Below are 55823 nucleotides of genomic sequence, written 5' to 3'. Positions count from 1 at the left end.
GGTGAAGTCCTGCAACTCATCTAGCAGCTTTTCCAAGTCAGTCGTTTTTAACTCGATTTTGCTCATCTGTTTCTGTATTTTGGTCATATCCGTCACACGACCGGAGCCGATATATGACGCATACCCTTTGATCGTGGTGAGAGGTGTGCGGAAGTCGTGGGCGATCGAAGCAATCATTTCGGCCTGTCTTTCTTCCGCTAAGCGAAGCTCATCAACCATATCCCCGAAATATCGAAAGAGTTGGCCAAACTCATCATGCGATCGATACGTAAATGTCACTAACCGTTTCCCTTCCTGGATTTCTTGGGTGACGCGCGATAATTCGTTCACGGGCCGTAGTATCCAGCGAACGAACAAAGCGAGTAGAACCAATCCCACCAGACTAATGCTTCCGTAAATAAACCAAAGCATCATGGAAACCCCTGTCGTAGCCATTATGTCGTAATCATCTGTGTAGAAATAAACAACGATCTCCCCTGTACGCGGTGGCTCCTGCTGAAAATGGTACTCAGCTACCACTTTGAGGTCATTTTGCTTGGCAGAATCGCCACGGTTTGATGAGGAGGGAGAAGGCATTTTCAAATTATAGGCGCGTGATGTTTTGCTGTAGATGGTGTTTCCATTGGCATCCTTCACGAGCATGCGGTACATCACGTCGTCTGGCAACTGCTTTTCAAGCTCCAATCGTTCGATTGGGTCCTTGAAATTACTGACGAGAAGCAATTGATTGAGCATGACCTTCTCTGCGGCTTCCTTCTCAGCCTGGTACTGATTATGCCGATCATTTTTGAGTTGAGCGACAATAATGTCTTGAAAAACGAATTTAAACAACAAGATGTTTAGTGTGATCAAGGAAATGAAGGAGAGAAAAATTTTATTACGTAAGCTCATTTAAAGCTTCTCCCCGATAAATACGTAGCCTGTCCCCCATTGTGTTTTAATGAACTGACGCTCTGTTTCCAGCTTTTCACGGAGGTTTTTGATATGGACGGTCACTGTATTGAGCGAGCCATAACCATATCCCCAGACGCGGTCGTAGATTTGCTCTCTTGTAAAGACGATGCCCGCATTTTCTGCGAGGAATGTGAGTAGTTGGAATTCTTTGGTAGAGAGCTCGATTTTTTGATTACATACATAAACGGAATACGTTTCTTTATGAATTTCTAGGTCCTTGAATTTCAAAACTGTAATCGGAGAAGAGGCTGTTTCCTTCTCAGGCTGCTCCTCAGTATGCTTGCGAATGCGCTCATAACGACGCAGGTGGGCACGAATGCGAGCGAGCAGTTCTTCTGTATCAAAAGGCTTCGTAATGTAATCGTCTGCGCCAATTTCAAAGCCGACTACCTTATCTACCGCTTTTCCTTTTGCACTGAGAAACAGTATAGGCAAATCCCATTCACGGCGAATTTGAGAACAGAGCTCGTAGCCACTCATGTTGGGCATCATAATATCCAAAAGGATCAGATTGGGTCGCTCTCCTTGGCTGAGTAGGGAGAGTGCATCTTCTCCACTCTCTGCGGAGGAAACGGTGAAGCCCTCGTTCTCCAAAATGTCTTCTAGCAGTTCAATAATCTCCAGATTGTCATCGACAATTAAAATGTGATCTTTCACCGGAACAACCCCCAGTTACTTCTATTAATAAGGAATACCATTCAAAGAATGGGTCTTGTCTATCATAACATGCTTTGACCTGATCAGGGGAAGAAACCCCGTAAGTTATTAAGTTGTTCTAATATATGAGGGTACCTCTTTAGACCAGGTACTAAATTCCGTCAGAAAAAGCCAGAGACGTAGTGTCCCTGGCTTTTATTATTTTGCCGAACGACTATTTTTGAGCTGGTTTTTCCGGCAACGATGCAGCTTGCACCGCTTTTTCCTTTTTCGGAGTTTCTGCTTTCGCTAGAACAGGAACGCTGAGACGCTTGGCGCCTACATAACGCTTGCTCCAGTAGTATGGATCGCTCAACTTGGTGTTGACGACTCCACGACCAGATTCCGAGTGCACGAATGTGCCGTCTCCAATGTAGATACCCACGTGAGAAATGCTGCGACCGTTCGTATTGAAGAATACGAGATCGCCTGGCTGCAAATCTTTTCTGGTTACCTCTGTACCTAATTCGTACTGGGAAGCAGAATTGTGAGGCAGGTCTACACCTAACGCATCAAATACGTAGCGCGTGAAACCGGAGCAGTCAAAGCCCTTTTTGGACGAGCCGGAAGATTTGTAAGGGGTACCGTACAAGTCGCTGACTACTTCATTGAGAGTATTCTCCTCAGCAGCCTGTGCAGCGCCTGCCCCCATAGCAAGCATTCCAGCCATAAATAAAGATAAAATCACCTTGCGCAAAAGAAACTGCTCCCTTCGTGAGCCTACGAGGTTAGCTGAAGGGTTCGGTCGAAAGGACGCCCTAGGCTGCTAGGAGTAGCAACCATTCACCCCAAAAACGTGGTTCCCCCGTTTCCGCCAAGCGGAATTCGGCTATTTTTCGATGTTTTTTTACACGCACTCTTACGAAGATTCTACGCCAGTCCTTCTTTTCCTTCTTTTTCATCTACTTGTTCACATATTCGTCACAAAAATACCGTCAAATGCTGTAACGTTTTCGTTCAACAGTGCAAGACGCCTTTCGACGCGCGCTTGTTCTGCCTTGCGGGACAGCTTGTCCGATTAGGGCAGGAAATTGTCTCCGTCCAAGGACGGAGGGAAAAACCAACCGCACGCCCGTTATGGGAAGCCTATACCGAGGGCTACAATAAGGGCATAACGTTCCACAAGCACCACATGCAAAACGAATGGAGGTAAGCGAGTAATGAGCGAACGGTCTGGCAAAGTTCTACTCGGGCTGGTTCTGCTGCTAGTCGGTGGGTTGGTTCTTCTAGATCTGGTGGGTATCGATATCGGAGACTTGCTCGGGTTCATCATTCCCGGTGTGATCATGATATACGGTGCCAAAAAGATTATGGGACAAACCGGTTCACGCTTTTGGGGAATCCTAGTCTTCCTATTCGGGTTCCTGATGTTGATTGGCAAGCTTGACCTACTATTTCACGCACTTCTGGCCATTGGGGTGATTTATCTGGGATATCGCTTACTGCGTCCCAGTCAAGAACCTAAACAAGCTCCACCTGCTTGGGAGCGTGAATGGGCCCAAAAAGTATTAAAGGAAGATACGCTGGACGCTTGGGAGAGAGATGTAAGAAGACGCCCACAATAACGCCTATGTCGCAAGAGTCTTTTGGATGAACAATATGATGTGATATGATGAGGAGGAAAAAATAATGAGTATCTTTAAACGTTTGCGTGACCTGACAGTAGCTTCGGTGAATGATGCATTGGATTCGATGGAAGATCCGGTAGTAATGCTGAATCAATATATGCGTGACATGGAAGTAGAAATCGGACAAGTTGAAGTAGCAGTTGCCCGTCAGGTTGCACTGGAAAAGAAATTCCGCCAGCAATTGGACGAAGCCAATGCTCTGATCGAAAAACGCGATCGTCAAGTCAAGCTCGCCTTGACTGAGGGAGAAGACGAGTTGGCTCGTCGAGCACTCGCTGACAAGAAGCAGTACGAAGGCCGTGCAGCGGAATATGAAGGTCTCTACCTGTCAGCATCCGAGGCAGCTACGCAAATGCGCGAGAAGCTGGCTGAGCTGAAGGAAGAGTTCTATAAAATGCGTGCGAAAAGGTTCACACTGATGGCACGTGCACAAGTAGCTCGTACACAAAAGCAAGTCAATCAAGCAGTTGTCGGTATCGGCAATCCGTCCGCAGGCCGTGGCTTCGCCCGCATGGAAGAAAAAGTCATGCGCATGGAAGCAGAAGCGCAAATGAGTGGACAATGGCGCCAAACAAACCGCGCTTGGGAGAACGCTTTGTCTGAACTGGAAAAGGATGATCTCGATGCAGAACTAGCCAGCATCAAAGCATCCATTAATGAAGTAAAAACACCGGTAGCCAAACCTGTACAATCCTAATTCGACAGGAACTGGGGGACTGGGTGTAGAATAGATTGTGTCAATTCGGCAGCCTGTGTACATCAGGCTGCTTTTCCCCTAGGAGGTACGATTCTTGCAGGACTTCTTGGTCTTTTTGCGGCGATTTATCGCTGAGCCTGGACGCGTTGGTAGTATAATCCCCAGCTCTCGTTTTTTATGTGAGCAAATGTTGAAAAGCGTCGATTGGGCTTCAACCGATGTGATCCTGGAGCTGGGACCTGGTACAGGGGCATTTACCCAAACGATCTATCAGCGCTTGCGTCCCGGCACACAGTACGTGCTTGTGGAACGAGATTCCCATTTTCGCTCTATGCTTCAATCACGTTTTCCCGATCTTCCTATCAGGGAGGAAGCGACTAAACTTAGGTCTTACTTGGAGGAGCAGAACCTTGCAGGTGCAGATGTCATTATCTCAGGTCTGCCATTCGCCAATTTTCCACAAGAGCAGAGGGCAGCAATTCTGGACGAAGTTCAATCTGTACTGAAGCCAGGGGGCCTATTCATTACATTCCAATATTCGCTACAACTCCAAGCTGAGTTGCAGGATCGTTTTCCCTGGGTCAAGATCGACTTTACCCTGTTGAACATTCCGCCTGCATTCATCTATACATGTCGTAATGGTCAAAGTGAAAACGATCAGCATGGGGCGTGAGAGAGGAGACTTTTGTGAAACTGTCCCGTTTGCACAAAATGTTGGCTGGTATCCTGATTATTTTTACGGGAATCGGCCTTTTATTAGACAGTTTGGGTATCATTTCGTTCGGTTTGTTTGATTTGTGGCCGATGGTGCTTATTTATTTCGGCCTTCGTTTGTGGGGGCAGAAAAATCGGATTGGCGGAGGGATTCTATTCTCCCTGGGGACCATTATCGCGATGGATATGTGGTTTGGTGTTGGGATCGATGATTTGTTCCAAATTGCAGTGCCAATCGTGTTTATTTATTTCGGATTTCAATTGATTCGGGGCAAGAACAGCAAAAGAGATCACCGTGTGAATCAACCTTTGGGCGATACGGGGACCCCATCTGCTGCGGAGACGATTATGACAAGTGATGCGAGTGTTCCGAGTGACATGAAGGTTTCAACAGAGGAACGCCCTTGGCTAGACGGCTGGAACAAATGGAAGCAAGTTGGTGGCAAAATTCCTCATCACGAAAGAATGTCTTCATCACCTGACGACACGTTGCCAAAAGATTCCCGCAGTTCTCTGATTGGAGATTATCACCTGACCTCGGGGCGTTTTGAACTGAATCACTTGCATGTCTGGCATGGAATCGGGGATGTTGTGATTGATCTTTCCCGTGCAGTGTTGATGCGAGATGAGGCGGTTCTTGTCGTAGAGGGTTGGGTAGGCGATGTGACGATTTATGTGCCTGTCGATCTTCCTGTATCGGTAACGGCAGGGTTGAGTATTGGTGACCTGGAGGTGCTAAGCCACCGTCAGGGAGGTATCAATCGCAGTGTTAAGATTCGTTCTGATCAGTATGATGAAGCATTGCAAAAAGTAAACTTGCATATCTCGCTGCTTGTCGGCGATATAAAAGTCAAGTACATCTAGGAGGTACTGGCGGATGCGTCGACAGCGATTGGCAAGTATTCAGTGGCAATACGTGCGCTATGGCATGTTACTGGCCGTCAGTGCAATTACTGCCGCGTTTATTTGTTTCTTTTGGCTATACTTTTTATGGAGAGATCACCCCGGGATTCATCGGTGGTACAACGAAATGATCAGCGACCGCAACTTCGTGTGGTGGCTTAAAGAATATATAGGCATCAATCTGCCTGCCGATCCAGAGGGCTTGATTCAGCTTGCTGCTTTTGTTGTCTCTTTGCCTGCAGGTGTTTTAGTGGCATTGATCATTTCCTATATCATCGGCAATTTGTTGAAAAAGAGACTCAGTGTACTGTGGGAAGCTGCCATGAAGCTTGGGCGCGGAATGCTGTCGTATCGTGTTCCCGAATTGGGCGTCGATGAAGTCGGCGAATTAGGATGGCAGATCAATCGCTTAGCTTCACAATGGGAAGAGCAAGTGGCATCTTTGCAGCGGCTGTCGAACCACAATGCGGCTCTCGCAGAACAATTGAAGCATGCAGCGGTAACAGAGGAGCGACAGAGATTGGCGAGAGAACTGCATGATGCAGTCAGCCAGCAGCTGTTCGCCATCGCCATGACGACTGCGGCGATGAAGCGGCTTGTAGAAAAAAATCCACAACGTGCAGCACAACAGATTGAATTGGTCGAAGAGATGGCAGCAGCTGCACAAGCGGAGATGAGGGCATTACTCTTGCATCTTCGCCCGGCTACGTTACAAAACAAGTCATTGAAGGAAGCCATTCTGGAACTTTTAGATGAGCTGACGCGTAAAAATACTATGCAGCTGACTTGGGAGATTGAAGACGTCGAAGGCTTGCCGAGTGGAATTGAGGATCATTTGTTCCGCATTTTGCAGGAGTCCTTATCCAATACATTACGGCATGCCAGAGCTACCCAGATTACAGTAAAGCTGTTTACGCTGCAAGAGCAGGTTCGCCTGCGAGTAACGGATGACGGTGTTGGTTTTGATCCGGATGGGGAGAAAATGACGTCCTACGGTTTGCGCAGCATGCAAGAGCGCGTTGCAGAGGTCGGAGGCTCCATGGAGATTTACTCGGCAATTGGGAAGGGGACGCAAATTGAGGTGCGTATTCCTCTAATGTCACAGACGGAACGGGAAGGGTGAAGGCTCGGTGATTCGGGTACTACTGGTAGATGATCACGAAATGGTTCGGATGGGTCTGGCTGCTTATTTGTCTACGGAGGACGATATTGAAGTCGTAGCAGAGGCAGGCAGTGGAGAAGAAGGGGTGCGGATGACGCAAGAGCTGCGCCCAGATGTCGTTCTGATGGATTTGGTCATGGAAGGCATCGGCGGTGTGGAAGCGACTCGGCGTATTCGTGAAAGCTGTCCATCCAGTAAGGTTATTGTCTTGACCAGCTTTATTGATGACGAAAAGGTATATCCGGTCATTGAAGCGGGGGCATTCAGCTACTTGCTGAAGACTTCGCGTGCAGCCGAGATTGCAAAGGCAATCCGCTCTGCTGCGGCGGGTGAGCCAGTTTTGGAATCGAGGGTAGCAGGAAAAATCATGGCCCGTTTCCGTCACGGTCAAGAGTCCCATCCCCATGAGCAACTGACGCCGCGCGAGTTGGAGGTTTTGAAGCTGATCGGTCAGGGCAAGTCCAACCAGGAGATTGCAGATGAGCTGATTATCGGGATCAAAACGGTCAAGACTCATGTGAGCAACATTCTTGCCAAGCTGAACGTGGAGGATCGCACGCAAGCGGCCATTTACGTGCATACGCATAACTTAGGCTAATCACATAGCATCATGTATAGGTAAACGCGCCAAAAAGCTCCTCGGGTAAACAGGGGCTCTTTCGCGCGTTTACTTTTTTAAACGGTTTTCTTGTACACAACCCGTGAGTTTTTTTCGCAGATGTGGTAAAGATAGTAAGTAACGAATGAGAGATAACGGAAAGGAGGGACGGGCTATGAGGCACAAACCTCAAACGCGCTCCAAGGTGCTTTCGGCTGACAATGGTGTGGATATCGTCGGCGATGTTCACGGCTGTTACGACGAATTTATAGAATTGCTCAAACGCTTGGGATATGAACAAACCCGAGACGGTACATATCGCCATCCCCACGGCCGAAAGCTCCTTTCCCTCGGTGATATCACGAGTCGTGGACCTTACTCAATCAAAATGCTGCAATTTTTTCACCATCATGTCACGGCAGGTCTGGCTGAGATGGTGGATAGTAACCATGGGTGGAAAGTAGCCCGCTGGTTGGATGGCAGACCAGTGACATTGGCACACGGAGATGAAAAGGTAGAAGAGGAGATTCGGCTGTATCAGCAAGAATACGGACCGAAGAAGGCCTCCTTGCTGCGAGAGCAGAGTCGCAGATTGCTATTTTCTTCTCCTTCGCACATGATCATCAAACAGAATGAAAAAACAGTAGCGGTCGCCGTTCATGCGGGGATTCGTGATGATTACATAGGAATGGATTCGCCTGCGGTCTACACGTTTTGCCGATATGGCGATGTGGCAGGGACGGGACCGGATGGGCGCCCGATCCGTAGAGAATGGGCAAAAGAACGAAAAGTGACTTCGCCCATAATCGTATGGGGACATGATCCGCATCCAGAACCAAAACGAAAAAATGGCACCATCAACATCGACCAAGGATGTGTGTTCGGCGGAATGCTAACCGCCTATCGCTACCCAGAGGACGAATTAGTGAGTGTGCCAGCAAGAAGAAACTATTCGGGCTTAACGGATACGCCGCTGACCCGTTTTAAGGCAGACGATTAAACGGAGACGTTATGTTACGTTTTGAGCTTTTCGAATAAACGCTTCAGGATGACAGCCTGTGCCCAGAGCGGCAGAGGTTGGTCAGGCTGCTGACGCCATTGTTCGTCGGTTAATAAGCCTTGATCATACAGCCAGTTGACGGCTTCCTGCTTCCAGTCAGGTCCATTCCCTCCTCCGTTTCCAGGAGAAGTGGTGGGAGCAAGGGTCGGTGCTGCAGTAGGTTTTGGAGTAGAAGTAGGAGTCGTAGGGGGCTGGTAGGGAAGTTTAGCGTACGTGCAAAATGCCCGGACTACCCCTTCCGCGAGATCTCGCCAATCCTGTTGTAGTTTATTTGCGTCCAAAGTATTGTCGGCAAAGCCATACTCGACGATTACCGTCTCCACGCTGCCCGTCTCCCGGTGCATGAAGTAGTAATCGAGCCGCGGATTATCTGGCAGTGTCCGCGTAAAAATGCGTCGATTCGGCATCCCTTCCGCTGCCAGGGCATCCTGGATCAATTGGGGAAAGGTTGGGGAGCCGTAAATGGAGTAAATGACCTCGGAGCCTCGGCCGCCACCTGAGTTAATGTGGTTCGCTATACAGTAGCGAGCACCGCTGTTTCGAACCAGAGCAGTCCGAGCCTGACTTGTCAGAGTCACATCGGTTGTCCGTGTGATAGCGACAGGAATATTTAGAGCCAAAAAGCGATTATATTGGTAGAGCGATATTTGCAAATTCATATCTTTCTCGGTAAATTGCGTGTTGTTTCCTCCACCTGGATCGCTGCCACCGTGTCCAGCGTCCAGAATCACAATTGGAGCCATAGTTGTTTCACCTCTTGCTATTAGAATATGCTTGAAACAAAGATTTTGTTGAGGGCAGTGTTCTCATTTTCCAAGTTTTCTAATCACAATTTACAGAAGATAGCCCAACTATGGTACAATAAAAGAGTTCATAATTACGTATAGAGGATGGTAATGTATTGATGGCTTGGTACAACTGGGTAATTCCAATTGTTACATTGTTAATCGGTCTCGCTGGTGGATTTTATGGAGGGACTTATTTCTTGAAAAAACAAATGTCCAACATGCAAATGGACGACAAGCAGCTTCAAGCCATGGCCCGTTCAATGGGGATGAATCTTAACCAAAAGCAGCTCAAACAGATGAGCCGTACGATGAAAAACATGAAAATGCCAAATAAATTCGGGAAGTAGCGTGAAAGGGAGTGTCGTTTGATGGGGGCGACCCGGCTGCGCTACACGATGATCGGTTTTATTGTCGGCGTGTTTATCGTGTATCTGAAAGACCTGCCGCTTGCCGAAGGAACTCGGTTTGCGGCCCCTTTTTACGGAGCGGGGATTGGGCTGCTCATTGACGGCATTATTTTACGTATGAAAAAAAGAAAGCAAGAGTAGGGGAAGAGCCTGGCGAATGATGCCAGGCTTTTTTCTGTTAGAAAGGGGCTTATTTTTTAAGAGACTCAGCAAAATATTGGACAATAAAATCACAGAACTTGCGTGCTGCCAGGGAGAGATATCTTTTTTCGTGCCGAATCATTTGAAAATGTCGCTGGCAGATCGGCTGTTCGATCGGAAGCATGACAAGGTGTGGGTCTTCCTCTCGACTGATACAGCCGTAGAGGGCGATGCCAAGACCTGCGCGGACCAGCTTTTGGATAGAGCCGGGATCATCTACCCGACAAGCGAATTTGGGGGTAATCCCTGCTTTTTGAAAGAACTGATCGTACAGCATTTGGATGGGAAAGTCCTCCCGGTAGCCGATAAAGGACTCTTCAGCCAGCTCGCTTAGTAGAATACTGGTTTTCTTGGCTAAGTGATGTGTGCGGGGGACAGCTACATGAATATCTTCTTTCAATACGGGCGTAGTCAAAATATCCGGCACCCTGATCGGCAAATGGGTGAAGCAAACATCCACTTCGCCTGACTCCAGGAGGGTTGCCATTTCTTCGATGCTGGCTTGCGTGATCTGGAAGTGTACATCAGGATGGAGGGCGAGAAACTTGCCCAACGGTTCTGATAACAGATCCAAGGTTGACGTTGCCAGATGAATACGACCATGCTCCATTCCAGCCAGATCCGATACGACTTTTTGACCTTCCTCCAACAGGTTCAGTGCTTTATCTACCCGCTCCAAATACGCCTTCCCAAATGTATTCAGCCGAATACGTCCTCGCTCGCGGTCAAATAACGGAACCCCGACATCCTCTTCCAACCGAGCAATGGTTTTGCTGAGAGCAGGCTGAGCAATCCGCAGCTCTTGGGCGGCTTTCGTCATATGCTGCCACTTGGCCACTGTTCGGAAATAGTGCAATTGCAACAATTCCATTCGATTCAACTCCATATACTCAGGTATATCAACTACATGTCAAAAGATATATTTTCGTTTATTTTAAAATCATTATAAACTACATCTAGCAAGGCCAACAATCACCTTCCCGGGAAGAAATCGGTGATAACGAGAGGTGTCTTTCCAATATGCAAACCGAACCACAACAACAATCCGCTGAAAAAGTTCTTCGCGTACTCGTGTTTACTCTCATGATTACGGTGATGAGTGCTACGATGTTCAATATCGTGTTACCGCAAATCAGGACAGAATTTCATTTATCTTTTAGCCAAGTAAGCTGGGTGACGTCTGCCTTTTTGTTAATCTATGCGGTTGGAACCGTGATGTACGGAAAGCTAGCTGATTCCTACAAGCTCAAACATTTGCTTACATTCGGACTGATTCTATTTGCCATCGGCTCCGTTATCGGATTTTTCGCCCATAATTATGGCATGGTGCTATTTGGGAGAATTGTGCAGGCAGCAGGAGCGGCAGTTGTTCCGGCGACATCTTCCATTATTCCGGTGCGTTATTTTCCCCCAGAGAGTAGGGGGCGGGCTCTAGGGATCTCAATGACCGGGATGGCAATCGGTAGCGCATTAGGTCCCGTTCTTTCCTCTTTGCTGGTCAGTCTGCTCGATTGGAGATGGTTGTTCTGCATGCCGTTGTTCACGCTTTTTGCCGTGCCTTTTTTCCGTAAGTATTTGGAGGAGGAGGAGCGGGAAGCTGTCAAAATGGACTGGATCGGTGGTGGGCTTCTCGCCATAACGATTGCGTTGCTTCTACTGGCTATTACGAATCAGAGCTTCTTGCTCGCACTGGGGTGCATCCTCTCATTCCTTCTGTTCTTGGTAAGAATTCGGACGACCGCAGAACCTTTTGTTCGCCCTGGCTTATTCCGGAGCAAACGCTATTCGCTCGGGCTGGTCATTGCCTTTTTGATGATAGGGAGTGGCTATTCGTTCGCTTTCCTTAGTCCACAGTTGTTGGCAAATGTGAATCATCTGGCACCGGGGCTCATTGGCTTTGTGATGGTCCCGGGAGCAATTGTGACCGCGTTCTTGGGGAAGAAGGCCGGGATTCTTGCAGATAAGAAAGGGAATTCGTATTTATTTTACACAGCGTCTGTGCTACTTTTGTGCAGCTTTGTCCTCTTCTCTTCCTTTGCGGGAGTATCTCCGTTCCTCATTGCCGTTTTTCTGATTTTTGGTAATGTCGGACTATCGTTTATGATGATTTCGATGTCAAACGCAATCTCGCAGTCGCTACCAAAGGAACAGATCGGCGTCGGTATGGGACTGCTGGCAATGCTGAACTTTATTGCAGGTGCACTTGCAGCTACCTTGTACGGCAAAACGATTGATGGAGGAGCTGCCGTGAGCTGGAATCTGTTCAATAGCTATTCCGGAGCGTCCGTTTATAGCAATATTTACTCCGCTTTAGTGCTCGTGGTACTAGGTCTCGCCTGCCTTTATTACAGACAGTTCGGACGCAGCTCAGTGAGAGGGTTCAATTAATTGGGTTATTAAAATTATTTTTATTGATAGCCTCCATTGACAATCAGATATAAACCGAATAAAATTTCAAACAATAATAACAATAACGCGAAGAACGGGAACAGTAAGTGGACTGATCTGTTTAGAGAGCTGCGGGATGGTGCAACGCAGTCAGAGAAGCCAGTGAAGCTCGCCCGGGAGCGGCAGGACTGAAACGAGATGTAGCGCTGCATCGAGCAGTAAGTTCTGACGGTTAACCCCCGTGATCGGGTAATGCTGATCGACTAGGATCAGCACATGAGGTGGACTTCTGGCGAGTAGCTGGGGTCAACGAGAGTGGTACCGCGATAGACAAGGTCTGTCGTCTCTTCGATAGAGACGGCAGGCCTTTTTGATTTTCACAACGACATAGAGCAAACGCGAAGAACGGGAGCTAGTAAAGCGAATTTCTTGTCCAGAGAGCTGCGGGTAGGTGCGACGCAGTCAGGAAATGCTCGAATCTCACCCGGGAGCGGCAAGGTTGAAAACTTACAGTAAACCTTGACGGATCGTCCCACGTCATCGGGACAGCGAGGTGGATTCTCTTTTGTAAAAAGAGAGGATCAACGAGAGTGGTACCGCGGCAGCCAAAAGCCTGTCGTCTCTTGTATATGGAGACGGCTGGCTTTTTTTATTACGGAAAAAACACCAAAAATTGAGGAGGCATTACCCATGACAAAACGAATCCATATTTTTGATACAACACTGCGTGACGGAGAGCAAGCGCCAGGAGCGTCTCTTTCGCCTGAGCAAAAAATCGTGATAGCGAAGCATTTGGCAGACCTCGGCGTGGATGTCATTGAACCGGGCTTCCCAATCTCCAGCCCTGGTGACTTCATGGCGGTGCAACGTATTTCACAAGAGGTGCACGGCGTGGAGATCTGTGGCTTTGCTCGTGCGGTGAAAGAGGACATTGATGCTGCCGTTCGGGCTACACAAGCGGCAGAGCGTCGCAGACTCCACATGTTCCTGTCATCCTCCAGCATTCATCTGGACTTCCAACTCCGCAAGTCGAGAGAGCAAGTGATTAAGATTGCCCGCGAAATGATTGCGTACGGCAAACAGTTTGTAGACCGGATCGAATTTTCTCCGATGGATGCAACTCGTACAGGCGATGAGTTTTTGTTTGAGATGATCGAAGCGGCAATTGAAGAAGGGGCAACCATTATTAACATCCCCGATACAGTAGGGTACGCACTTCCAGAAGAATACGGGGCCATGTTCACTCGTGTCATGAAAAACGTTCGTGGTAGCGACAAGGTAGAGTTCAGTGCACACTGCCACAATGACCTGGGACTCGCGGTTGCAAACAGTTTGGCTGCGATTCGTGCGGGGGTCACCCAAGTCGAGGTAACGGTCAATGGGGTCGGTGAGCGAGCAGGGAACTGCTCCTTGGAAGAGCTGGTGATGGCAATTGAGACGCGCAAAGAAGCATTGGATGCCGAGACTGGCATCAGACCGGAGCACATTTACACCACTTCACAAAAAGTGAGCCGTGCCATGAGCTTCCCGATTGCTTTCAACAAACCAATTGTGGGTCGCAATGCCTTTCAGCATGAAGCGGGAATTCATCAGGACGGTCTCTTAAAAGAGCGCAGCACCTACGAAATCATGGATCCGGAGAGCTTGGGTGTGCCTCGCAACATGATCATTCTCGGAAAGCACTCCGGCCGCCATGCGATCAAGCACCGCGTAAACGAATTCGGGATACAGCTGACCGATGAGCAGATGGAAACACTGTACGTCCAATTTAAAGAACTGGCTGACAAGCAAAAAGTTGTCCAGGATCATCAGCTGCTTGAGCTGGTAGGACATACCGTAAACGCGGTACTGGAGCCATTCACACTGGTCAATGCGCAAGTGCTCACCGGCACATCCGGAAGTCGTATGGCTTCCTGCACCATTACGAACAATGTGACAGGAGAAGAACAAGCATACTCTGGCACCGGAGAAGGACCTGTTGAGGCATTGGTGGCAGGCATCAAGCAGGCACTGCCGTTTGACGTGGAGTTTACGGACATGGAGCTGTATTCATTGTCGTCGGGAGAGCATGCGACTGGCGAAGCGATCGTGACGGTCAGCGCCAACGGAAGTCATTTTAAAGGAGTTGCCGAGCATCGAGATGTACTGATGGCAGTCGCGCAGGCGTTTATGGCGGCGAGCAATCAGGCGGTGCGTGATCATCAGGCCAAAGTTGTAACAGCTGGGGCTAACTAAGAGCCAAACATAAAAAGTCAGCCTGTAGATGGTTACAGGCTGACTCATCACGTGCTTATAGCTGTAGTGGGGAGAAGAATATTTCCAGTCTAGGCTCCAGGCTCCGTCCTGCTGGGGGTTAAGACTGCCCGCTCCGAAGTGATTAGCGGGGAAACGCAAAAGTGGTAGCCGCTACGTCGCGTGGGCACGTTGCGTTTCTGTTGCCCGCTAATCACTTCTCCGCTCGGTAGGACTTCACAAGTCGCTACGTCTGAAAATATTCTTCTCTGTCGAGACAGATGCGATTCTTCAATCTTTTATGGCTTTTAAAACCCGTTTAAGAACGAACAGCTCGTAGAGGAAACAGGAGAAATAAGCGAAGATCTTAGGGACGCCGACCGAGACGGAATGCAAAAAGCGAAACACGCTCTTAAGCGTCCACCTCTGAAAAACTTCCTGAATGGACTACTTTGGACGCGGTTTCGCTTTTTGCATGGAGTCGGGCAGTCAATCCCACAGCGGGTGGCCCTAGAAGCTGAGCGTTTTCTCCTGTTTCCTCCCCACCCCTACAGCAACTTACAAGAAGGTCTATTTAATCAAGCTGTAAAAATCAACTCATACACCATCTTCACGATCAAGGTAATAGATACGACCAAGAACAACGGACGGACATAACGTACTCCCGTTTTGATGGCCATTTTGGCACCAAGGTTAGCACCTAACAGCATCGCGATCCCCATGATGAGACCAGTCATGAAAACGACCTTGCCCTCCATTGTGAAGACAAACAGCGCAGAAATGTTACTGGCCAGATTCAAAATTCGGCCATTGCCGGCTGCAATCACAAAATCATAGCCAAACAAAAGCACCATCAGAAAAACAAAGAACGAACCGGTTCCGGGCCCGAAAAATCCATCGTAAAATCCGATTAAAAAGGTAAAAGGAATCCCGATGCCGAGCGTAAATTTGGTCAGCCCTTTGTAGTTGGAATCTTGACCAAAACGTTTGTTGAAAAGAGTGTAAACAAAAATGAGTGCCATCATGATAACGACAAGGATCTTCAAAAAGTCCTGGGGAACGAACAGAACTGTTTTCGCTCCGAAATAGGCGCCGATCAGGGAGACGGGAAATAAGATCAGCATGAGCTTCTTGTCAAATTTACCATTCTTGATAAAGGTGTAGGAGCTGGTGGCAGATGAAATTGTGCCAGCCAATTTGTTCGTGCCAAGAGCAAGGTACGGTGGCATTCCGAGACCGAGTAGGGCGGGGAGGGAGATGAGTCCGCCTCCACCAACAGTACTGTCGATGAATGCTGCAATGAATCCAAAGACAGCGAGAAGTACGATCGTTGATAAGTCCATTTCCACTAGATATCACCTGATTCTCTTCGTTTGTAATAATCCAAGTCTAGCACGCTCGGTTTTGTTTTCAAGATAGAAATCTTTGAAATAATAAATAGATTAATATACTTTGCATACCGATTTGTTGAAAAACTGTTTGGCTTACAGTATAATGAAGGCGTAAGCTTGACCTACATAATCTGAGGAGGAATGTTACAATGGCACATCAACTTCCTGCATTGCCTTATGCACACAACGCTTTGGAACCACATATCGACGCGCAAACCATGGAAATCCATCACGGACGCCACCATGCTACTTATGTTAACAACCTGAATGCAGCTCTGGAAGCACACGCTGACCTGCAAGGTAAAAGCATTGAAGAGCTGATCAGCAATCTGGATGCTCTGCCTGAGTCCATCCGCACTGCTGTTCGCAACAACGGTGGAGGCCATGCGAACCACACACTGTTCTGGGAAATCATGAGCCCGAATGGCGGCGGCGCACCAACTGGTGAACTGGCTGACGCAATCAACGCGGCTTTCGGAAGCCTTGACAACTTCAAAGCAGAATTCGCAAAAGCAGCTACTACTCGCTTCGGTTCCGGATGGGCTTGGCTGACTGCAGAAGGCGGAAAAGTAGCAATCAGCTCTACTCCTAACCAAGACAGCCCAATCATGGAAGGTAAAACACCTATCCTTGGTCTGGACGTTTGGGAGCATGCTTACTACCTGAACTACCAAAACAAACGCCCTGACTACATCGGTGCGTTCTGGAACGTTGTAAACTGGGATGAAGTTAGCAAGCGTTTCGCAGCAGCGAAGTAATTGTAACTTTACCTGTCAAAAGGCTTGTCGTTCTTTAAGAGCGGCAAGCCTTTTTTGTTTAGAGGAAAGAAACGGCATCGATTCCGGATACACTTGTAACCGTGAGGATTATGAGATATAATACTTACTAAAAGTAACTAAGTTTAAAAAGTATAGAGGAGAGTGTACGAAAATGATGCCGTCTTTTTTCATTGCACATGGTGCCCCGTTACTTGCCATAGAAAACAATGCCTATACAGAAGCACTGAACCAATTGCCTAGCCTGCTCCCGCGCAAGCCGCGTGCTATCGTCATATTTTCCGCTCACTGGGAAGCACATGATCAAATGGTAGGAACCATGGACACCTTCCCGACTATTCACGATTTTGGCGGTTTCCCGCAAGCATTATACGAAATCGAGTACCCGGCAAAAGGAGAGCGTGAAGTAGCGGATGAGACAACCCGACTTCTTCAGGAAGCTGGTATTCCTGTCGCTTTGAACACGACAAGAGGCTTGGATCATGGACACTGGGTTGTTTTGCGCCATATTTATCCGGATGCAGATATTCCCGTTGTTGCCTTATCGGTTAATCCGAATCTGACCGTGACAGAGCAATATCAGATCGGCAAGGCACTCAGTCCACTCCGCGAAAAAGACGTTCTGATCCTCGGCAGTGGCGGAACCGTCCATAATTTTTCCTATATGAACCTGAGAGAGTCCGATAGTGATACTTTTGAGTGGGCTGAGCAATTCGAAGACTGGCTGCAAACAACATTGAGTGACTGGAATGTCGAGGACCTCGCCAACTACCGCGAGCTTGCTCCACATGCCGAAAAAGCTGTTCCCGCATATGGAACTGAGCATTTTGTTCCGCTTGTGTACGTCATGGGAGCTGCCGACGATGAACGTACAGCGAAGCGCCTGCATATGAGCATCCGCTATGGAAGTCTCAGTCACACCCTTTGGCAGTTTGGTGATACGAAATAATGGCAGTGAACATGGAGGATGTTTATCGGGAGTATAAATCATTACTGTTTTCCCTTGCGTACCGGATGACTGGTTCGGTAACGGAAGCGGAGGACATTGTTCAGGATACTTTTCTTGCATTGGCAGGTACCGACATCCAAGACATTCACCATGTAAAAAGCTATCTGTGCAAAGCTGTGACCAATCGCTGTCTGGACTTATTAAAATCAGCCCGTTGGAAGCGAGAGCAGTATGTAGGGGAATGGTTGCCGGAGCCGATGCTGGACGCTTCAGAAACCAATGATCCCCTGCAAACTGTGATTGCCGAAGAAGCAGTCTCGTATGGCTTGCTTGTTCTCTTGGAGAATCTACCGTCGACGCTACGTGCCGTTTTTGTGCTCCGAACGGCACTCGACTACGAATACAGTGAAATTGCCGCGATGCTCGAAATGACCGAAGTAAATTGCCGTAAGAAGTTTAGCATTGCGAGAAAAAAGCTGTCTGAAGCAGGATACCAGGCGATCGTCCCTCAGCCGAATCGGACTTCGAGCTTGGTAGAACAGCTGATGCAGGCCATCTCCAAGTCAGATGCGAAGTCGTTGATCGGACTTTTGACAAAAGATGCTGTGTTTGTCAGCGATGGTGGCGGGAAAGTCCGTGCGGCTATTCATCCCATCTTCTCAGACGAGCGGATTACTGCCTTCTGGATGGGGGTATGGCCGAGGTGGGCTTCTCATGCTACCATGCAGATTCGCTCGATTAATGGCCAAGATGGAATCGCCGTCTACTCCGAAGGTCAGCTGAAAATGATCATCCAGATCAGGATGAATGAAGAAGAAGATCGCATTGCACGCTTGTACATGATGGTCAATCCAGATAAGCTTGCACATTTACAAAAAGAAAATGGATGATTCGTCACAAGAAGGACGCTTCACTCGTCTTTGAGGTTGAAAGTAAATTCGAGTGGAGAGGACAGATGAATGATGCAAGCTAGATTCAATCATCGTGCAGCAAATCCTGAGGCGTATCAAACCATGCTCAAGCTGGAAAGTTTCGTGAATGAGAGCGGCTTGGACAAAAAACTGATTGAGCTGATCAAAATTCGTGCTTCCCAAATCAACGGCTGCGCTTTTTGCATGGATATGCATACGCAAGATGCGCGCAAACTCGGTGAAACTGAGCAACGCATTTATTTACTCAGCCTATGGAGAGAATCCGCGGTTTACACAGAGGCAGAGCGGGCCGTTCTTGCTTTGACAGAAGCGGTCACTGTCATCACGGCTAACGGTGTTTCGGAAGAGCTCTACCAGCAGGTACGCGAGCATTTTGACGAGAACCAGTACGTTGCCCTGATTATGGCGATCAATACGATCAACAGCTGGAACCGAATCGCGATTTCGACAGGAATGAGTGCTCCGTATAATAAGTAAAGATCAGTCAAGCAAAAGACACGCCTCTTAGGAAAAGGAGCGTGTCTTTTTTCGTTGCTATACATCCATCTCGACTTTTCTGCCTGGATAGAACTGCTTCTCTTCGGAAAGTGGATTACCTTTGGCGGTCAGCACGGTAGGCGTAATCCGGAAGATGGCGGTTGTACTGCCCATCGAGGAACGATACTTGATGACATGCTGCAAAGGCAACGGTTCTGAATAGTAGCCGGGGACGTACTTGTCGATCATGGATTGCATCGCATCGCGCATCTCCTCAGGTTCAGAAACACGCTCAATGGTCCCGGCGATAAACACACTCATATAAGCCGTATCGATATGGGCAGGCACAGGTGAGGCGATTGTGCCGTACTCCTCGCAGACACTGAAGCATACACGGTTGTTGCCATTAATCATCTCGATTTTTCTGCCAGAATCCGCGCCGTGAAAATAAATACAGCCATTCCACCAAGCAAAATTTAAAGGAAGGATGTACGGCTCGATTTCATTGGACAAGCCGAGATGGCCGACTTTTGCCACTTGCAAGAACTGGTCAATTTGCTCCTGATCAGTAATGGTACGCTTGGAATAACGAATTGGTATCATGTCGAGTCCCCCAGTCTGTCGTTGTTATTTTGATCGTAATGGGTATTTGACTAGGAGAACAGGTGCAATTTTGGTAAAAATGAACGGGTCAGATGACAAAAAATAACCGCCCTCTACTGGCAGGGGGCGGTAGTCTCGTCGATTACGAGCGTTTGGAATCCAATTTTTTGGTGAGCTGTTCTTCTCCGTGGTGGATCCAGCCAACGAAGGAATCGCGGATGGTCAGATCAAAATCGAGGTAAACCACGGCGACGAACATGTAGTGACTTTTCCCTTGAAAACGGGAGCGGTAGCGCAGATCAATCCATTTGACCTCATAGCCAAAGGAGCGCTCCTTTGTTTCTACATGTACATGATGGGTAAAGGCGAGGAAGGACTGGACTTTGTAACTTTTCTTAGCTGCCGCAATCCGCTCATTTTCCGGTTTGATGGAGAAGGTGTCCAAGATGACGACATCCCCCGAAATGACTTCCCCTACATACCAATGCTGCTCTGTCTTGGCGACGAAGGTCCAATATGTCCAGGAAAGAGTAGGGATGATGGTGAAGGTACCAGCTTTGCCGATTCGCTGACGAACCAGCTCGGTCGTTCGTCTTTGCGCCTGACAACGCCAGTAGTAGTACCCGGCAATGATCACGTATATCCATAAAAAGACGTGTCCAGGATGCGCGCCTGCCGCCCATAGCATAAAGCCGACGAGATGAGCAGCGAAAATGAACGGATCGAAAATGAAAATGGCGTTGAGCGCCACCCATTTGTCGCGAAACGGGTACAGGCCCTTTGTGCCATAGGAATTGAACAAGTCAACGAATACGTGTAAACAGACGGCCAGGAATATCCAGCCGAGCAAATGCAGCCAATGGGGCTGTGGCATCATGGCCTGGATGAGAACGAAAATGGCACCAGTCCAGAGAAACAAAGCGGGAACCGAGTGAGAAACACCTCGGTGGTTGCGAATGTAGGCAGCGGTACCACGAAGACGGACTAAGCCATCCAAATCAGGTGCCTGCGAGCCAATGACCGTACCAATCATGACGGCCACTGCAAGTGACGGAGTAGAAGCTACGACAGGATCAAGATAGGCGAGCCCGGCCAATCCAAAGCCCATGGCAAAATGTGTGGCTGTATCCATGGAATCGTTGTCTTCCTCCCTTCCTTCCACTTTTATTGTTTATTATAGCGTTTGCCTAAGGTTAATTCCCGCCCGTTCTGAAAATATTTGTGTGCTTGTTCGCACGAGGTGGGAAGGGTATGATGAAAGCGTTGAATCGTTAAAGGAGGAACATGTCGCATGTTAACGGTTTTCATTGAATACAAGCTGGATACTGAAAAACGGAGTCACGCTCTGCGATTGCTCACCTCGATGGCTGAGCGAATGAAAGCGATGGGGGCACGTCAGTATCGCTCAATGGAGGGCTTGGATCAGCCCGGTCTTTTTGTCGAAACGTTTGAGGTCGAGACTGTTCACGTATACGAAGAAATCAAGGCAAACCGATTAGCAGATCAAGACTTTTGCGACTGTATTTCCGGCGGAGCTGCGAAACTGCATGTGTGGGCGTTTCGTCCCGCGGAACTGGGATGAAAAGGAGTAGAATAAACGCAAATGGCAAGAAAAAAAGAAAGCTTGAAATATACACTTCCTGAACAATTTCATGTGTTTGGCTTTGCCCAGGATTTGCTGGCCTGGTACGACTCACAAAAGCGGGATTTGCCTTGGCGGATCAATAAAGACCCGTATCGAATCTGGGTATCGGAGATCATGCTTCAGCAAACACGCGTAGAGACCGTTAAACCTTATTATGCGAATTTCATGGAGAAATTTCCGACGGTGAGTGATTTAGCGAAAGCGCCCGAGGATGATGTCTTAAAAGCGTGGGAAGGGCTCGGTTATTATTCCCGCGCGCGCAATCTTCAAGCCGCAGCCCGCGAGGTAACGGTTCGCTATGGAGGAGTTGTGCCGGATACACCAGAAGAGATCGCTACACTAAAAGGTGTTGGGCCCTATACAGCAGGTGCCATTCTTAGCATTGCCTATGAAAAGGCGGAGCCGGCTGTGGATGGAAATGTTATGCGTGTCTTTTCACGTCTGCTGTATTTAACGGACGACATCGCCAAGCCTGCCACGAGAATCAAAATCGAGCATCTCGTACGCCAGGTCATTCCAGCGGGGAGAGCTGGTGATTTTAATCAGGCTTTAATGGAGCTGGGAGCGATGGTTTGTGTACCACGCACTCCGCAATGCTTGACCTGTCCGGTGTTTGACTACTGTATGGCGCGGCAGGAGGGAATGGCAGAAGAGCTGCCGGTCAAAGGCAAGGCCAAACCTCCACGTCCTGTTGATCTGCAAGTAGGCATTATTATTCGCGACGGCAAAGTATTGATGAACAAGCGTCCCGATCAAGGGCTTCTCGCCGGCATGTGGGAATTCCCTACAGTTGAAACCGAACAGGAAAGTGATGCTGCCAAGCAGGAGGCACTTGCAGTTGGTTTGCGTGAACGATTCGGAATCGATGTAGAAGTCATGCAGCCGCTAGGTACGGTTCAGCACGTCTTCTCCCATTTGCAGTGGAACATGCAAGTATGGTCCTGTGACTGGATCGAAGGGGAAGAGCTCCCCGCTCAAGCAAGATACGCAGCTTGGGAGGAATTAGATGCTTACACCATTCCGATGGCGCATCAAAAAATTCGCGAGCTGTTGGGACAAAAATAACAAGTAGGCAAAGCTGTCGAGTATTTCTCGGCGGCTTTTATTTATTTCATCAGACCGATGTGACGCAAGCCGTGAGATATCCCGCCATCATCGACGTGGCGCGTTACATAATTGGCATGCGGCAACAAAGCTTCATGTGCATTGCCCATCGCGATTCCCATCCCAACATAAGAGAGCATTTCTTTGTCATTCAGACCGTCTCCAAAAGCAACTGCCTTGCTTGGCGCAAGCCCGATATGCGAGAGGAGCGCTTCAATACCAAGCGCTTTGGAACCGCCTTTCGCAAATACATCCATACAATACTCATGCCAGCGTATAAACGAGAGAGCGGGAATCTCTTCTCTGTATTGTTGTTCGTGTGCATCTGGCGTAAACAACAGCGCTTGATAAATATTTTCAGAATGGGCAAAGTCCGCATTGTGATCAGGGGAATCAAGCTTCAATTGCTGAAAGGTCCAATCCAAATAAGGATGCTGCTTATGGGTAGAAAAGCCCGCCGTACTGCCTTGAAACACGATGGGATGGTCGTGCTGGGTTGCGATCTGCTGCAACTGTTCGAGTATTTTGGTCGGGATGGGGCGATCATAAATGGTTTTTCCTTGATAGACGACATATGCGCCATTGCAACTGACATACGAGTCGATGCCGCACTGCTGGGCAAGCTCGTCAAAATAATAATGAGCTCTGCCTGTTGCTAAGACGACCTCGATCTTGTTTCTTTGCAGCTCTTGAATGGCTTCGAGTGTATCCGGTGGTATGATTTTCTCTTCATTGACGAGTGTTCCATCAATGTCTAAAAAGACGATTTGATACTCCATGATTTCACTCCCCACGCTTCTCTGTTTGAATCCATTATAAAGCTTCGAGAGAGGGAAAGAGCAGTGGAAAATAAAAAGATCATGCCCCCGCAGACATGATCTTTGTAAAAACGTTTCTTTTTATCGAATCAAAAACTCTGGAAATTGTGTCACGATCTGATGCTTTTGTTCTTCGATGCGTTTCAGCGCTTGCTGTTGCATGTATTTTGCTTCAATTTGCTTCGGTGTCAATTTCCGTTTCTCGATAATGATTGTGAAGAAAATCATTGGAATGTACATGAGTGTATCCCTCCCATCCCGTTAGTTTGGTGCAGTCAGCTACCATCTATCGCTTTGACTCCTGTAAACCTCATCATCTGACGCCGTTGTTTGTTTTTCATAACAAAATCCCTCCTGTAGTCAAGTAATCGTGTTTCGTCCATTAAATGCGGCTCACAAATTGTGCAGCTTCAAAAGCATGTTCTTCGGCGCGTTCTTCGAGATAGCGACAGCGAGCAGATTCTGCGAAAAGTGTCTCCGCTTGTTCCTTATTGCGTTCAATCTTGACTGTGAAAAGCAAAAAGTTCAGTACCATTACCAATCACCCCCTTTCAAGGTGGAAAATGTTAATTGATGAGAAAGAAAAAGACCACGGGCGAAAGCCTGCGGTCTTCTGGCATCAACAAACGGACATGCCGTTTTGAAGGGCATAGAAAGACCACAAGCAACAACGCCTGTGGTCGGTAATAGACGAAATGGAAATGTTGAATAGTACGAATACTACTGGAATTCGTCGACCCAGGAGGCGCTGCTATATTCAGTTGGAACAACCACAAGACGATCAATAAGAGCTAGATTTAGGTTCATTGCTATCATCATCATGGTGCTGCCTCCTTTCTTTCCGTAGTAGTAGTGTGTGGAACGTACTCTTAGAATATGGCATTTTTTTCTTGTTGTAAAGCGATTTTTTACCTATTTCTAGAAGAAAGTATATTCTGAATATAATAAAAAATAATAAATAATAAACGAATGTGCAGTTTAGTGGGCAAATGAAGGTTTACCATTAGGCATATAGCGGGTAACAATATAGGACAATCATGATACGCAGAAACGCAGAAAGGTGATGCTAGCGAATGAAAACACCCAGACTTACTGTAAAATCTAAGCTAATCGCTACATTTTCCACAATATTAGTGATCCCCATGCTTTTGCTGGGGTTGCTCTCTTATCAGAGTGCCAAGGCAGAGTTGTCAGATGAATTGCTTACGACTGCCTCTGAAAATGTTCGGTTGATAGATGAGCTTTTGAATCACACACTGCTGGAGCAATCAAGGAATGTGGAATGGATTGCTTCTGATATTGTACGCCATGACATCTTAGAAGAGACCAAAATGGAAACGAAAAAGCAATTGCAGCGTTTTCTCGCGATGAACCCAGAAGTGAGTGAAGCGTATATCGGGGATGAGAATGGTGGCATGTTGACTGCGACTGATTCCAAGCTTCCCGACGGATTCGACCCAAGAAAGAGGGATTGGTACATAGCCGCCATGAAGCAATCAGGAAAGAGCGTCATTGTGGACCCATACATTGATGCGATAACCGGAAAAGTCGTGTTGGGAGTGGCGATGTCCTTGCCAGATAAATCCGGAGTTCTGGGAATTGATATTCAACTGACAGCGCTGGACGCGACGGTCAAGCAAGCGAAAATCGGTACCCAAGGATATATGGCGATTTTGGATAAAAACCGAAAAATGCTGGTCAATCCAAATGGGGAGTCTGGCGTTGAGGTTGCAGAGTCTTGGACGGATACAGTATATGCAGAAGAGTCAGGTCGTTTACAATTTCAGCACGAAGGAAAGCCCGTCCAAGCCGTGTTTACTACGAATGAAAATACGGGTTGGAAGCTTATAGGCGTGATGTATGACAGTGAAGCAGCAGAAGCAGCAAATCCGATTTTTTACACCATGCTCGTGATTATAATAGCTGCGCTGGTGGTAGCTGGCGGAGTCATTTACTTGATTTTGCGCTCCTTAATCCGTCCTTTGCGCATGTTGACAGAAGCAGCGGAAAAAATGAGCCAAGGCGATGTGACACAGCAAGTAGATATACGAAGTGACGATGAGTTGGGTACGTTGGGCAAAGCCTTCAATCATATGGCGGAATCTCTTCGTTCCTTGCTCCATTCTGTGAATGATTCTGTTCAGCAGCTGGCTTCTTCGGCAGAGCAACTCGCTGCAAGTGCGGATCAGACAAGCAAAGCGACAGAACAGATCGCCGAGACCATGCAAGAAATGGCGGAGGGAACCGAGCAGCAAGTCTCCCATACGCAGGAGGGGAACGCAGCAGTCGAACAAATGTCGGCAAGAATCGGTCAGATCGTAGAGCATACACAAAATGTATTCACCGCAGCCCAGGAATCGTCGGACTTGGCAGTGACCGGAAACAAAGCCATTCAATCGGCAGTGCTGCAAATGAATGCATCCAGCGAGTCGATTCACGGTCTGGCAAAAGTCGTGGATAATCTGGGGACGCGTTCCCAAGAAATCGGAAATATCGTGGATGTGATCACCGCCATCGCAAATCAAACCAACCTGCTCGCACTAAATGCGGCAATTGAAGCGGCTCGAGCAGGGGAGTATGGACGAGGCTTTGCTGTGGTGGCTGATGAGGTACGCAAGCTGGCCGAGCAATCCGCAAGCTCGGCACAACAAATTAGTCAGCTGATCACCGCGATCCAAGCGGAGACAAACCATGCCGTGATTGTGATGGATCAGAGCAAGCGTGAAGTAACAGAGGGTATTGAAAAAGTGAACGAAGCCGGCCAGTCCTTCGAACAAATTCAATCAGCCGTCAATGAAGTGGCAGAGAAAATCGGTCAGGTATCGGAAGCGACGCGTGATTTCTCTACAAGGGCACAGCAAGTGGTTGAGATCATTGGTCATATTTCCGAAGTGACACTGCAAGCATCTGATGGAACACAAAGTGTATCCGCAGCTGCCCAGGAGCAGCTAGCCTCTATGGAAGAGATCGCTTCCTCAGCCGTTTCTCTCGAACACCTCGCGGAGGAATTGCAAAACCAGATCGGCAAATTCCGTATCTAAAAATAAGCCCGGCGCCGTGTTTACATACACGAGCAGCCGGGTTTTTTACTTAATCGTAAATAGGTGACGAGGAATGATCCCATCCCCCGCTATCTCCATTCACTGGCCCACGGGATTCAAGCTCATGGATGACTTTGACGTGAAGAGAGGCTCCTTCTGCACTGAGGTAAGCTGCTAATTGTGAAAAACTGTGATGGTAATAAAGTAGCTCATTCATTTCCCAATCAGTCAGTGGTACCATGGTTAATTCGGACAATTCCCGACCTATGTACACCCTGCCATTCCTCCTTATGTGGTAGTGGTTTGCCTGATACTGCGAGCTTAGTATGGCTATAGTCGAGAGGATCAAGTCATGCCGGGATTTTTTCCGCAGGTAGAAAAAGCGCAGGTGGAGTTGTATAATGAATAAGTGATTTTTACTTATTAGTACCTGCTATTAATAGTTGGTCAGGTTGGGAGGTAATCTTTTTTATGAATACAACGAAAAAAGTAGCACTGGTTACTGGCGGTACGCGAGGAATCGGAAAAGCGATTGCGCTTCAATTGGCGGAACAGGGCTATGACCTGGTGCTGAACTATTTGCGTAACCGCACTGCAGCAAGAGAAGCGGCAGCAGAGCTGGAAGCAAAGGGCGCTCGTGTCCATCTGATCAAAGCCAATGTAGGGGATGTAGCAAAAATCAAAGAGTTGTTCGCAGAAATTGACCAGGAATTCGGTCGCTTGGATGTATTTGTGAACAATGCGGCATCGGGTGTACTGCGTCCACTGATGGAGCTGGAAGAGAGCCATTGGGACTGGACCATGGAAATTAACAGCAAGGCGCTGTTGTTCTGTGCGCAAGAAGCGGCAAAACTAATGATCAAGGGCGGCAACGGCGGAAAAATCGTGAGCTTGTCCAGCCTTGGGTCCATTCGCGTTCTCGACAACTATACAGCGGTTGGCGTATCGAAGGCAGCTGTAGAAGCGATTACTCGTTATTTGGCAGTCGAGCTCGCACCGCATAATATTGTAGTAAACGCTGTTTCTGGCGGAGCGGTGGATACGGATGCACTCAAGCATTTCCCGAATCGTGAAGAATTGCTCGGCAGCTCAGCAGAGCGTACGCCAGCAGGACGCATTGTGGAGCCGGAAGATTTGGCTAATGCTGTGATATTCTTGCTCTCCGACAAAGCGTGGATGGTTCGTGGACAAACATTGATTGTAGACGGCGGTATTTCTCTTTTGACATAATTATTTATGGCAGATGGAGTATGGAGTTGGAGACTTTGTGGTGTTGCGACACAAGACAAAGTTGTCCATGTGTTGTACAATAGAGGAAGAAGGTTACGAAGGAGGCAACACATGCTGATTCGTCCGTTTCGACTCGGTGACTATTCGGCTATCACACGTATTTGGCAGGAGACGGGGTTGGACCAATCGGACAAAGAGTCATTGAACGATTTGGCCCAGCATTTGGCTTGGGACAGCGATCTGGTAATGGTTGCAGAAATTGAAGGCAGAGTTGTAGGGGTCGTGGTTGGCACGATCGACGGAGCACGTGCCTATTTCTACCGATTGGCTGTACTTCCAGAGATGCAAGGCTCAGGTATTGGCCGCGAACTCGTTGAAGCAATTGAAAAGCGTTTCAAGCAACGAGGTGTCAATAACGTCTTGATCATGGTCAATCAATCAAATCCGGAAGTCCTTCCGTTTTACCTTTCACTTGGCTATGAAGTACAAAAATATGTTACACTTTCCAAAAAGCTCTCTTCTTAAAGGAGGCTTGTCCCCATTCAAATAGAGAAGAGAAGAAAGGGGAGAGTCATGTCACCAACTCCGGGCTCCAATATCCGCATAGAAAGTTATAAACATGACCATTCGTTGCACCGCATATGGGACAAATCTACGTTGATTCATACCAGTGATGCGGTGGTGATTGGGGGAAATGATCGGGTCAAGGTGACAGAAGCAGACGGGCGGGAATGGCGTACGCGTGAACCTGCCATTTGTACATTTGGTAGAGGCCAGTGGTTCAATACCATTGCCATGATTCGTGATGACGGTATTTATTATTATTGCAACATTGGTTCGCCCTTCAGCATGAAGGGACAATTGCTAAGCTACATAGACTATGATCTCGACGTAAAAGTGTTTCCTGATATGACGTACTCGATTCTCGACGAAGAGGAGTTTCTTTTGCATAGCAAACAGATGAACTATCCTCCATTTGTTGTGGAAAGAGTGCAGACAGCATTGCGAGAGGTGCTGGATTGGGTAAGCGCACGACGTGGCCCTTTTCAAAACGGATTCGTCCAACGTTGGTACGAGCGTTATCTTTTAGTGCGAGATGATGAGGAATAATCCCTTTCCCGAATGACCGGGGGAGGGATTTCCTTGTTTGCAAAGGAGGTATGATGGTTGAGCATACGCCGCTATTTGGCTTATGTCCTGCCCTATTGGAAACAAATATTGGGCACTATATTCATTGGTATTATAAAGTTTGCGATCCCACTTGCTCTGCCGCTTCTGATCAAATACGTCATTGATGACCTGCTGCCAAGTCCGCTACCTCAAGAGGAAAAGCTGAAGCAGTTATTTTGGCTGATGCTCGGGGCTCTTTTGTTATTTACCGTCGTTCGCGCCCCTGTTGAGTACATCCGGCAATACTATGCACAGTGGGTATCCAGTCGTATCTTGTTTGACATCCGCAATCAATTGTTTTCTCATTTACAACGACTGTCGATGCGCTACTACAACAATACAAAAACGGGTGAGGTCATCTCTCGCGTCATTAACGACGTAGAATCAACCAAAAGCTTCGTAGAAACGGGATTGATGAATCTCTGGTTGGACCTGATTACGATCATCCTGACACTGGCGATTATGCTCTACATGGATGTGGAACTGACACTTGTGGCGATTGTCGTTTTCCCTTTGTACAGTATTTCAGTCAAATTTTTCTACAAGCGCTTGCGTCAATTAACCAAGGATCGTTCTGCGGCACTGGCGCGTTTGCAAGGATATTTGTACGAACGCGTCAATGGGATGGCGCTCATCCGCAGCTTTGCCTTGGAGAAGCAGGAAAGCAAGGAATTCGCAAAGGAAAACAATCAGTTTTTGGATAAGGCACTGGCGCAAACACGCTGGAATGCGCGAACTTTTGCTGTAATTAATACGGTGACGGATATCGCACCGCTCCTGGTCATTGCTTATGCTGGCTATCAAGTTATTGGCGGGAGCATGAGCGTAGGGACTTTGGTTGCGTTTTATGTTTATTTGGATCGCTTGTACACGCCGCTACGACGCTTGGTCAATTCCAGTACGGTGCTGACACAGGCAATTGCCTCGATGGACCGTATGTTCGAGTTTATCGATGAATCATACGATATCGTTGACAAGCCAAACGCAGGGGAGTTGCCTGTCGACCCTGCAACCAAACGCATTCGCGGCGAAATTCGCTTTGAGAACGTGTCCTTCCGCTATCGGGAGGAAGGCCCTCTTGTCTTGAACAACGTGAATTTGAGCATCTCTTCTGGTGAAACAGTTGCGATTGTCGGGATGTCAGGCGGCGGAAAATCTTCGTTGATTAGCTTGCTGCCGCGTTTTTGGGACGTGACAGAAGGGAAAATTACGATTGATGGCATCGATATCCGCGATGTGAAGCAGCAAAATTTGCGTCACCATATCGGGATGGTGCAGCAAGATAATATTTTGTTTAGTGAATCAGCAAAAGTGAATATTTTAATGGGCAATCCTGATGCAGATGACAGTGCTGTGCAAGAAGCTGCGAAGGCGGCAAATGCCCATGACTTTATTAGCGAATTACCGAATGGCTACCATACTGAGCTGGGAGAGCGCGGCGTAAAACTCTCTGGCGGGCAAAAGCAGCGAATCGCGATTGCACGTGTTTTCCTGCGTGACCCAGGTATTCTGATTCTGGATGAGGCGACGTCTGCACTCGACTTGGAATCAGAGCACACGATTCAGGAGTCTTTGTCCAGATTGGCAAAAGGAAGAACTACACTCATCGTGGCCCATCGACTTTCGACGATTACCCATGCGGACAAAATCATTGTCATGAAAGAGGGACAAATCGTTGAGGAAGGCACGCATGAGCAATTGCTGGAGAGAAAGGGCGTATACTATGGCCTGTGGAGTGTGCAAGATTTAGGAAGTACATCCGACCCGCAACTGGGATAAGCAGATGGGATTGGAGGAAATCCGATGGAGATATGGCGCCGTAATTTATATGTACTCTGCGGATCGTTGTTTTTCGTCATGGTGGCGATGAGCATGATCATGCCTTTTTTACCGCTTTTCATTCAGCAGGATTTCGGAATTGAAGACCCTCATCAAGTCACGGCTTGGGCGGGGATTATTTTTGGAGCTAACTTTTTGACGGCGGGCCTCGTCTCGCCTATTTGGGGCAATTTGGCCGATAAGCACGGGCGCAAGATCATGATTTTGCGCTCGGGATTTTTCATGTCCATTACGATGGCACTGACCGGTTTTGCGGGAAGTCTGTGGCAGCTTTTGGTCCTTCGTCTGCTCAATGGACTCGTAGGGGGAATCATCCCTGCAAGTACCGCACTAGTAGCATCCTCTGTACCAAAAGAACGAATTGGCTGGGCAACGGGGTTGCTTCAGTCTTTTATTACGGCCGGAACCATTATGGGACCGCTATTTGGCGGCGTTCTCGCGGAGAAGATCGGCTTTCGGATGATTTTTGTGATTACCGGTTGCGTATTATTACTGGCGACCTTGGTCATTACGTTTATGGTGAAAGAGAATTTTGTTCCACCTGAAAAAAAGGAACGGTCGAGTCTGCGGGAAGATTTTCAGATGATCTTTTCTTCCAAAGAACTCCCGGCGCTCTTTTTTGTAACCGTAATGATCCAGTTTGCGTTGTTTAGCATTATCCCTGTGTTGCCGATCTACATTTCGCAATTAGTTGGATCAGAAGGGGCAAAGGTAGCACTATGGGCCGGTATTGTCCAGGCATGCATGGGGGTAGCAAACGTCTTTGCCTCCCCACAGCTGGGTCGTTTAGGAGATCGGTTTGGTTCGCAAAAGGTGCTCTTGTTTTCGCTTTTGGCTGCCGCAATCATCTTCATTCCACAAGGTCTCGTACATACGGTATGGCAATTGGTCGCGCTCCGGTTTTTGTTAGGATTATCGTTGGGAGGATTGCTTCCATCCGTCAATGCTTTGCTGAGACGAGCAACACCTGTACATATGGTCAGTCGCGTTTACGGCTATAACAACAGCTTCGTCAGTATCGGCAGCATGCTTGGACCAATGATTGGTGGCTTTTTGGCAGGCTATGTGAGTATTAGCGGAGTCTTTTACATGACGAGTGCTTTCTTGTTTATTAACGCAGGCTGGGTGTACTACAGCTTTTTCCGAAACAAATCTGTACAGCATTCTGATTCTGGAATAGAATAAAAGGTAATTTTCGCGAAAAGAGGTGCACCTCCATTGTGATGGCGAGTCGGTGTGAATAACTTCATATTCCATCAGGACGTATAGGCTGGTCCTGAACCGACAGGAGGGTGTGTTTCATGTGGCATCGACGCTTTATTTGCCTCTGGGCGGGTCAGACATTGGCCAACCTTGGGGATGTATTTTATATTGTCGCATTTATTTCGATTATCTACGCTGCAACTGGCTCTGTCATGTACACGGCGTTTATACCGGTTGTCATCGTAGCTTCGCAGTCTGTGAGCAGCTTGTTGGCTCCGTTGGTGTTTCAGCGATTGTCGTTGACAGGAATGCTCGTGCTGTCGCAAGGCTTGAAGACGATACTTTTGGCTACAGCCTCATTAGCCGTCAGCAGCGGTTTAGGAGAGCAGGGAGAGAGGATCTGGCTATTGTTCGGACTGGGGTCAGCCATTGCCTTTATGGATGGCTGGGCAAACCCTGCGCGCAATGCCATGGTGCCGCAGTTGGTCGGACGAGAAGACCTCATGCGAGCGAATGGTTTGCTTGCCACCTCGGATCAAACCGTTCATTTTGCCGGTTGGGCCGCAGGGGGATTACTCGTTTCTTGGTTGGGAGCGGGTAATGTTTTGTGGGGAACGGTTGGTGCCTATGTTGTGGCAACGATCGCGATGACAGGCATTGCACCGGCAAGCGAAAAGCTGTGTGAAGATCAGGCAGCTAGGGAGACAACAAACTGGCTCACTGGATGGAAAACCATTCGCGATGTACCTGTACTGCGACTGCTGGTCGCGATGGATGTCGTGATCGGCTTGTCCGGGGGTGTGTGGATCGCTGCGATTATGCTGCCATTTGTCCTCAATGTACTTGGACAAGGAGAAGAATGGTGGGGCTACATCAATGCCGGTTACATGCTTGGAGCTATTGCAGGTGGGACGCTGCTATTGATGTATGCCGAGCGGATGCGTCGCCATTTATTTCGCTGGATCATTTGCGGTACGGTTGGCGTCGGATTCTTTACCTTTTGTTTTGGCAGCAGTACGAACGCGCTGGTAGCACTGTTGTTTTCCTTTGCGCTCGGCCCGTTTTTAGAGATGATGCATGTAAGCAAGCAGACACTTTTGCAGCAAGAGACGGAAGAATCAGCACTGCCCTATGTCATGTCAGCAAAGGGGACGATTGATTTACTCGTTTTTGGCGCTTCTGCCCTGGTGATGGGAGCTATCGCTGAATGGCAGGGAGTCCGGGCTGTTTATTATGTATCTGCTGGATTGTTACTCATCGCTTTCCTTTTTGCGTTGCGTTTGCAAAAAAAGCAGACCGAGCATTCCAGTGGGGTCTCCGTAAATTAAAACACGAACAGGCTGTCTTATCCGTAGACTTTTCTACTGGTGAGGCAGCCTTTTTTGATGATAGACAAACGAAGCTGGGCGATATGGACGGTTGACGTATTCTGTGACAGAACTGGATAAAATGATCCGACAGTCTGAAGCGTTGGTGAAGCATTTTAAGGTTTGAGTAAGCCTTGTTTTCTCACTACAATGGAGAGGAGCATAAAAAAGAAGCAAGGATGGGTGAGCACATGAACATTCTCGTATTGCATGGAAGCTCAAGAGAGGCAGGGAATACGGAGCAATTGACAAATCTAGCGTTGGAAGGCGCACCGCACACCAGTATCCGTCTGCGGGAGAAAAACATTCGCCCGATTCACGACCAAAGACATGACGAGGGAGGCTTCGAGGCAGTCGCGGATGATTACGATGAAGTGACGGAAGCGGTGCTCGCCCATGATTTTCTGATTTTCTCTACGCCGATCTATTGGTACGGTATGTCGGGGCACATGAAAAATTATGTAGATCGCTGGTCGCAGAGCTTGCGTGACAAGCGTTATTCCTTCAAAGAATCTCTCGGGCAAAAGCAGGCGTATGTCATTACGACTGGTGGAGACCAGCCCAGATTGAAGGGACTGCCATTGATTCAGCAGTTTCAGTATGTTTTTTCTTTTGTCGGAATGCCATTTGCGGGTTATATGATCGGAGAAGGCAACAAACCCGGTGATGTATTGTCAGATCAACGGGCAGTAGAGGAAGCAAAGATTTTTAATGCGTGGCTGAAGGCCAAACAATAGCGTATCGAACGACAAAAGACCGAGAGCAATTCCGGTCTTTTGTCTTGTTATCTATCACCGATTATGAGGTGAAGCTGTCTAGTTCGGTTATGGTACCGGAATGGAACAGACTTTTTCGAACACCCTGTGCATCGTAGGTATAATGGGTATAAACCAGCATTCTATTAAAATCAGCAACTTGGCTGACCGTGTAGACTTCTTCTAACCAATACATAAAATATACGCAAGGAGCTATCTCCACGTAGTTGAATGCATAGTAACCATTGAATCCTTTATGCGGTCCAGCAATCCCTTCATCATGCCGATGAGTAGCGTCAAAGAAATGAATGATAAATACATTGCCATCATCATAATCATAGCGAAAGGTCTTACCAGCGTATACAGGGAGTCGATGACTGTATTGTACATATTGAAAATTTGGATGACGCATATCATACTCCTCCTTTTGTATGCAATATATGTAAAACATAGGTGTATGCTCTGCGTGGAATGCAAAAAAACAGCGGCCAGACTAAGACGTTATTTTCAGGTCTTAGGTAGCCGCTGTTTCATTTATGTAGGGTCAGTCTAAACACGAAACCTATTTTTCACCGAGGTGACGCAGAATCGCCATCAAATCGAGCTCTCCCAGTCCTGATTCCAGTGCATGACGATAGGTGGCATTAACAGATTCCGCTAAAGGTGTAGAAACGCCTGCTTCATGCGCTAGTCGAAGGTCTTTGGCCATATGCTTCAGGGCAAAGGCAGCCGGATAGTCGTCAGAGAGGATCGAGGCTGCTTTTGCGCGGATTAAAGGGGTTCCCACGGCGCTCTCGGAAATGATGTCCAGCATCTGTTCTGTGCCAATGCCGAGAGAGCGAGCGAACAGCAATGTCTCAGAGACACCTTGTACCGTAATGCCAAGTAACAGATTGATCGCCAGCTTGGCAGATGTGCCAGCACCGTTTGGTCCTAGATAAAATGCTGCTTTGCCTAGCTTGTCCAGCATCGGCTTGGCTACGTCATAATCCGCTTGCTCGCCGCCTACCATGATGACGAGCTTCCCTTCTTTTGCAGGTCCTACACTGCCAGAGACAGGTGCATCGAGAAAGCGCAGCCCAGCCTGTTTGGCCTGCTCGGCAAGAAAACGGGAAGTATCCGGTGAAATGGTGCTCATGTCCACCGCCAGCTTTCCTTGCACGGGAAGACTCAAGAGACCATCTGAGCCCGTATAGATTGCTTTTACGGCATCATCGTCACTTACCATGGTAAACAGTACATCGCTTTGTGCTACCACCTCAGACAAAGTCGCAGTCTCTTTCGCACCCAATGCCACCAATGGTGCAGCTTTTCCTGGTGTACGATTCCAAACACGTACGTCATAGCCAGCAGCCAGCAGATTGCTAGCCATTGGAATGCCCATGTTTCCCAAACCAATCCAACCGATGATCATCGTCTTGTTCTCCTATCCGCGATTTATGCTTTTATTTGTTGTTGGACAAGTATCTTTAAAGCAGCGTGCTTGGATTCTGTCATGGCAAACAACTCGTCAAATCCAGAAGGAAGCGTCTTGTCAAGAACACGCAAGCCTTCCTCGGTAATGCCACCTTTGGTAGCAACACGTTCAATCAGTTGGTCAAAGCTAAGCTGTTCGTTTTTGAGCAAAAGAGCGGTTCCCAGCATCGTTTCCACCAGCATGCTTCTCGCAGTATCGAGGTCAAGCTCTGGTGTTTTGCGAACGGCTGCCTGCGCGAACGAGTCAAGAATCCCTGCGATCAGTCCTGGTGCGCTGCTGGTGAGGATCGTCGCTGTTTCGATCTCGACCTCGGACACTTCCTGTGATTGACTAATGGAAGACAGGAGAGTGAGTAGCTCATTACGATCCTCTGCACTTGTTCGACTGCTGCATGTAAATAACGATACACCATGCAGCTCTTGCGAAGTGACTGTAGGAATTACCTTGCTTACGGCACCAGCATGAACGGTTTCCAAATCATCGAGGCTAACACCTGCTGCCACAGAAACGATATGTACACTTTCAGGGATAGATAACGCACGCAGTACAGGCAGGATATCCAGTGGCTTTGTGCAGAGAAAGACCAGATTTGCCTGGTTGCACACCTCTTGCGCACTTTCAGCTATGAGAATGCCATGCGATGCTTGCAGATTTTCAGCCTTTTCTCTTGTTCGATTGAAGACGGTGATATGCTCGGGCTGGATCACACCGCTTTTACAGAGTGATTTCACCAACATTTGACCCATACTACCTAGTCCAATGATTCCAATTCGCATGTGCAAAACCCCCCGTCTTATTGTAACGTAGCCTTATGAAAAAAGGTACAGCCTCCCATGTGAGAGAGCTGTACCTTTGTAGTTCCGTTTAAAGGATTAGTCGTCAGAGCTACGGAAAATCATGATGTATTTCGCCAACTCCAGAACAGAGATCAGAGCGGCAGCTACGTACGTGAGAGCGGCTGCGCCCAGGACTTTGCTTGCGCCACGCTCTTCTTCATTGCGGATGAAGCCCATTTTAAGCATCAGTTCTTTCGCACGGCTACTTGCGTTAAACTCGACAGGCAGAGTGACGAGTTGGAAGGCAACTGCTCCGGAGAAGAAGATAATTCCGATGAGCAAGAGTCCAGCCATTTTAAAGAAGAAGCCAGCCAACAGCAGCAACGGCGCCACACCGGACACCAGGTTGACTACTGGGAAAATGCGATGACGTGCTACCAGCATTGGGTACGAGACCTTGTGCTGAATCGCATGGCCAACCTCGTGACAAGCAACGGACAGAGAGGCAATCGAGTTGCCGAAGTATACAGGATCAGACAGGCGTACGACACGGTCAGTCGGGTCATAGTGGTCAGTCAATGTACCTGGGATATGTTGAACAGGAACGTTCGTCAAGCCGTTCGCATCGAGCATGCGGCGGGCGGCCTCAGCACCGGTAATACCGGAGGAGGTAGGAACTTCGGCGAATTTGTTAAAAGTTCCTTTCACACGGAACTGTGCCCAGAGCGACAGTCCGAATGCAATCAGAATCAGGAAATCCATAGGATGGAAAAACATTCCACACTCACTCCTCGTTGTAATCTATGAAAACGAAATGTTGCTAAGCCATACATGTAACCTTACTACTTCATTCTGTCCCATATTCATGTATACGAATAAGTCCTATGACAGTTTCACTATTTTATTGTACAATCTCTGACCATTATTGACAATGTTGCTGTATGCGAAAAAAACAGACACATTCCTCGTCATCATGATTGGGAATGTGTCTGTTTTGATGTTTACCTATCGTGATTTTGGGTTTTGTGATGCTCGGTTTTTCGCGGGTTTTGAAAGCCGGTCACTTCGAGCATTTTACTGCTCATTTTGGAATCCAACGTCTTTTCAGGAGCCTGCGGATATGATTTTTCACCTTTGGACACCGAAATATCCTCCTCGAAAACATAATCGCGAACAGGCTTATTATTTCCTTGGACGGATGCGAAAGGACGTGGGAATGGTTTACAGCTGAGAAAAGGCGCGGTCTACAGCTGCGATGGTGTATTGAATGTCTTCTTCTGTATGAGCTGTCGTCACGAACCAAGCTTCATATTTAGATGGTGCCAGGCATACACCTTCATTCAGCATCAGCTGGAAGAAGCGGGCAAAAATTTCTCCATTCGCTTTCTGAGCTGCATCATAATCATGAACAGGCTCGTCCGTAAAGTAAACTGCCAATGCCCCTTTTACACGATTGAGCTGGATGGTTACGCCGTGTTTGTTTGCCGCTTCGATGATTCCGTTCGCAAGCATGGCACCCAATCGTTCGAATTCATCGTACACGCCCGGCTGCTTCAATACTTCCAGGCAAGCAATTCCCGCACGGATGGAAGCAGGATTACCAGCCATTGTTCCTGCTTGATACGCAGGTCCGAGTGGGGCGACTTGCTCCATGATTTCCCGACGTCCGCCATAAGCGCCTATTGGCAGACCGCCACCGATAATTTTGCCCAATGCAGTCAGATCAGGCTCGACTCCGAGGAGGTTTTGTGCTCCACCATAGCTGAAGCGGAAGGCCGTAATCACTTCATCGTAGACAACAAGCGCGCCTGCTTCGTGAGTGATGCGGTTAACCTCTTCCAGGAAGCCAGGCTCAGGTGCCACGATACCGAAGTTGCCGACAATCGGCTCAACGAGGACGCAAGCCGTTTCGCTTCCCCATTTGCTCATAGCTTCTGCGTATGCTTCGATATTATTAAAAGGTACGGTAATGACTTCGCTGGCAATGCTTTGTGGAATACCTGCACTGTCCGGAATCCCCAAGGTAGATGGTCCGGAGCCGGCAGCAACGAGCACTAAATCAGAGTGGCCGTGGTAGCAGCCTGCGAATTTGATGATTTTGACACGACCGGTATAGGCACGTGCTACACGAATGCAGGTCATGACTGCTTCTGTACCGGAGTTATTGAAACGAATGCGCTCCATCGAAGGGATTGCTTCGCGGATCATGTTTGCGAAGGTAATTTCCCATGGAGTAGGAGTACCGTACAGGGTTCCGTTGGCAGCTGCTTCGCAAATCGCTTTGGTCACATGTGGATGTGCATGGCCAGTAATGATGGGGCCATATGCTGCTAAATAGTCAATATATCGATTGCCGTCCACGTCCCAGAAATACGCGCCCTGGGCACGTTCCATCGTTACGGGTGCTCCCCCGCCTACAGCCTTGAAAGAGCGGGAAGGGCTGTTCACCCCGCCTAGAATGACGTCGAGTGCTTCCTCGTGCAGTTGCGCGGATCGTTCACGTTTCATGCATATTCCCTCTTTTCTGTTGGAACTACCTCTTTTGGAAAAAGTCCTTCATTATCTTACCACAGCTGTTCAACAACTGGATATGAACGGAGAGCTATAGATGAAGAAAAGGAAAAATGATACAATTTTCAAGCAAATCACTCCATGGGTAAAGGCGGGGTCATCATGAAACTTGAGTGCATCTCCATGAAAGGAAGCGGCAAAAGCAATGAGGACGCCTATGTGATTCAGCAGGTCAAGCATGTGTATGCGGTCATCGACGGCATTACGTCGCTGATCCCGTATGAGAACGCAGCAGGACAGACAGGTGGAGCTATCGCTGCAGAGCTCGTAAAAAAGCAGCTGGAAGCAATGCCGGAGGATGTAGCTTTGCACGATTATTTGGAGACGATAAACGAAGCACTTCAGGAGCATATGCAGCAAAGCGGCATCGATCTTAAGAAAAAGGAAGCATTGTGGGGAGCGGCCTGTGCAGTCGTCCGTGTAGGAGATGCCCATATCGAGTACGCGCAGTTGGGAGATTGCATGATATTTGTCGTTTATGATGATGAGACTGTGCGACCCCTGACACATACGCAAGTCAGCCATTTGGAACAGGCAGCCTTGGCGAAGTGGGAAGAAGGAATCAAAGAAGGATTGTGTACCCGAACAGAGCTGTACGAACGATGTATGGACATCCTGATCCATAACCGCTATCAGGCGAATGGACCAGGAGGCTATGGCGTATTGAATGGCGATGTTGCCTGTCGGGATTTTATCGAGTATGGACGCATCAATCGAGTTGGCGTGAAGGCATTGGTGCTGGCAACGGATGGTCTTTTCATGCCGAGAGCTTTAGGTGAAGCACAGCCGAAGTGGGAAGAGACGGTCCTGCCAATCGTACATAAAGGGCTGCAACGTTATACAGACGATCTCATCTCTCTGGAAAACAAAGATCCCGAATGCATACGCTATATCCGCTTCAAAAAGTCAGACGACAAAACGGGAATGATCCTTAATCTTCATTAACAGTTTGGTGCAGTTTGCCTTTTGCACAAATCGATTGGCTCATATACACTACAAATGGTATTTAAGCGAAGAAAAAAGGACGGTTTTCCATGATTCAAGTAAATCATTTACAAAAGGATTTCCGCATCCATCAGTCCAGACCGGGCCTTGGTGGTGCTTTTCGTGATTTGTTTAGTCGGGAGTACAAGACGGTAAATGCGGTGGATGACCTTTCCTTTACAGTAGAGGAAGGGGAAATGTTCGCGCTGATTGGGGAAAATGGTGCCGGAAAATCGACCACGATCAAGATGCTGACAGGTATCTTGACCCCGAGCGACGGTGAAATCGTCATTAACGGCTATGTGCCTTTCAAGCAGCGTGAAGAGTATGTTCGATCCATCGGAGTTGTTTTCGGGCAGCGCTCTCAGCTTTGGTGGGACCTATCTCCGCTAGAGTCCTTCCGTCTGTTGAAAAGTGTTTATAAGGTTGACGATGCAGAAGGAGAAAAGTGGCTGGAGCGTTTGATTGAGGAGCTGGATATTTCTCCGTTCGTCAGTCAGCCAGTACGCAAGTTGAGTCTCGGACAACGGATGCGCTGTGAAGTGGCAGCTTCATTGATTCATAAGCCACGTCTACTGTTTCTCGATGAACCGACAGTTGGACTCGATGTGCTCGTTAAGCAAAAAATCCGTGAGTTTCTCCGCAATCTGAATGAGACGGAAAATATGACGATCTTGTTGACGACTCACGATGTGTCAGACATCGAAGCACTCTGTAAACGCGTGCTTGTCATGGACAAAGGGAAGCTGATCTTCGATGGCTTGCTGAATGACCTCAAGGAAAAATGGGGCAATGGCACAGAGGTGTCCTTCCAAATGAAAAAGCGCACTTCAACAGCCGCACTTCGTCAGGCATTGGGAGAGATGCCTTGTGAGATCAAGCAAATCAATGATTTTACCCTTAGTGTAAAAGTAGCGCGAAGTCAGGAAATGCTGCCCTTTGTTTTGTCGACAGTCATGTCATCGTTTGAAGTCAGCGATGTGAAAATTGAGGAGACGAGCACAGAGGATATCGTTCGCAACATTTATTCCTCAGACCAAGAGGTAGCTAGCCATGCGTAAGCTTTATATGGAACTCATCCGCATGAGGTTTTTGACGATGCTTGCCTATCGTGTGAACTATTACAGCGGGATCATTATCTACGCGATTAACATCGGTGCGTACTACTTTTTATGGGGAGCAATCTACGGAGGCCAGCAGCAGCTGGGCGGGCTTACGGTGGAACAGATGACTTCCTACGTTGCGATTGCTTGGATGTCGCGGGCGTTTTATTTTAACAACATCGATACAGAAATAGCCCAGGACGTCCGAGAAGGCAAGGTCGCGATCGAAATGATACGCCCTTATAATTACTTGTCCGTGAAAACGGCGCAGGCGTTTGGGGAAGGGATCTTTCGCTTTCTCTTTTTCGCGGGTCCAGGGATCTTCCTTATCAGCCTGATCATTCCATTCAGCTTCCCGGCGACAGCGACTGGATGGGGGCTTTATTTGATCAGCTTGATGTGTGCGTTTTTGATCAATACACAAATCAATCTGGTAACAGGCTTGCTGACTTTCTTTCTGTTCCGAAACGATGGCATGATGCGAGCCAAGCGGGTCGTGGTGGATCTGTTGTCTGGTCTCGTGCTGCCGATCAGCTTTTTCCCGGGCTGGGCGCAAACGGTAATGGGTTATCTCCCATTTCAGGCGGTCAACTACTATCCGAGCCTGATCTTCACAGGTGCGATTACAACGGAGCGTTCCTGGGAATTGATCGGTTTTCAGGTCATTTGGATGTTTGTCATACTGGTTCCCATCTTGGTGATGTGGCGTCTTGCCCGCAACAAGCTGGTTGTGCAAGGAGGGTAGAGCATGCAAAACATGAGACATATTTTCAGTATTTTTGCCGACTACCTGAGTCAGTATTTCAAGACGAGACTTGCCTATCGAACGGATTTTATCGGGGATTTTGTGTCCAATCTGGTTTCTGAGTTGATCAATCTGGTCTTTATTATTGTCGTGTTCACGCATGTTCCGCTTATGGGGGATTGGACGCGTGACGAGATTATCTTTATCTATGGTTTCTTTTTGGTTCCATACGCGTTGTTCTCGATGTTCTTCGGTTTTTGGGACTTCAACGAAAGGTATATCATCCGGGGCGAGATGGATCGCATCCTGACGAGACCGATTCACAATCTGGCACAGGTGTGTCTCGAGTCGATTGCACCAGACCGTATTTTTGGAGTCATAACCGGGATCATCATCATGGGGTATGCTGCCATTCAACTCGATTTGTCGTTTTACTGGTACGACGTGTTCATCTTTATCGGGCTCTCGATCAGCGGGGCACTGATATACGGTGGCGTGTATACTGCGATTGCTGCGGTTAGCTTCTTTTCCGACTCGCGGACAGGGATTGCCCCGATGATTTACAACATCCAGCAATATGGGCGCTATCCGGTAGACGTGTACAACAAGGCGATTCGCTTTGTGCTCACCTACGTGCTGCCGTTTGCCTTCGTGGGTGTTTATCCAGCGGCTTACTTTTTGCGCAAGGAAGTCTGGTACACATATGCGGCAATGACGCCGGTAGTGGCTGTTATTTTCTTCGGGATTGGGCTGTTAGTCTGGAACTGGGGAGTCACGAAATATCGGGGAGCGGGTTCATAGGGGCGTATTGATACAAATAGCGATTCTTGATGATTTATAATCCAAAGTCGTTGTGGTAATATTGGATGTAACGAGATCTAAAAGCATAAAGTAAAAAAAGACCGTCCCGGCTGCAACCGAAACGGTCGATACAATAGGCGCTTCCCGCAAAGGGGTGCGGCTCAATACTATGTTGTGAAATAGACCGCAGAGCTGTCAACTCAAGAGCGGTCTATTTCTTTTTGGTCAAGGTAACAACCAAGCTGATCACCTTTATCCCTACTAAACAAATAGGAAAAATAAACAAAAAGTGTCGAGCTGGCAGTTTCCTCTATTGTCAAATCAAAAAACAGCAGTATAATATGCTGTATACAACTACACATTCCTTCGGGGCAGGGTGAAATTCCCGACCGGCGGTGATCATGCTTTATGCATGTTAAGCCCGCGAGCCTCCCGAGCTGAAAGTAGCGACGGAGTGCAGGATCTGGTGTGATTCCAGAGCCGACAGTACAGTCTGGATGGGAGAAGGATGACGACAGTACGTTTATCACACGTGCTTGTTTGCCTGTGCAAACGGGATGAGAACGTAGAGGCCAGCCCTCTAGTTTCTTGTACCTTTTATTTGTGCATGGTTTGTCATACGCTTGCAAATGCCCTGTGGAACTTATAGCCACAGGGTTTATTCTGTTTGTGTAACAAGACGTGTGAGCTTACAACGACTGTTGCCATTCCTCAAGAAGGAGTAGAAAAATGAGGAGATGGTAAACATGAAAGAAACAGCGCTGCATTCTTCGCGCACACGTGCAACCCAAAAGCTGGTGACGATTCCCATGCTGGCGGCCGTTGCATTTATTCTGCAGTATCTCGAGGTTCCTGTTCCGCTGATGCCAAGCTTTTTGAAGCTCGACTTCAGTACACTCCCGGCATTGATCGGGGGACTCATGTACGGACCAGTAGCCGGCGTTATTATCGAGGTACTGAAAAATACACTGCATATGCTCTTCAAAAATACAGACGGTCTTTTGATCGGTGAACTCGCAAACGTCGTAGCAGGATCAAGCTTTATTTTTGCGGCTGTCTACATGCAGCGTCTGGGCCAAGGCAAAAAAGGCTTCCTGACTGGTCTCGCTCTGGGAACGATTTTGATGACGATTGTCATGGCTGTGGCAAATGCTTATGTGCTGTTGCCTGCGTACGCTGTGCTTTATCAAATGCCGATTGAACAGCTCTTGACCATGTTCAATGCGACAAGTATCTGGTCATTGGTACTGTACGGAATCGTCCCATTCAATCTCTTCAAAGGTGTTATGATTTCAGTGGTTGCGTATCCGATCTACGTGAAGCTCGGCTCAAGAATCGCTGCGCGTACCAACAATTGACAACCACGATGTGACTCGCTAATATGTTTAGTTAATAGATAGTCACAAAAGGCTATGAAAGGACCCGCAGCTATTCCCACGTGACAGAGAGTCGGCCCTAGTCTGGAAGGCTGATACGTAAAGGATAACTGCACCCCATCCTGAAGCCGCTGGTGAAGAGCTTAGCCGGATGCCCACCGTTATCGGGTTATCGAGAGGACTATGGCGTATGCTGTAGTCAATCAGGGTGGTACCGCGGAAGTTGATCCTCCGTCCCTTTTTGGGATGGGGGATTTTTTGCATTTTACGTAAGAACAAAAAGGAGCGTAGACGGATGAAAGAGGACAAAGCGTTTGTAAAAGAAATTACACCGCAATCGGAGGATTTTTCGCGTTGGTACATCGATGCCATCAAAAAGGCGGATTTGATGGACTACACACCGGTACGCGGCTGCATCGTGTTCAAGCCGGATGGCTTTGAGCTATGGGAGCGAATTCAAGAGGCGATGAATAAACGTTTCAAGGAGACAGGGCATCGCAATGCCTATTTCCCGATGTTGATCCCCGAGTCCTTCTTTCAAAAAGAAAAAGAGCATATCGAGGGCTTCAATCCAGAGCTGCCTTGGGTAACAGAGGCTGGGGGCGAGCCGTTAGAGGAAAAGCTCGCGCTACGTCCAACCTCCGAGACGATCATTGGACATATGTACAGCCAATGGATTCAGAGCTACCGCGACCTGCCTGTATTAATCAACCAATGGGCAAACGTTTTTCGTTGGGAAAAGCGGACGATGCCGTTCTTGCGGACATCAGAATTTCTCTGGCAGGAAGGCCACACGGCACATGCGACAGAGGAGGAAGCTCGTCAGGAAACGATGCAAATGCTGGAGATTTACCGAGAGGTCGTCGAGCAGGAGCTGGCCATTCCGGTTTGGAAGGGACAAAAAACACCGAGTGAACGCTTTGCCGGTGCTGTTGACACGTATTCCATTGAAGCGATGATGAAGGATGGCAAAGCAGTGCAAGCGGGCACCTCGCACTATTTGGGCGATAAATTCGCGCGCGGCTTTGAAATTAAGTTTTTGGATCGTGACAATCAGTTCAAGTACGTTCACACCACATCATGGGGAACCTCTACACGACTGATTGGTTCGATGATCATGGTGCATGGCGATGACCGCGGTCTAGTGTTGCCGCCTCGCATGGCTCCGACACAGGTTATTATGATCCCAGTCGGTCCGATGAAGCTGCGCGAGAAAGTCATGGAGGCGTTTGATCCACTTTTTGACGAGATCAAGGCCGCAGGCGTGCGTGTCCGTGCTGATCTTCGTGAAGAAACACCAGGCTGGAAGTTCAATGAGTGGGAAATGCGCGGGGTTCCTCTACGTCTGGAGCTCGGCCCGCGTGACGTGGAAAATGGTCAAGTAATTCTGGCTCGTCGTGATACAGGGGAGAAGGTGACGGTTTCACTTGAAGGTATCGCGCAGACAGTTGTTCAACTGTTGGAAGAGATTCAGCAAAATATGTTCCAAAAAGCACTAGCCTTTCGTGATGAGAACTCACATTTGGGGATCGATACACTGGAGCAGCTATCCGCTCATATTGCAAAAAGCGAGAGCGAAAACAAAACGAGCGGATGGGTGTTAGCCGGCTGGTGTGGGGATGATGCTTGTGAATCGAAGATCAAAGAGGAAACCAAGTTCACTTCTCGCAACATCCCGTTTGAGCCTCCTGTACAAAAGAATGCCTGCATTTGCTGCGGCAAAGAGTCACAGCATAGCGTCTGGTTCGGACGGGCGTATTAATCAAAAAAAGGGTGTGTCCACGCTTCGGCGGCAGGGCACACCCTTTTTTCATCTAGCGCTTGAGTATCCAATCGGTAAAAGCTTGCACATCCGTAAAGTGGTAGTCAGGCTCGGGATCGAATTTTCCCGACTTTTGTGTAACCAAAAGCCAATCCACACCGACTGTTCGCAAACCAGCGGCTCGACCAGCCAACACGTCAGCATCACTGTCACCTACGAAAATGGTTTCCGCAGGCGTAGCGCCTAGTTGTTTCATAGCAGTAAAAATACCTTCTGGATGAGGCTTTGGATGTGTGACCTCATCCCCTGTGATCACGACGGAAAAATACGAATCTAATCCCCATTCTCGAAGGGAGATGTCAGCGCTTTTGCGCCCTTTTCCTGTTACGATTCCCATTTGGATACCTGCTGCGTGAAGTTCGTCGAGCATGCTTCGGATATTTTCAGGATTTTGTACGCGGGAGTGTTCATCTGTGTATACACGAAAAAAATGAGCGAGGGCGTTGTCATGCGCATGTGAGGGAAGCTTGTTTTGCAAAATGCCTGTCTCTGTGGGGCCAAAGAGAGCTACAATCTGCTCGTCGGTATAATGCTCTTGTAAAAACTGCTGAAAGGTAGAGCGAAAAGCGGTGAAGATCAAGGGGAGGGTATCGGCAACTGTGCCGTCGAAATCAAACAAGATCGTCCGCATGGGAGTCCTCCTTTGATTAGAAAATGAAAGAAAACCATCGTATCTGATGGTTTTCTTGGTGACTTACTCATCCGAATCATCAAAAGGATCATCTGAATCATCTGTTGGGTCAGCTGGAGTCAATGGGAACAGGGTGTCGAAAAACTTGAATTTTCGACGGCCAGATTCCTTTTTGAACCCTTTGTACTTTTGTAACAGCTCAGAGATGTCTTCTACAAATTGATTACGTTCCTCTTGACTCAAATAAAATTCAGTCAAATTATAAGCAAACGTATTTTGATACTCTTTCCTAACATCTTGGTCGCTTGCGACGAAGCGATTGAGAGTTCGCATGAGGTCCTTTTCCGTAGTACGAAACGGAGTAAACATGACATCACTTAATTGTTGAGCGTTTTCTTCAATCATCAATTGGAGCTTGACCTGAATGACCTTGGCAACAGGCTCATAATATTTCTCCACAATAGAGCCTTTTACCCGGGTATCCACCTGCTCAAGCAGCCCAACACGCACGAGCTCCTTTACATGGTAATGTAGCCGTGCAGCATTTTCGCCTAGTTCTGTAGCGATTTGTTTGGCCGTTCTGGGCTCCAAATCTTCAAAGAGTTCCAAAATTTTAACCCGTTCCGCTATAGCAAGCGATTTTAGCGCTTCTGGATCTGTTACTTCAAAAAACTCTTTCATGCGAATTCACCATCCAACTGACTAGGCCAAATTTTATTTTTTTTTATTCTATCCTTTTCTGAATCAAAGCGCAACTTGTATGCGGATGAAGTGACTACTAGATTGTGGTAAAATGGGACCAGCGAAAACAGGACATTATTGAGAGGAGGGAAAAGTTTGACGGCAGTAGGACAAGCTGCACCTGCATTTACTTTGCAGGCGAGCGACAATCAGACCATCTCACTTTCCCAATTTCATGGACAAAATGTGGTGCTTTATTTTTATCCGAAGGACCAAACGCCGACATGTACCACAGAAGCATGCGACTTTCGTGACTTCCATTCGGGCTTTGCTGAGCTGAATACAGTTGTTCTCGGGATCAGTCCGGATTCTGTGAAATCGCATGACAAATTTATCGCGAAGCACGAATTGCCTTTTCCACTTCTGGCAGATCCGGATCACCAGGTGGCAGAGGCTTATGGTGTGTGGGCATTGAAAAAAATGTACGGAAGAGAGTACATGGGCATAGAACGCACGACGTTCGTCATCGACGAAGAAGGCAACATTGCAAAAGTGTGGCCAAAGGTAAAGGTCAAAGGACATGTGCAGGAAGTGCTTCAATTTATTAAGGATGAACTTCAATCTTAACGTAACGTTTATTTCGCAATGGGCGAATGGAGGAACATACAGATGAGTGTATCCACGGAATATGTTGTAGAAAGCTTTTGCCAATTGGCGAACATCCCAAGTCCATCCGGCAATACGGAAAAAGTAATGGCCTGGGTTGCACAAGAGTTAGAAAAGCTTGGCGTTTCCTATAAACGGACAAACAAAGGGGCAATCGTGGCAACAGTAGCGGGGGCCAATAACGAAAAGGCAAGACTCTTGACAGCTCACGTCGATACGCTGGGCGCGATGGTAAAAGAAATAAAGAGCAACGGGCGTTTGAAGCTGACCTTGATCGGCGGCTTTGCATTCAATGCGATTGAAGGGGAGCACTGCGCTGTAGAGACTAGCAGCGGTCGTCTTGTAACCGGTACCATTTTGTCCACCAAAGCTTCTGTGCATGTATACAGCTCAGAAGCGGGGAAAGCGGAACGCAATGATGCGAACATGGAAGTCCGACTGGATGAAAAGGTCACAAACAAAGAGCAAGTATTGGAACTTGGGATTTCCGTCGGAGATTTCGTCTCCTTTGATCCTCGCGTGACTGTAACGGATAGCGGCTTTATTAAGTCCCGTCATATCGATGACAAAGCAAGCGTAGCTGTGCTGTTAGGGGTTCTGAAAGAACTGAGTGAATCCAACGTGAAGCTGCCTTACACCACGCACTTTTTTATCAGCAATAATGAAGAGATCGGCTACGGCGGCAACTCCAGCATCCCTGACAACGTGGTGGAGTACCTGGCTGTCGACATGGGCGCGATTGGGGATGGACAGACGACAGATGAGTATTGCGTGTCCATTTGTGCGAAGGATTCCACAGGACCTTACCACTACGGATTGCGCAGCCATCTGACCAAGCTCGCACAAGCGAACGGTCTGAACTACCAAGTGGACATTTATCCCTACTATGGTTCTGACGCAAGTGCTGCACTGAGAGCTGGATATGACGTTGTCCATGGTTTGATCGGACCGGGAGTAGATGCATCCCATTCCCATGAACGTACACATAAAGAAGCGCTCGACAACACGGCAAAGCTCGTTATGGCCTACCTTCAATCAGAAGAAATGCAAGCATAGGAGGACCAGATGAGCAATATGTATCAATGGGCTGACTACTATGATCTCACTCAACGCGGTGTTGCGGGTGATGTTGAGTTCTATCTGGAACAAGCCAAGCTGGCAGGGGGAAAAGTGCTGGATCTCGCTTGCGGCACGGGAAGAATCAGCATTCCGATGGCTCAGGCTGGCATCGACGTTACGGGAATTGACCTATCCCAGGATATGTTGGCAAGGGCTCAGGTAAAAGCAGAGGAACATGGTGTAACATCCGGCTTGAAGCTATTGCAGGGGGATATGCGCGCCTTTGACCTACAGGAGTCATTTTCGCTGATTATGATTCCTTTTCGGTCGTTTTTGCACCTGTTGCATGTTCAAGAGCAAATGAAGGCATTGACGTGCATTCGCAAGCATCTGGCTCCAGGCGGGAAGTTCATCATGAACGTGTTTGTGCCCAAGATTCATCATTTTTACGAGGAAAATGAAAAAATGTCCTTGCGTGGCACCTATCCACTTCCGTCGGGGGAAGAGGTTGCGATGTGGGATTACACCCGTTATGACCATTTTCAGCAACTGTCCGAAGTGACACGCATATATGAGCGTACGGATGCACAGGGAGTTGTGACGGAACGGGTGAGGGGCCGATTTACTCTCCGCTATATTTTCCCCGCGGAGCTTCATCATCTGCTTCGCTTAAACGGCTTGAAGGTCACACAACGATACGGTTCTTTTGCAAAGACACCTTTTGAAGCAAATAGCTCAGAATTGATTCTGGTCGCAGAAGCTTTGTAAACGGAACCTGTGGAGGGGATACGGAATGAAGATTTATACAAAGTCAGGGGATAAAGGTGAGACGTCACTGGTTGCAGGTGTCCGCGTGCCAAAGTTTGCAGACCGTGTAGAGGCATATGGTACGTGCGATGAAGCCAACTCGCAGATTGGATTGGCCCTGGCTCTGCTGCCTGCGACAGAAGAATGGAAGGAATTGCAGGATGTTTTCCATGTCATTCAGACAAAGCTGTTTCATGTAGGGGCTGAGCTGGCGACGCCAGAAGGCAAAAAGGTAGGTTGGCCAATTGCAGAAGAGGACATTACTTTTCTGGAAGAGCAAATTGACATGCTAGATGCAAAGTTGCCTCCACTCACCAATTTTATTTTGCCTGGCGGACATCCGGCAGCAGCTGCCTTCCATGTTTCGCGTACGGTCGTCAGACGTGCAGAGCGCAAAGCAGTCCATGTGGCACAGCAGGAGCAGGTAAACCCGTCCGTGGTCAAATACCTCAACCGATTGTCTGATTATCTGTTCGTTGTGGCTCGTCATATTAATAAAGAAACAGGTGCAGTAGAGAAAACGCTGCACGAATAGGGAAAAGCCCCCTGGATCAAGCAGGGGGCTTCTCTTTTTAATTGGTACGCAGGTAAGTGGTGATTCCCGGGAGAAAGTCGATTTTCTCTGTGTGAAAAGTATCGTAGAGAAGCTTTCCGTCCTTACATGCGTTTCCTTCTAGCAGCATGGTGAGCTGCGTATTTGTAATCGGGAAAAATGGGAATCTCTCCATCATATTTACCACAGGCTTCATAAAAGCAAGGGGAATATGAATTTTATTGACCTTCCGCTTTCCGATAGCCTCGCCAATCGTATCTAGGATTTGTCCGTAGGAGAGTGGTTCGGGTCCACCTGTTTCGTAAGTTTGATTGGTTGCTTCTGGTCTGCTCAAGGCTTGGACGAATACATCGGCCACTGTCTTGCGAGCAACTGGCTGCAAAGGGTATGAGCCATCGCCAATGACCGGTGTGATAGGTAACCGAACCAGATCGGCGAGCATGTTCACAAATTCATCCCCAGGACCAAAAATAACAGATGGACGGAAAATGACGTACGGAATACCGCTTGCTTGCACAAGCTGCTCCGCTTCGTATTTGGTTCGGTGATAGGCGCTCGTGGCGTTTTCGCGTGCACCCAGAGCACTCATATGGACAAAGCGCTTGATTCCAGCTTGCTTGGCGGCCTCCAGTACATTTTTTGTACCTTCTACATGGATACGAGAAAAGTGAATGCCTTTCCCCGGTTGTTCGCGAATAATTCCGACGAGGTGGATGACAGCATCGCAGCCTTGCATCGCTCTCATTAATGATTCTTTATCAAATAGATCACCAGTTGCTTCCGTTATTTGCGCATTGGCGGATTCTTTGTAGGGAAGCTGACCTGTTGAACTAGCTCTGGTGAGGCAAACCGTCTCATATCCTTCTGCTTGCAAGCGCTCGAGTATACCTCGTCCAACAAACCCTGTGGCACCAGTCAGGAATACTTTCATGGAAAACCTCCTTCCGTTAAATACTTCCAGACTCATTGTACAACAGGTGCAGCTTGCGGTGCTATCGATCGCTGTGTTGACCAAGGCGGTATAATGTAGGGAAAAGGGGGATATATTTATGGCACAACGCAAAGTACCTGTTGCCGACATTTTGGATAATTTGCAGCAGCTTTATCCGGATGCGCACTGTGAATTGAATTATACAACCCCATTTGAACTTCTCATTGCGACCATTCTTTCTGCTCAATGTACAGATAAACGGGTGAATGAGATTACGGCACCCATGTTCCAGCAGCTAAACCAGCCGGAGCATTACCTTCATTTGACACAGGAAGAAATGGAAGAGCATATAAAAGGGCTCGGGTTGTATAAGAATAAGAGTAAAAACATTTTAGAGACCTGTAGAATCTTGTACGAAAAATACAATAGCGTCGTTCCACAAACGCATGCCGAGCTAGAAGCATTGCCGGGGGTAGGGAGAAAGACTGCAAATGTCGTTTTGTCCAATGCATTCGGGATTCCTGCGATCGCGGTGGATACGCATGTATTCCGCGTAGGAAACCGGTTAGGCCTTGCGAATAGCGACAATGTGGACGAAGTGGAGCGTCAGCTCATGAAGCGCATTCCGAAAGAGAAGTGGACGGATGCGCATCATTGGCTAATCTGGCACGGCAGACGTGTATGTTCGTCGCGCAATCCACAGTGCGGCAGCTGTACACTTCAATCCATGTGTAAGTTTGCACAGGCTGAAGCCAAAAAAGCCAAAAAACCTGCAACCAAAAAGCCTGCAAAAGCAAAGTAAAAACTTGATTTTCCACTTCTTTCTTTCCAAATCGGATGAATGGATATTGACAGTTTTCGCCGACTAGACGTACACTTATTTATAGTAATTCTAATCAATGACATTAGAGAAGCTTGTTCTTTTGTCTTGCGAAAGACTGTGGGGTGTAACAAGATGGTACAACGTGTGGAGAAAGCTGTTGAAATCCTGAAGAATACCGGGGTTCGCATGACACCTCAGCGCCATGCAATTTTGACCTATTTGCTGGAAACGATGACTCACCCGACGGCTGACGAAATATATAAAGCCCTTGAAGGCAAATTCCCGAATATGAGCGTTGCAACGATTTATAACAATCTACGAGTCTTTAAAGATGCTGGATTGGTTACAGAGCTCACTTACGGGGATGCGTCCAGCCGATTCGATGCCAATGTGGAAGAAGATCATTATCACGCGATCTGTTCCTCCTGTGGTGCGATCAGGGACTTCCACTTTCCGTATTTGCGGGATGCAGAAGTAGCTGCTTCCAAAGACATCGGCTTCAAAGTAACCGGACATCGTATGGAAGTTTATGGCGTTTGTGATTCCTGTCAAAAGAATCCCCACTAAGAATGTATTTGATGGATGAGCACCTCCTGCTTGAATCGGATAATCCCGGTGATGCAGGGGGTGTTTGCTTTTGGAGGACATAACCCTTTCTGTCGATATCTGTAACCTTTTGACTTTTCGTACGTCTTCTTCTTGGTAGGAAGCTTGTCCGTGAATTACCAGAATACAAAAGGTTGTGAATGGATTGAACCAACGCTATGATCGAAATAATGAGTCAAATCATACAGCCCAAGTCAGAAGACAGGCTTATGTACCGGGAAGCAGGTGGAGATTATGAGCAGGGAGTCAGGTAGAGCTCTGCGTCCAAGAAGAAGGAAACGACGGGTTTTTCGCACGCTGTTTTTGTTAAGCTTTCTCTTGTTGGCCATCTTCGGCAGCATTTACTGGTTTTTTGTGCTTCGTGCCTCAACTGAGCATGTGCAGCCGTATGATGGTGAGAAAAATGTGATTGTATACGAAGGCTCGCGGAAAGATTCCACGTATTTATTGGAATCAGAGCAAATATTACTGCCCTTTGATTTCATTAAAGAGAATATTGATCCTTCGATTTTTTGGGATGAGCCTACACGTTCTGTTATCGTCACGACGAAGGATAAGGTGCTTCGGATGGAGAGCGGAGAAGTTGTCGCCTATCTGAACAAAAAACCTGTGGATTTACTCGTTCCGGTAAAAGAGGTCGACGGCACACGCTATGTCCCGTTGGATCCTTTGGAAAAGCTGTATCCTTATTCTTTTGAGCGAAAAGCAGATACGGGTGTCCTAGTCGTCGAAAAAGAGGGCTATGAAATCCAGCAAGCGAAAGTGGTCGCTGCCGAGGAAAAACAAGTAGTTCGTACCGGTGCTTCTCACCGAACCCCAATCGTAGCAGAGTTGTCCTCAGGAGAGGTTGTTGACGTTCTTGGCAAAAAGGAAAACTGGTATCGCATTTTGACGGCCTCAGGAGTAGGCGGATTCATTTCAGAGAAAAGTATTGAGATGACGGATGTGCGCAAAGCCACGCTGGAGCACACGACTGCTACCGGACAACAACATGCTGCTTGGAAGCCTGAGGGCAAGATCAACCTCGTATGGGAGCACGTCGTCAGTAAAAATCCGGATGTTTCAAAAATTGCTGCATTACCAGGGGTAAATGTAGTTTCTCCTACTTGGTTTGAAATGAAGGATGCAGAAGGAAATCTGTTGAACAAGGCTGATCCTGCGTACGTCAAATGGGCTCATAAGAGGGGCTACAAGGTTTGGGGTCTAGTTACAAACGGTTTTAATCCAGATTGGACCAAATCTGTTCTCAGTAGCTATGACAAGCGAGATAAGTTAATCGCCCAACTCTTGTACTACGCTCATCTATACGATCTGGATGGCATCAACATCGATTTTGAGAACGTGTATTTAGAAGAGAAAGAGGAGCTCGTTCAGTTTGTTCGGGAGCTGACGCCGTATCTCCATCAGCAAGGACTGACCGTTTCCATAGATGTGACGATCAAGTCGAATGCTAAGCAATGGTCTATGTTCCTGGATCGGAAAGCTTTGGCCGAGGTTGTCGATTATGTTGCGGTGATGACGTATGACGAGCATTGGGCAGCGAGTCCAAAAGCTGGTTCTGTCGCATCGTTGCCATGGGTGGAGCGGGGCTTGCAAGGAGTGTTGGAAGAAGTCCCTAACGAAAAGCTGTTGCTGGGTGTACCTTTTTACACACGCTTGTGGACAGAAGCCAAGCAGGCTGATGGCACTGTGAAGGTAAGCTCCAAAGCTTATACCATGACGAAGGCGCAGGAATGGATCAACGAACGCAAGCTAACGACAGTTATGGATGAAGCTTCAGGTCAACATTACGTGGAGTATAAAGACCCGAAGGATGGCAACGTCTATAAAATGTGGCTAGAAGATGTAACTTCTATGAAGAAGCGTATGGAGATCGTCAATAAGTACGACTTGGCGGGTGTAGCTTCTTGGCGCCGTGGTTTTGAGGTGCCGGAGATTTGGCAAGCAATTGACGAGACTCTGAAATAAAAGACAGACAGCTTTCACGAAAGAAAGCCACCTGCACCCCGAATGCTCGGGAATTAGCAGGTGGCTTTTTACGTATAGATGAAAGGAATTATATTATGTCTAGTTTTGCTGAGGATGTACGTCTTCTAGGCGTAAAGGTTGTCCACAAAACATACAGGCGTCTTCTTTACCCAACATCTTCGTGACTTTTTGACATGAAGGGCATTGTACCTGTGGAGCTGAAGTGGAGACCATCCCAGAAATCATAAACAAGACTGTACTGCCCATTGTCAGAATGAACCCGATGATCAAAAGCAGCGTCATAAAAATGTAAGAGCCTTTTAAGAGGCTTCCAAGTAAAGGAATAAAGTCCAAATAACCTGCAAAAAATGCGTACCCTGTATACATCAGCAAAATGCCGATTACCATACTCCAGTTGCCCCATGTGCGCATGCGTTTGATCTTGCTCAGGCGTTCTGTATTTTTCATGATCATTCCTCCTACCCTATAGTATAGCATACAAAGGATTTGTCTGTTGACAAGCAGGAAACGGACAAGACTTGTAGAATCCATAAGTTCAACCCAGGGGGCAGGGAGGAACAAGGCATGACTTTAAGGCAAACGTATCTGAAAAATCTCCAGCAGCGTTTGGATGTGCAAGCGGTGCTTGTTTTGAATGATCCGGATATGCTAGTCCCTTTTCGCGAGGGAATCTTTTATTTCGTCGTAGTAAATGAGCCCCAAGCTGATGGTAAAATCCGTCGCATGCTATTTCAGGAACAAGTGATCATCGAGCAGCAAATCAGCACGTGGCAACTGGAGAAGGGAGCCATCTGCGGTTTGGATGAACGACTTGCCGAGATGCTTCGAAGGGCAGAAATCGTTTGGGACAAAGAACATTATATGAAACAAATGAAGCTGCGTCTGGCTAGTTTGTCATCTTCTCTCCAGAAAAAACATATCTGTAAGGAGTATTCCCAAATCCTTCGTTTTTTTCACGAGACAAAAGAGTTTTTGCAGCAATGTATGATGCTGGACGCGCATCACTCTGCTATTCAAACGATTCACTATTTGGCTCGTCTCATTGTATATGAAGCGGGAGATCATCCTCAGCCAGCATTATGGACGCAAGTCAAACAGATAGATCCTTCTATATATAAGTTGTATGAGGAGCTATCTTTTAATGCAGAAGCATTGGAGAAGCGAATTGAACTACTTGTGCTGGCAATTGAATTTTGGATCGCATCCAGAACAAAGGAATCTGTTCGATACTTGGTTGAGCTCATGGAAACAAAATCAAGGCCTTGGCGTTTGGAAGAGTTGATGAATCATCCGATGATTACGGAGGCAGAGATTGAGATTCCTCTCGTGATAGATAAGATGCTTCAGCGCCTGTTGATCCAAGAGATCGTATGCAAAGAAGGGGAAAATGGCGACAGAGAAACAGGTTTTATTTTAATGGGATAAAAATTTTTCAATTAGTGTTGACTTCTATTTGTGATCCATGCTATATTAACAAACGTCGCTGCTGCGCTAACGCAGAATGGCCGAGAAAAAAGTTTTAAAAAACACTTGATTTCTTAAGTGGTTATGTGGTAAATTAAGAAAGTCGCCTCTGGGCGGCGGAACAAAAAATGTTCTTTGAAAACTGAACAGCGAAAGCGTTAATGAGTCTATCATTAAATGATTTGCCAGCTTTGAACCAGTAACAAACTTTATTGGAGAGTTTGATCCTG

The 55823-nt window shown here is 47.8% G+C and carries 62 protein-coding genes, 2 riboswitches and 2 other annotated features (1 of these 66 running past the window's edge); of the genes, 39 read left to right on the top strand and 23 right to left on the bottom strand.

Translation table 11 applies throughout. The features are described 5' to 3' along the window. The 3 genes from ACFVS2_RS18415 to ACFVS2_RS18405 form a co-directional block, all read right to left on the bottom strand. Window positions 1–891 carry the 5' portion of a sensor histidine kinase gene (locus ACFVS2_RS18415; RefSeq protein WP_173618048.1) on the bottom strand. It extends 495 nt beyond the left edge of the window, so 891 of the gene's 1386 nt are visible here — the first part of the coding sequence; the start codon lies at window positions 889–891; its stop codon lies beyond the left edge, outside the window. Further along, the gene (locus ACFVS2_RS18410; RefSeq protein WP_007721564.1) at window positions 892–1611 is read right to left on the bottom strand and encodes a response regulator transcription factor; all 720 of its coding nucleotides are present in this window, start codon (window positions 1609–1611) and stop codon (window positions 892–894) included. Window positions 1612–1825: 214 nt separating this feature from the next. Continuing rightward, a complete protein-coding gene (locus tag ACFVS2_RS18405; protein ID WP_390236336.1) occupies window positions 1826–2347 on the bottom strand; it encodes a C40 family peptidase in 522 nt (173 codons plus the stop codon). Between the two features lie 4 nt (window positions 2348–2351). Then, window positions 2352–2491, bottom strand: a riboswitch (cyclic di-AMP (ydaO/yuaA leader). 319 nt (window positions 2492–2810) lie between these two features. Between ACFVS2_RS18405 and ACFVS2_RS18400 the strand changes: the two genes are divergently transcribed. The 7 genes from ACFVS2_RS18400 (at window position 2811) to prpE (ending at window position 8352) form a co-directional block, all read left to right on the top strand. After that, the gene (locus ACFVS2_RS18400; protein WP_390236334.1) at window positions 2811–3215 is read left to right on the top strand and encodes a LiaF transmembrane domain-containing protein; all 405 of its coding nucleotides are present in this window, start codon (window positions 2811–2813) and stop codon (window positions 3213–3215) included. A gap of 64 nt (window positions 3216–3279) precedes the next feature. Continuing rightward, entirely contained in the window at window positions 3280–3975 is a 696-nt protein-coding gene (locus ACFVS2_RS18395) for a PspA/IM30 family protein (RefSeq protein ID WP_390236331.1), read from the top strand. Window positions 3976–4069: 94 nt separating this feature from the next. Further along, complete coding sequence (locus ACFVS2_RS18390; protein WP_173618045.1) at window positions 4070–4648, top strand: class I SAM-dependent methyltransferase; 579 nt, start codon at window positions 4070–4072, stop codon at window positions 4646–4648. A gap of 14 nt (window positions 4649–4662) precedes the next feature. Beyond that, window positions 4663–5553 (top strand): cell wall-active antibiotics response protein LiaF, encoded by an 891-nt coding sequence (gene liaF, locus ACFVS2_RS18385; protein WP_390236329.1) that lies wholly within the window; start codon window positions 4663–4665, stop codon window positions 5551–5553. Window positions 5554–5566: 13 nt separating this feature from the next. Next, window positions 5567–6715, top strand: a complete 1149-nt coding sequence (locus tag ACFVS2_RS18380; RefSeq protein WP_173618043.1) for a HAMP domain-containing sensor histidine kinase — start codon at window positions 5567–5569, stop codon at window positions 6713–6715. Between the two features lie 7 nt (window positions 6716–6722). Next, window positions 6723–7352 carry a response regulator gene (locus ACFVS2_RS18375; protein ID WP_106838353.1) on the top strand — a complete coding sequence of 210 codons (630 nt, stop codon included), beginning with the start codon at window positions 6723–6725 and terminating at the stop codon, window positions 7350–7352. A gap of 175 nt (window positions 7353–7527) precedes the next feature. Then, on the top strand, window positions 7528–8352 hold the full coding sequence (gene prpE / locus ACFVS2_RS18370; protein ID WP_390236324.1) for a bis(5'-nucleosyl)-tetraphosphatase PrpE: 825 nt from the start codon (window positions 7528–7530) through the stop codon (window positions 8350–8352). Window positions 8353–8366: 14 nt separating this feature from the next. Here prpE and ACFVS2_RS18365 read toward each other — a convergent pair whose 3' ends face one another. Next, a complete protein-coding gene (locus ACFVS2_RS18365; protein ID WP_390236321.1) occupies window positions 8367–9155 on the bottom strand; it encodes an N-acetylmuramoyl-L-alanine amidase family protein in 789 nt (262 codons plus the stop codon). A 161-nt stretch (window positions 9156–9316) separates the two neighbouring features. Here ACFVS2_RS18365 and ACFVS2_RS18360 point away from each other — a divergent pair, with 161 nt between their 5' ends. Beyond that, on the top strand, window positions 9317–9547 hold the full coding sequence (locus tag ACFVS2_RS18360) for a YneF family protein (RefSeq protein WP_007721554.1): 231 nt from the start codon (window positions 9317–9319) through the stop codon (window positions 9545–9547). 21 nt (window positions 9548–9568) lie between these two features. Continuing rightward, window positions 9569–9748 (top strand): hypothetical protein, encoded by a 180-nt coding sequence (locus ACFVS2_RS18355; protein ID WP_012684743.1) that lies wholly within the window; start codon window positions 9569–9571, stop codon window positions 9746–9748. A 49-nt stretch (window positions 9749–9797) separates the two neighbouring features. Here ACFVS2_RS18355 and ACFVS2_RS18350 read toward each other — a convergent pair whose 3' ends face one another. After that, the gene (locus tag ACFVS2_RS18350) at window positions 9798–10679 is read right to left on the bottom strand and encodes a LysR family transcriptional regulator (RefSeq protein WP_390236318.1); all 882 of its coding nucleotides are present in this window, start codon (window positions 10677–10679) and stop codon (window positions 9798–9800) included. 149 nt (window positions 10680–10828) lie between these two features. Between ACFVS2_RS18350 and ACFVS2_RS18345 the strand changes: the two genes are divergently transcribed. Both ACFVS2_RS18345 and ACFVS2_RS18340 read left to right on the top strand, forming a co-directional pair. Further along, complete coding sequence (locus ACFVS2_RS18345; protein WP_390236315.1) at window positions 10829–12196, top strand: MFS transporter; 1368 nt, start codon at window positions 10829–10831, stop codon at window positions 12194–12196. Window positions 12197–12277: 81 nt separating this feature from the next. Next, window positions 12278–12547: a binding site (T-box leader), on the top strand. Between the two features lie 41 nt (window positions 12548–12588). Continuing rightward, window positions 12589–12823, top strand: a binding site (T-box leader). A 63-nt stretch (window positions 12824–12886) separates the two neighbouring features. Further along, window positions 12887–14431 carry a 2-isopropylmalate synthase gene (locus tag ACFVS2_RS18340; RefSeq protein WP_390236313.1) on the top strand — a complete coding sequence of 515 codons (1545 nt, stop codon included), beginning with the start codon at window positions 12887–12889 and terminating at the stop codon, window positions 14429–14431. 575 nt (window positions 14432–15006) lie between these two features. Here ACFVS2_RS18340 and ACFVS2_RS18335 read toward each other — a convergent pair. Next, window positions 15007–15777, bottom strand: a complete 771-nt coding sequence (locus ACFVS2_RS18335; protein WP_390236310.1) for a sulfite exporter TauE/SafE family protein — start codon at window positions 15775–15777, stop codon at window positions 15007–15009. 191 nt (window positions 15778–15968) lie between these two features. Between ACFVS2_RS18335 and ACFVS2_RS18330 the strand changes: the two genes are divergently transcribed. The 4 genes from ACFVS2_RS18330 (at window position 15969) to ACFVS2_RS18315 (ending at window position 18953) form a co-directional block, all read left to right on the top strand. Next, window positions 15969–16577 (top strand): superoxide dismutase, encoded by a 609-nt coding sequence (locus ACFVS2_RS18330; protein ID WP_173618036.1) that lies wholly within the window; start codon window positions 15969–15971, stop codon window positions 16575–16577. 172 nt (window positions 16578–16749) lie between these two features. Continuing rightward, on the top strand, window positions 16750–17544 hold the full coding sequence (locus ACFVS2_RS18325) for a dioxygenase family protein (RefSeq protein WP_390236308.1): 795 nt from the start codon (window positions 16750–16752) through the stop codon (window positions 17542–17544). Further along, entirely contained in the window at window positions 17544–18434 is an 891-nt protein-coding gene (gene sigJ / locus ACFVS2_RS18320; protein ID WP_390236306.1) for an RNA polymerase sigma factor SigJ, read from the top strand. The genes ACFVS2_RS18325 and sigJ overlap by 1 nt, the downstream gene beginning before the upstream one ends. A 72-nt stretch (window positions 18435–18506) precedes the next feature. Then, window positions 18507–18953, top strand: coding sequence for a carboxymuconolactone decarboxylase family protein (locus tag ACFVS2_RS18315; protein WP_173618427.1), 447 nt, complete (start codon window positions 18507–18509; stop codon window positions 18951–18953). A 57-nt stretch (window positions 18954–19010) separates the two neighbouring features. Here the strand turns inward: ACFVS2_RS18315 and ACFVS2_RS18310 are convergent, their stop codons facing one another. Then, window positions 19011–19556 carry a pyridoxamine 5'-phosphate oxidase family protein gene (locus ACFVS2_RS18310; RefSeq protein ID WP_088906053.1) on the bottom strand — a complete coding sequence of 182 codons (546 nt, stop codon included), beginning with the start codon at window positions 19554–19556 and terminating at the stop codon, window positions 19011–19013. A gap of 142 nt (window positions 19557–19698) precedes the next feature. Next, entirely contained in the window at window positions 19699–20688 is a 990-nt protein-coding gene (locus ACFVS2_RS18305; protein WP_390236304.1) for a metal-dependent hydrolase, read from the bottom strand. Window positions 20689–20847: 159 nt separating this feature from the next. On the opposite strand from ACFVS2_RS18305, the gene ACFVS2_RS18300 reads away from it, so the two are divergent. After that, window positions 20848–21138 (top strand): hypothetical protein, encoded by a 291-nt coding sequence (locus tag ACFVS2_RS18300; RefSeq protein ID WP_390236302.1) that lies wholly within the window; start codon window positions 20848–20850, stop codon window positions 21136–21138. 21 nt (window positions 21139–21159) lie between these two features. Further along, window positions 21160–22266, top strand: a complete 1107-nt coding sequence (gene mutY, locus ACFVS2_RS18295) for an A/G-specific adenine glycosylase (protein WP_390236300.1) — start codon at window positions 21160–21162, stop codon at window positions 22264–22266. 41 nt (window positions 22267–22307) lie between these two features. Here the strand turns inward: mutY and ACFVS2_RS18290 are convergent, their stop codons facing one another. From ACFVS2_RS18290 to ACFVS2_RS18280, 3 genes are all read right to left on the bottom strand, one after another. After that, window positions 22308–23084, bottom strand: coding sequence for a Cof-type HAD-IIB family hydrolase (locus ACFVS2_RS18290; protein ID WP_390236298.1), 777 nt, complete (start codon window positions 23082–23084; stop codon window positions 22308–22310). A 120-nt stretch (window positions 23085–23204) separates the two neighbouring features. After that, window positions 23205–23363 carry a hypothetical protein gene (locus ACFVS2_RS18285; RefSeq protein WP_007729792.1) on the bottom strand — a complete coding sequence of 53 codons (159 nt, stop codon included), beginning with the start codon at window positions 23361–23363 and terminating at the stop codon, window positions 23205–23207. 142 nt (window positions 23364–23505) lie between these two features. Then, window positions 23506–23658: a hypothetical protein gene (locus ACFVS2_RS18280; RefSeq protein ID WP_007729794.1), complete on the bottom strand. Its 153-nt coding sequence runs from the start codon at window positions 23656–23658 to the stop codon at window positions 23506–23508. A gap of 538 nt (window positions 23659–24196) precedes the next feature. Here ACFVS2_RS18280 and ACFVS2_RS18275 point away from each other — a divergent pair. After that, window positions 24197–26164, top strand: coding sequence for a methyl-accepting chemotaxis protein (locus ACFVS2_RS18275; RefSeq protein ID WP_390236295.1), 1968 nt, complete (start codon window positions 24197–24199; stop codon window positions 26162–26164). Window positions 26165–26213: 49 nt separating this feature from the next. On the opposite strand, the gene ACFVS2_RS18270 is transcribed toward ACFVS2_RS18275, so the two are convergent. After that, the gene (locus ACFVS2_RS18270; RefSeq protein WP_390236293.1) at window positions 26214–26438 is read right to left on the bottom strand and encodes a hypothetical protein; all 225 of its coding nucleotides are present in this window, start codon (window positions 26436–26438) and stop codon (window positions 26214–26216) included. A 197-nt stretch (window positions 26439–26635) separates the two neighbouring features. On the opposite strand from ACFVS2_RS18270, the gene fabL reads away from it, so the two are divergent. From fabL to ACFVS2_RS18235, 7 genes are all read left to right on the top strand, one after another. Beyond that, window positions 26636–27394, top strand: a complete 759-nt coding sequence (gene fabL / locus ACFVS2_RS18265; protein ID WP_017250147.1) for an enoyl-[acyl-carrier-protein] reductase FabL — start codon at window positions 26636–26638, stop codon at window positions 27392–27394. 111 nt (window positions 27395–27505) lie between these two features. Then, complete coding sequence (locus tag ACFVS2_RS18260; RefSeq protein WP_016742780.1) at window positions 27506–27919, top strand: GNAT family N-acetyltransferase; 414 nt, start codon at window positions 27506–27508, stop codon at window positions 27917–27919. Window positions 27920–27967: 48 nt separating this feature from the next. Then, a complete protein-coding gene (locus tag ACFVS2_RS18255) occupies window positions 27968–28504 on the top strand; it encodes a DUF402 domain-containing protein (protein WP_007729805.1) in 537 nt (178 codons plus the stop codon). Between the two features lie 57 nt (window positions 28505–28561). Beyond that, entirely contained in the window at window positions 28562–30343 is a 1782-nt protein-coding gene (locus ACFVS2_RS18250) for an ABC transporter ATP-binding protein (RefSeq protein WP_390236289.1), read from the top strand. Between the two features lie 24 nt (window positions 30344–30367). Further along, a complete protein-coding gene (locus ACFVS2_RS18245) occupies window positions 30368–31588 on the top strand; it encodes an MFS transporter (RefSeq protein ID WP_390236287.1) in 1221 nt (406 codons plus the stop codon). Between the two features lie 116 nt (window positions 31589–31704). Continuing rightward, window positions 31705–32934 (top strand): MFS transporter, encoded by a 1230-nt coding sequence (locus ACFVS2_RS18240; protein ID WP_390236284.1) that lies wholly within the window; start codon window positions 31705–31707, stop codon window positions 32932–32934. 230 nt (window positions 32935–33164) lie between these two features. Further along, window positions 33165–33710, top strand: coding sequence for a flavodoxin family protein (locus ACFVS2_RS18235; RefSeq protein WP_390236282.1), 546 nt, complete (start codon window positions 33165–33167; stop codon window positions 33708–33710). A gap of 61 nt (window positions 33711–33771) precedes the next feature. Here ACFVS2_RS18235 and ACFVS2_RS18230 read toward each other — a convergent pair whose 3' ends face one another. The 6 genes from ACFVS2_RS18230 to ACFVS2_RS18205 all read right to left on the bottom strand — a co-directional run bounded on the left by ACFVS2_RS18230 (window position 33772) and on the right by ACFVS2_RS18205 (window position 38489). Further along, window positions 33772–34140 carry a MoaF-related domain-containing protein gene (locus ACFVS2_RS18230; protein WP_390236279.1) on the bottom strand — a complete coding sequence of 123 codons (369 nt, stop codon included), beginning with the start codon at window positions 34138–34140 and terminating at the stop codon, window positions 33772–33774. 150 nt (window positions 34141–34290) lie between these two features. Further along, window positions 34291–35142: an NAD(P)-dependent oxidoreductase gene (locus ACFVS2_RS18225; protein WP_390236276.1), complete on the bottom strand. Its 852-nt coding sequence runs from the start codon at window positions 35140–35142 to the stop codon at window positions 34291–34293. A 23-nt stretch (window positions 35143–35165) separates the two neighbouring features. Then, the gene (locus tag ACFVS2_RS18220) at window positions 35166–35981 is read right to left on the bottom strand and encodes a pyrroline-5-carboxylate reductase family protein (protein WP_390236273.1); all 816 of its coding nucleotides are present in this window, start codon (window positions 35979–35981) and stop codon (window positions 35166–35168) included. A 96-nt stretch (window positions 35982–36077) separates the two neighbouring features. Next, a complete protein-coding gene (locus tag ACFVS2_RS18215) occupies window positions 36078–36758 on the bottom strand; it encodes a zinc metallopeptidase (protein ID WP_173618019.1) in 681 nt (226 codons plus the stop codon). Between the two features lie 224 nt (window positions 36759–36982). Beyond that, window positions 36983–37123 carry a hypothetical protein gene (locus ACFVS2_RS18210; RefSeq protein WP_007729817.1) on the bottom strand — a complete coding sequence of 47 codons (141 nt, stop codon included), beginning with the start codon at window positions 37121–37123 and terminating at the stop codon, window positions 36983–36985. A 79-nt stretch (window positions 37124–37202) separates the two neighbouring features. After that, window positions 37203–38489, bottom strand: a complete 1287-nt coding sequence (locus tag ACFVS2_RS18205; RefSeq protein WP_390236271.1) for a glutamate-1-semialdehyde 2,1-aminomutase — start codon at window positions 38487–38489, stop codon at window positions 37203–37205. Between the two features lie 165 nt (window positions 38490–38654). On the opposite strand from ACFVS2_RS18205, the gene ACFVS2_RS18200 reads away from it, so the two are divergent. The 6 genes from ACFVS2_RS18200 to proS all read left to right on the top strand — a co-directional run bounded on the left by ACFVS2_RS18200 (window position 38655) and on the right by proS (window position 45323). Beyond that, window positions 38655–39497, top strand: coding sequence for a protein phosphatase 2C domain-containing protein (locus tag ACFVS2_RS18200; RefSeq protein WP_390236268.1), 843 nt, complete (start codon window positions 38655–38657; stop codon window positions 39495–39497). 89 nt (window positions 39498–39586) lie between these two features. Further along, a complete protein-coding gene (locus tag ACFVS2_RS18195; protein WP_173618017.1) occupies window positions 39587–40597 on the top strand; it encodes an ABC transporter ATP-binding protein in 1011 nt (336 codons plus the stop codon). Continuing rightward, window positions 40590–41384: an ABC transporter permease gene (locus tag ACFVS2_RS18190; protein ID WP_007729824.1), complete on the top strand. Its 795-nt coding sequence runs from the start codon at window positions 40590–40592 to the stop codon at window positions 41382–41384. Before ACFVS2_RS18195 ends, ACFVS2_RS18190 begins: the two co-directional genes overlap by 8 nt. 3 nt (window positions 41385–41387) lie before the next feature. Next, the gene (locus ACFVS2_RS18185; protein WP_007729827.1) at window positions 41388–42185 is read left to right on the top strand and encodes an ABC transporter permease; all 798 of its coding nucleotides are present in this window, start codon (window positions 41388–41390) and stop codon (window positions 42183–42185) included. 358 nt (window positions 42186–42543) lie between these two features. Next, window positions 42544–42698, top strand: a riboswitch (FMN riboswitch). 233 nt (window positions 42699–42931) lie between these two features. Further along, window positions 42932–43543: an ECF transporter S component gene (locus ACFVS2_RS18180; protein ID WP_007729829.1), complete on the top strand. Its 612-nt coding sequence runs from the start codon at window positions 42932–42934 to the stop codon at window positions 43541–43543. Window positions 43544–43856: 313 nt separating this feature from the next. Next, window positions 43857–45323, top strand: a complete 1467-nt coding sequence (proS, locus tag ACFVS2_RS18175) for a proline--tRNA ligase (protein ID WP_173618015.1) — start codon at window positions 43857–43859, stop codon at window positions 45321–45323. Window positions 45324–45375: 52 nt separating this feature from the next. Here proS and ACFVS2_RS18170 read toward each other — a convergent pair whose 3' ends face one another. Continuing rightward, a complete protein-coding gene (locus tag ACFVS2_RS18170; RefSeq protein WP_173618014.1) occupies window positions 45376–46014 on the bottom strand; it encodes an HAD family hydrolase in 639 nt (212 codons plus the stop codon). 63 nt (window positions 46015–46077) lie between these two features. Beyond that, window positions 46078–46695: a winged helix-turn-helix domain-containing protein gene (locus ACFVS2_RS18165; protein ID WP_173618013.1), complete on the bottom strand. Its 618-nt coding sequence runs from the start codon at window positions 46693–46695 to the stop codon at window positions 46078–46080. 156 nt (window positions 46696–46851) lie between these two features. Between ACFVS2_RS18165 and bcp the strand changes: the two genes are divergently transcribed. The 4 genes from bcp to ACFVS2_RS18145 are packed head-to-tail and all read left to right on the top strand — an operon-like array spanning window position 46852 to window position 49762. After that, a complete protein-coding gene (gene bcp, locus ACFVS2_RS18160; RefSeq protein WP_390236264.1) occupies window positions 46852–47322 on the top strand; it encodes a thioredoxin-dependent thiol peroxidase in 471 nt (156 codons plus the stop codon). Between the two features lie 42 nt (window positions 47323–47364). Further along, the gene (locus tag ACFVS2_RS18155; RefSeq protein WP_390236261.1) at window positions 47365–48417 is read left to right on the top strand and encodes a M42 family metallopeptidase; all 1053 of its coding nucleotides are present in this window, start codon (window positions 47365–47367) and stop codon (window positions 48415–48417) included. A 9-nt stretch (window positions 48418–48426) separates the two neighbouring features. Next, on the top strand, window positions 48427–49188 hold the full coding sequence (locus ACFVS2_RS18150) for a class I SAM-dependent methyltransferase (protein ID WP_390236258.1): 762 nt from the start codon (window positions 48427–48429) through the stop codon (window positions 49186–49188). 25 nt (window positions 49189–49213) lie between these two features. Next, on the top strand, window positions 49214–49762 hold the full coding sequence (locus ACFVS2_RS18145; protein WP_390236255.1) for a cob(I)yrinic acid a,c-diamide adenosyltransferase: 549 nt from the start codon (window positions 49214–49216) through the stop codon (window positions 49760–49762). Window positions 49763–49799: 37 nt separating this feature from the next. Here ACFVS2_RS18145 and ACFVS2_RS18140 read toward each other — a convergent pair whose 3' ends face one another. Next, window positions 49800–50711, bottom strand: a complete 912-nt coding sequence (locus tag ACFVS2_RS18140; RefSeq protein ID WP_390236252.1) for a complex I NDUFA9 subunit family protein — start codon at window positions 50709–50711, stop codon at window positions 49800–49802. A 118-nt stretch (window positions 50712–50829) separates the two neighbouring features. On the opposite strand from ACFVS2_RS18140, the gene nth reads away from it, so the two are divergent. The 3 genes from nth (at window position 50830) to ACFVS2_RS18125 (ending at window position 54108) form a co-directional block, all read left to right on the top strand. Continuing rightward, window positions 50830–51513, top strand: coding sequence for an endonuclease III (nth, locus tag ACFVS2_RS18135; protein WP_172142485.1), 684 nt, complete (start codon window positions 50830–50832; stop codon window positions 51511–51513). Between the two features lie 153 nt (window positions 51514–51666). Beyond that, on the top strand, window positions 51667–52101 hold the full coding sequence (gene perR, locus ACFVS2_RS18130) for a peroxide-responsive transcriptional repressor PerR (protein ID WP_047073745.1): 435 nt from the start codon (window positions 51667–51669) through the stop codon (window positions 52099–52101). A 273-nt stretch (window positions 52102–52374) separates the two neighbouring features. Further along, the gene (locus ACFVS2_RS18125) at window positions 52375–54108 is read left to right on the top strand and encodes a glycosyl hydrolase family 18 protein (RefSeq protein WP_390236248.1); all 1734 of its coding nucleotides are present in this window, start codon (window positions 52375–52377) and stop codon (window positions 54106–54108) included. Window positions 54109–54207: 99 nt separating this feature from the next. Here ACFVS2_RS18125 and ACFVS2_RS18120 read toward each other — a convergent pair whose 3' ends face one another. After that, complete coding sequence (locus ACFVS2_RS18120) at window positions 54208–54576, bottom strand: YgzB family protein (RefSeq protein WP_173618006.1); 369 nt, start codon at window positions 54574–54576, stop codon at window positions 54208–54210. A gap of 117 nt (window positions 54577–54693) precedes the next feature. Here ACFVS2_RS18120 and ACFVS2_RS18115 point away from each other — a divergent pair, with 117 nt between their 5' ends. Further along, on the top strand, window positions 54694–55554 hold the full coding sequence (locus ACFVS2_RS18115; protein ID WP_390236245.1) for a hypothetical protein: 861 nt from the start codon (window positions 54694–54696) through the stop codon (window positions 55552–55554). A 66-nt stretch (window positions 55555–55620) separates the two neighbouring features. On the opposite strand, the gene ACFVS2_RS18110 is transcribed toward ACFVS2_RS18115, so the two are convergent. Next, the coding region (locus ACFVS2_RS18110; RefSeq protein WP_390236243.1) for a hypothetical protein at window positions 55621–55823 on the bottom strand (203 nt) is incomplete at its 5' end.

Source organism: Brevibacillus sp. NPDC058079 (genome assembly GCF_042885155.1).
Lineage (GTDB): Bacteria > Bacillota > Bacilli > Brevibacillales > Brevibacillaceae > Brevibacillus.
Note: the sequence above shows the minus strand (reverse complement) of the source record. Positions and strands in the feature narration are given on the sequence as shown.

Bases quoted from the DNA above. Each gene is read 5' to 3' on its own strand.
- ACFVS2_RS18140 (WP_390236252.1), bottom strand. From the start codon at position 50,711: ATGAAAGTATTCCTGACTGGTGCCACAGGGTTTGTTGGACGAGGTATA.
- ACFVS2_RS18155 (WP_390236261.1), top strand. From the start codon at position 47,365: ATGAGTGTATCCACGGAATATGTTGTAGAAAGCTTTTGCCAATTGGCG.
- ACFVS2_RS18260 (WP_016742780.1), top strand. From the start codon at position 27,506: ATGCTGATTCGTCCGTTTCGACTCGGTGACTATTCGGCTATCACACGT.
- ACFVS2_RS18285 (WP_007729792.1), bottom strand. From the start codon at position 23,363: ATGTACATTCCAATGATTTTCTTCACAATCATTATCGAGAAACGGAAA.
- ACFVS2_RS18380 (WP_173618043.1), top strand. From the start codon at position 5,567: ATGCGTCGACAGCGATTGGCAAGTATTCAGTGGCAATACGTGCGCTAT.
- ACFVS2_RS18200 (WP_390236268.1), top strand. From the start codon at position 38,655: ATGAAACTTGAGTGCATCTCCATGAAAGGAAGCGGCAAAAGCAATGAG.
- ACFVS2_RS18190 (WP_007729824.1), top strand. From the start codon at position 40,590: ATGCGTAAGCTTTATATGGAACTCATCCGCATGAGGTTTTTGACGATG.
- nth (WP_172142485.1), top strand. From the start codon at position 50,830: ATGGCACAACGCAAAGTACCTGTTGCCGACATTTTGGATAATTTGCAG.
- ACFVS2_RS18120 (WP_173618006.1), bottom strand. From the start codon at position 54,576: ATGAAAAATACAGAACGCCTGAGCAAGATCAAACGCATGCGCACATGG.
- ACFVS2_RS18305 (WP_390236304.1), bottom strand. From the start codon at position 20,688: ATGGATACAGCCACACATTTTGCCATGGGCTTTGGATTGGCCGGGCTC.
- ACFVS2_RS18180 (WP_007729829.1), top strand. From the start codon at position 42,932: ATGAAAGAAACAGCGCTGCATTCTTCGCGCACACGTGCAACCCAAAAG.
- ACFVS2_RS18170 (WP_173618014.1), bottom strand. From the start codon at position 46,014: ATGCGGACGATCTTGTTTGATTTCGACGGCACAGTTGCCGATACCCTC.
- ACFVS2_RS18395 (WP_390236331.1), top strand. From the start codon at position 3,280: ATGAGTATCTTTAAACGTTTGCGTGACCTGACAGTAGCTTCGGTGAAT.
- ACFVS2_RS18115 (WP_390236245.1), top strand. From the start codon at position 54,694: ATGACTTTAAGGCAAACGTATCTGAAAAATCTCCAGCAGCGTTTGGAT.
- ACFVS2_RS18350 (WP_390236318.1), bottom strand. From the start codon at position 10,679: ATGGAATTGTTGCAATTGCACTATTTCCGAACAGTGGCCAAGTGGCAG.
- ACFVS2_RS18355 (WP_012684743.1), top strand. From the start codon at position 9,569: ATGGGGGCGACCCGGCTGCGCTACACGATGATCGGTTTTATTGTCGGC.
- ACFVS2_RS18235 (WP_390236282.1), top strand. From the start codon at position 33,165: ATGAACATTCTCGTATTGCATGGAAGCTCAAGAGAGGCAGGGAATACG.
- ACFVS2_RS18275 (WP_390236295.1), top strand. From the start codon at position 24,197: ATGAAAACACCCAGACTTACTGTAAAATCTAAGCTAATCGCTACATTT.
- ACFVS2_RS18125 (WP_390236248.1), top strand. From the start codon at position 52,375: ATGAGCAGGGAGTCAGGTAGAGCTCTGCGTCCAAGAAGAAGGAAACGA.
- ACFVS2_RS18360 (WP_007721554.1), top strand. From the start codon at position 9,317: ATGGCTTGGTACAACTGGGTAATTCCAATTGTTACATTGTTAATCGGT.
- ACFVS2_RS18345 (WP_390236315.1), top strand. From the start codon at position 10,829: ATGCAAACCGAACCACAACAACAATCCGCTGAAAAAGTTCTTCGCGTA.
- ACFVS2_RS18290 (WP_390236298.1), bottom strand. From the start codon at position 23,084: ATGGAGTATCAAATCGTCTTTTTAGACATTGATGGAACACTCGTCAAT.
- prpE (WP_390236324.1), top strand. From the start codon at position 7,528: ATGAGGCACAAACCTCAAACGCGCTCCAAGGTGCTTTCGGCTGACAAT.
- ACFVS2_RS18215 (WP_173618019.1), bottom strand. From the start codon at position 36,758: ATGTTTTTCCATCCTATGGATTTCCTGATTCTGATTGCATTCGGACTG.
- ACFVS2_RS18185 (WP_007729827.1), top strand. From the start codon at position 41,388: ATGCAAAACATGAGACATATTTTCAGTATTTTTGCCGACTACCTGAGT.
- ACFVS2_RS18225 (WP_390236276.1), bottom strand. From the start codon at position 35,142: ATGATCATCGGTTGGATTGGTTTGGGAAACATGGGCATTCCAATGGCT.
- ACFVS2_RS18310 (WP_088906053.1), bottom strand. From the start codon at position 19,556: ATGATACCAATTCGTTATTCCAAGCGTACCATTACTGATCAGGAGCAA.
- ACFVS2_RS18205 (WP_390236271.1), bottom strand. From the start codon at position 38,489: ATGAAACGTGAACGATCCGCGCAACTGCACGAGGAAGCACTCGACGTC.
- perR (WP_047073745.1), top strand. From the start codon at position 51,667: ATGGTACAACGTGTGGAGAAAGCTGTTGAAATCCTGAAGAATACCGGG.
- ACFVS2_RS18365 (WP_390236321.1), bottom strand. From the start codon at position 9,155: ATGGCTCCAATTGTGATTCTGGACGCTGGACACGGTGGCAGCGATCCA.
- ACFVS2_RS18165 (WP_173618013.1), bottom strand. From the start codon at position 46,695: ATGAAAGAGTTTTTTGAAGTAACAGATCCAGAAGCGCTAAAATCGCTT.
- ACFVS2_RS18230 (WP_390236279.1), bottom strand. From the start codon at position 34,140: ATGCGTCATCCAAATTTTCAATATGTACAATACAGTCATCGACTCCCT.
- ACFVS2_RS18300 (WP_390236302.1), top strand. From the start codon at position 20,848: ATGTTAACGGTTTTCATTGAATACAAGCTGGATACTGAAAAACGGAGT.
- ACFVS2_RS18245 (WP_390236287.1), top strand. From the start codon at position 30,368: ATGGAGATATGGCGCCGTAATTTATATGTACTCTGCGGATCGTTGTTT.
- ACFVS2_RS18280 (WP_007729794.1), bottom strand. From the start codon at position 23,658: ATGGTACTGAACTTTTTGCTTTTCACAGTCAAGATTGAACGCAATAAG.
- ACFVS2_RS18315 (WP_173618427.1), top strand. From the start codon at position 18,507: ATGCAAGCTAGATTCAATCATCGTGCAGCAAATCCTGAGGCGTATCAA.
- sigJ (WP_390236306.1), top strand. From the start codon at position 17,544: ATGGCAGTGAACATGGAGGATGTTTATCGGGAGTATAAATCATTACTG.
- ACFVS2_RS18325 (WP_390236308.1), top strand. From the start codon at position 16,750: ATGATGCCGTCTTTTTTCATTGCACATGGTGCCCCGTTACTTGCCATA.
- ACFVS2_RS18240 (WP_390236284.1), top strand. From the start codon at position 31,705: ATGTGGCATCGACGCTTTATTTGCCTCTGGGCGGGTCAGACATTGGCC.
- ACFVS2_RS18220 (WP_390236273.1), bottom strand. From the start codon at position 35,981: ATGCGAATTGGAATCATTGGACTAGGTAGTATGGGTCAAATGTTGGTG.
- ACFVS2_RS18400 (WP_390236334.1), top strand. From the start codon at position 2,811: ATGAGCGAACGGTCTGGCAAAGTTCTACTCGGGCTGGTTCTGCTGCTA.
- mutY (WP_390236300.1), top strand. From the start codon at position 21,160: ATGGCAAGAAAAAAAGAAAGCTTGAAATATACACTTCCTGAACAATTT.
- ACFVS2_RS18330 (WP_173618036.1), top strand. From the start codon at position 15,969: ATGGCACATCAACTTCCTGCATTGCCTTATGCACACAACGCTTTGGAA.
- ACFVS2_RS18145 (WP_390236255.1), top strand. From the start codon at position 49,214: ATGAAGATTTATACAAAGTCAGGGGATAAAGGTGAGACGTCACTGGTT.
- ACFVS2_RS18340 (WP_390236313.1), top strand. From the start codon at position 12,887: ATGACAAAACGAATCCATATTTTTGATACAACACTGCGTGACGGAGAG.
- proS (WP_173618015.1), top strand. From the start codon at position 43,857: ATGAAAGAGGACAAAGCGTTTGTAAAAGAAATTACACCGCAATCGGAG.
- ACFVS2_RS18150 (WP_390236258.1), top strand. From the start codon at position 48,427: ATGAGCAATATGTATCAATGGGCTGACTACTATGATCTCACTCAACGC.
- ACFVS2_RS18255 (WP_007729805.1), top strand. From the start codon at position 27,968: ATGTCACCAACTCCGGGCTCCAATATCCGCATAGAAAGTTATAAACAT.
- ACFVS2_RS18195 (WP_173618017.1), top strand. From the start codon at position 39,587: ATGATTCAAGTAAATCATTTACAAAAGGATTTCCGCATCCATCAGTCC.
- fabL (WP_017250147.1), top strand. From the start codon at position 26,636: ATGAATACAACGAAAAAAGTAGCACTGGTTACTGGCGGTACGCGAGGA.